General features: G+C 42.3%; 52 protein-coding genes (1 of these 52 cut by a window edge). 16 read left to right on the forward strand and 36 right to left on the reverse strand.

The genetic code is table 11. The features are described from left to right. The 8 genes from gspN to JMY05_RS08300 all read right to left on the reverse strand — a co-directional run. Positions 1-732: the 5' portion of a type II secretion system protein N gene (gene gspN, locus JMY05_RS08265; protein WP_201614802.1), read on the reverse strand. It extends 96 nt beyond the left edge of the window; 732 of the gene's 828 nt are visible here — the first part of the coding sequence; the start codon lies at positions 730-732; the stop codon falls past the left edge of the window. 330 nt (positions 733-1,062) lie between these two features. Continuing rightward, the gene (locus JMY05_RS08270) at positions 1,063-1,386 is read right to left on the reverse strand and encodes an H-NS family nucleoid-associated regulatory protein (RefSeq protein ID WP_045444316.1); all 324 of its coding nucleotides are present in this window, start codon (positions 1,384-1,386) and stop codon (positions 1,063-1,065) included. Positions 1,387-1,816: 430 nt separating this feature from the next. Beyond that, positions 1,817-2,254 (reverse strand): BLUF domain-containing protein, encoded by a 438-nt coding sequence (locus tag JMY05_RS08275; RefSeq protein ID WP_045444313.1) that lies wholly within the window; start codon positions 2,252-2,254, stop codon positions 1,817-1,819. Between the two features lie 62 nt (positions 2,255-2,316). After that, positions 2,317-2,835, reverse strand: a complete 519-nt coding sequence (locus JMY05_RS08280; protein ID WP_227676075.1) for a BLUF domain-containing protein — start codon at positions 2,833-2,835, stop codon at positions 2,317-2,319. Between the two features lie 113 nt (positions 2,836-2,948). After that, complete coding sequence (locus JMY05_RS08285; protein ID WP_201614805.1) at positions 2,949-3,560, reverse strand: hypothetical protein; 612 nt, start codon at positions 3,558-3,560, stop codon at positions 2,949-2,951. A 693-nt stretch (positions 3,561-4,253) separates the two neighbouring features. Further along, positions 4,254-4,877, reverse strand: coding sequence for a single-stranded DNA-binding protein (gene ssb, locus JMY05_RS08290; protein ID WP_045444307.1), 624 nt, complete (start codon positions 4,875-4,877; stop codon positions 4,254-4,256). 264 nt (positions 4,878-5,141) lie between these two features. After that, a complete protein-coding gene (locus JMY05_RS08295; RefSeq protein WP_201614807.1) occupies positions 5,142-5,753 on the reverse strand; it encodes a DUF3833 domain-containing protein in 612 nt (203 codons plus the stop codon). Between the two features lie 136 nt (positions 5,754-5,889). Next, complete coding sequence (locus JMY05_RS08300) at positions 5,890-7,254, reverse strand: MFS transporter (RefSeq protein WP_201614809.1); 1,365 nt, start codon at positions 7,252-7,254, stop codon at positions 5,890-5,892. Positions 7,255-7,929: 675 nt separating this feature from the next. Here JMY05_RS08300 and uvrA point away from each other — a divergent pair. Further along, positions 7,930-10,836, forward strand: a complete 2,907-nt coding sequence (uvrA, locus tag JMY05_RS08305) for an excinuclease ABC subunit UvrA (protein ID WP_201614811.1) — start codon at positions 7,930-7,932, stop codon at positions 10,834-10,836. A 316-nt stretch (positions 10,837-11,152) separates the two neighbouring features. Further along, positions 11,153-11,419 carry a hypothetical protein gene (locus tag JMY05_RS08310; RefSeq protein ID WP_045444304.1) on the forward strand — a complete coding sequence of 89 codons (267 nt, stop codon included), beginning with the start codon at positions 11,153-11,155 and terminating at the stop codon, positions 11,417-11,419. Positions 11,420-11,496: 77 nt separating this feature from the next. On the opposite strand, the gene JMY05_RS08315 is transcribed toward JMY05_RS08310, so the two are convergent. The 3 genes from JMY05_RS08315 to JMY05_RS08325 form a co-directional block, all read right to left on the reverse strand. Continuing rightward, positions 11,497-13,254, reverse strand: coding sequence for an NACHT domain-containing protein (locus JMY05_RS08315; RefSeq protein ID WP_045444301.1), 1,758 nt, complete (start codon positions 13,252-13,254; stop codon positions 11,497-11,499). 116 nt (positions 13,255-13,370) lie between these two features. Then, a complete protein-coding gene (locus JMY05_RS08320) occupies positions 13,371-13,589 on the reverse strand; it encodes a DUF503 family protein (protein WP_227678142.1) in 219 nt (72 codons plus the stop codon). A 111-nt stretch (positions 13,590-13,700) separates the two neighbouring features. Then, positions 13,701-14,555 carry a M48 family metallopeptidase gene (locus tag JMY05_RS08325; RefSeq protein ID WP_045444298.1) on the reverse strand — a complete coding sequence of 285 codons (855 nt, stop codon included), beginning with the start codon at positions 14,553-14,555 and terminating at the stop codon, positions 13,701-13,703. 524 nt (positions 14,556-15,079) lie between these two features. Between JMY05_RS08325 and JMY05_RS08330 the strand changes: the two genes are divergently transcribed. The 3 genes from JMY05_RS08330 (at position 15,080) to gorA (ending at position 17,908) form a co-directional block, all read left to right on the forward strand. Continuing rightward, positions 15,080-15,868, forward strand: a complete 789-nt coding sequence (locus JMY05_RS08330; protein WP_045444295.1) for a threonine/serine ThrE exporter family protein — start codon at positions 15,080-15,082, stop codon at positions 15,866-15,868. A 1-nt stretch (position 15,869) separates the two neighbouring features. After that, a complete protein-coding gene (locus tag JMY05_RS08335) occupies positions 15,870-16,322 on the forward strand; it encodes a threonine/serine exporter family protein (RefSeq protein WP_010201359.1) in 453 nt (150 codons plus the stop codon). Between the two features lie 230 nt (positions 16,323-16,552). Next, entirely contained in the window at positions 16,553-17,908 is a 1,356-nt protein-coding gene (gene gorA / locus JMY05_RS08340; protein WP_045444292.1) for a glutathione-disulfide reductase, read from the forward strand. Between the two features lie 79 nt (positions 17,909-17,987). Here gorA and JMY05_RS08345 read toward each other — a convergent pair whose 3' ends face one another. Then, positions 17,988-18,449: a DUF2846 domain-containing protein gene (locus tag JMY05_RS08345; protein WP_045444289.1), complete on the reverse strand. Its 462-nt coding sequence runs from the start codon at positions 18,447-18,449 to the stop codon at positions 17,988-17,990. A gap of 85 nt (positions 18,450-18,534) precedes the next feature. Further along, positions 18,535-18,903 (reverse strand): hypothetical protein, encoded by a 369-nt coding sequence (locus JMY05_RS08350; RefSeq protein WP_045444286.1) that lies wholly within the window; start codon positions 18,901-18,903, stop codon positions 18,535-18,537. A 198-nt stretch (positions 18,904-19,101) separates the two neighbouring features. Between JMY05_RS08350 and JMY05_RS08355 the strand changes: the two genes are divergently transcribed. After that, positions 19,102-19,314 carry a hypothetical protein gene (locus JMY05_RS08355; protein ID WP_045444283.1) on the forward strand — a complete coding sequence of 71 codons (213 nt, stop codon included), beginning with the start codon at positions 19,102-19,104 and terminating at the stop codon, positions 19,312-19,314. Between the two features lie 30 nt (positions 19,315-19,344). Here JMY05_RS08355 and JMY05_RS08360 read toward each other — a convergent pair whose 3' ends face one another. Both JMY05_RS08360 and JMY05_RS08365 read right to left on the reverse strand, forming a co-directional pair. Then, positions 19,345-19,968 carry a GNAT family N-acetyltransferase gene (locus tag JMY05_RS08360; protein WP_045444279.1) on the reverse strand — a complete coding sequence of 208 codons (624 nt, stop codon included), beginning with the start codon at positions 19,966-19,968 and terminating at the stop codon, positions 19,345-19,347. Positions 19,969-20,058: 90 nt separating this feature from the next. After that, positions 20,059-21,711 carry an FAD-dependent oxidoreductase gene (locus JMY05_RS08365; protein ID WP_201614813.1) on the reverse strand — a complete coding sequence of 551 codons (1,653 nt, stop codon included), beginning with the start codon at positions 21,709-21,711 and terminating at the stop codon, positions 20,059-20,061. 267 nt (positions 21,712-21,978) lie between these two features. On the opposite strand from JMY05_RS08365, the gene truD reads away from it, so the two are divergent. Next, entirely contained in the window at positions 21,979-23,265 is a 1,287-nt protein-coding gene (truD, locus tag JMY05_RS08370) for a tRNA pseudouridine(13) synthase TruD (RefSeq protein ID WP_201614815.1), read from the forward strand. A gap of 32 nt (positions 23,266-23,297) precedes the next feature. Here truD and JMY05_RS08375 read toward each other — a convergent pair whose 3' ends face one another. Then, entirely contained in the window at positions 23,298-24,755 is a 1,458-nt protein-coding gene (locus JMY05_RS08375; protein ID WP_201614816.1) for a GGDEF domain-containing protein, read from the reverse strand. A 362-nt stretch (positions 24,756-25,117) separates the two neighbouring features. Then, positions 25,118-25,999 (reverse strand): PHP domain-containing protein, encoded by an 882-nt coding sequence (locus JMY05_RS08380; protein WP_045444276.1) that lies wholly within the window; start codon positions 25,997-25,999, stop codon positions 25,118-25,120. 214 nt (positions 26,000-26,213) lie between these two features. Here JMY05_RS08380 and ispZ point away from each other — a divergent pair, with 214 nt between their 5' ends. The 4 genes from ispZ (at position 26,214) to mnmC (ending at position 29,880) form a co-directional block, all read left to right on the forward strand. Beyond that, on the forward strand, positions 26,214-26,765 hold the full coding sequence (gene ispZ, locus JMY05_RS08385; RefSeq protein WP_045444273.1) for a septation protein IspZ: 552 nt from the start codon (positions 26,214-26,216) through the stop codon (positions 26,763-26,765). Between the two features lie 138 nt (positions 26,766-26,903). Further along, positions 26,904-27,233: a YciI family protein gene (locus JMY05_RS08390; RefSeq protein ID WP_045444270.1), complete on the forward strand. Its 330-nt coding sequence runs from the start codon at positions 26,904-26,906 to the stop codon at positions 27,231-27,233. Positions 27,234-27,295: 62 nt separating this feature from the next. Continuing rightward, the gene (locus JMY05_RS08395) at positions 27,296-27,670 is read left to right on the forward strand and encodes a hypothetical protein (protein WP_227678143.1); all 375 of its coding nucleotides are present in this window, start codon (positions 27,296-27,298) and stop codon (positions 27,668-27,670) included. Positions 27,671-27,714: 44 nt separating this feature from the next. After that, complete coding sequence (gene mnmC, locus JMY05_RS08400; protein WP_201614818.1) at positions 27,715-29,880, forward strand: FAD-dependent 5-carboxymethylaminomethyl-2-thiouridine(34) oxidoreductase MnmC; 2,166 nt, start codon at positions 27,715-27,717, stop codon at positions 29,878-29,880. Positions 29,881-29,897: 17 nt separating this feature from the next. On the opposite strand, the gene yiaA is transcribed toward mnmC, so the two are convergent. Then, positions 29,898-30,458, reverse strand: coding sequence for an inner membrane protein YiaA (gene yiaA, locus JMY05_RS08405; protein WP_227678144.1), 561 nt, complete (start codon positions 30,456-30,458; stop codon positions 29,898-29,900). 207 nt (positions 30,459-30,665) lie between these two features. Between yiaA and JMY05_RS08410 the strand changes: the two genes are divergently transcribed. Continuing rightward, positions 30,666-31,298: a hypothetical protein gene (locus JMY05_RS08410; protein ID WP_045444265.1), complete on the forward strand. Its 633-nt coding sequence runs from the start codon at positions 30,666-30,668 to the stop codon at positions 31,296-31,298. A 128-nt stretch (positions 31,299-31,426) separates the two neighbouring features. After that, entirely contained in the window at positions 31,427-32,056 is a 630-nt protein-coding gene (locus JMY05_RS08415) for a hypothetical protein (protein WP_227678145.1), read from the forward strand. Positions 32,057-32,175: 119 nt separating this feature from the next. Here the strand turns inward: JMY05_RS08415 and JMY05_RS08420 are convergent, their stop codons facing one another. From JMY05_RS08420 to ffh, 7 genes are all read right to left on the reverse strand, one after another. Then, positions 32,176-32,850, reverse strand: coding sequence for a DUF4112 domain-containing protein (locus JMY05_RS08420; RefSeq protein ID WP_045444263.1), 675 nt, complete (start codon positions 32,848-32,850; stop codon positions 32,176-32,178). Then, on the reverse strand, positions 32,843-33,760 hold the full coding sequence (gene ubiA / locus JMY05_RS08425) for a 4-hydroxybenzoate octaprenyltransferase (RefSeq protein WP_045444261.1): 918 nt from the start codon (positions 33,758-33,760) through the stop codon (positions 32,843-32,845). The genes JMY05_RS08420 and ubiA overlap by 8 nt, the downstream gene beginning before the upstream one ends. 107 nt (positions 33,761-33,867) lie before the next feature. Further along, positions 33,868-34,110, reverse strand: coding sequence for a hypothetical protein (locus JMY05_RS08430; protein ID WP_045444258.1), 243 nt, complete (start codon positions 34,108-34,110; stop codon positions 33,868-33,870). A 132-nt stretch (positions 34,111-34,242) separates the two neighbouring features. Then, positions 34,243-35,163 carry a class I SAM-dependent methyltransferase gene (locus JMY05_RS08435; protein ID WP_227678146.1) on the reverse strand — a complete coding sequence of 307 codons (921 nt, stop codon included), beginning with the start codon at positions 35,161-35,163 and terminating at the stop codon, positions 34,243-34,245. A 46-nt stretch (positions 35,164-35,209) separates the two neighbouring features. Next, complete coding sequence (locus JMY05_RS08440) at positions 35,210-36,052, reverse strand: undecaprenyl-diphosphate phosphatase (RefSeq protein ID WP_198329454.1); 843 nt, start codon at positions 36,050-36,052, stop codon at positions 35,210-35,212. A 96-nt stretch (positions 36,053-36,148) separates the two neighbouring features. Further along, the gene (tsaB, locus tag JMY05_RS08445) at positions 36,149-36,832 is read right to left on the reverse strand and encodes a tRNA (adenosine(37)-N6)-threonylcarbamoyltransferase complex dimerization subunit type 1 TsaB (protein ID WP_045444638.1); all 684 of its coding nucleotides are present in this window, start codon (positions 36,830-36,832) and stop codon (positions 36,149-36,151) included. A gap of 204 nt (positions 36,833-37,036) precedes the next feature. After that, positions 37,037-38,578, reverse strand: coding sequence for a signal recognition particle protein (ffh, locus tag JMY05_RS08450; protein WP_045444257.1), 1,542 nt, complete (start codon positions 38,576-38,578; stop codon positions 37,037-37,039). A gap of 473 nt (positions 38,579-39,051) precedes the next feature. Here ffh and JMY05_RS08455 point away from each other — a divergent pair, with 473 nt between their 5' ends. Beyond that, positions 39,052-39,843, forward strand: coding sequence for an inner membrane protein YpjD (locus JMY05_RS08455; protein ID WP_055124689.1), 792 nt, complete (start codon positions 39,052-39,054; stop codon positions 39,841-39,843). A 123-nt stretch (positions 39,844-39,966) separates the two neighbouring features. Here the strand turns inward: JMY05_RS08455 and purU are convergent, their stop codons facing one another. Both purU and JMY05_RS08465 read right to left on the reverse strand, forming a co-directional pair. Beyond that, entirely contained in the window at positions 39,967-40,896 is a 930-nt protein-coding gene (purU, locus tag JMY05_RS08460) for a formyltetrahydrofolate deformylase (RefSeq protein WP_227678148.1), read from the reverse strand. A gap of 215 nt (positions 40,897-41,111) precedes the next feature. Next, positions 41,112-46,772: a beta strand repeat-containing protein gene (locus JMY05_RS08465; RefSeq protein ID WP_201614820.1), complete on the reverse strand. Its 5,661-nt coding sequence runs from the start codon at positions 46,770-46,772 to the stop codon at positions 41,112-41,114. 485 nt (positions 46,773-47,257) lie between these two features. Here JMY05_RS08465 and rpmB point away from each other — a divergent pair, with 485 nt between their 5' ends. Next, complete coding sequence (rpmB, locus tag JMY05_RS08470) at positions 47,258-47,494, forward strand: 50S ribosomal protein L28 (RefSeq protein WP_010201401.1); 237 nt, start codon at positions 47,258-47,260, stop codon at positions 47,492-47,494. A gap of 133 nt (positions 47,495-47,627) precedes the next feature. Next, positions 47,628-47,783, forward strand: coding sequence for a 50S ribosomal protein L33 (rpmG, locus tag JMY05_RS08475; protein ID WP_045444249.1), 156 nt, complete (start codon positions 47,628-47,630; stop codon positions 47,781-47,783). Positions 47,784-47,939: 156 nt separating this feature from the next. Here the strand turns inward: rpmG and JMY05_RS08480 are convergent, their stop codons facing one another. The 9 genes from JMY05_RS08480 to JMY05_RS08520 all read right to left on the reverse strand — a co-directional run bounded on the left by JMY05_RS08480 (position 47,940) and on the right by JMY05_RS08520 (position 57,520). Further along, on the reverse strand, positions 47,940-48,251 hold the full coding sequence (locus JMY05_RS08480; RefSeq protein ID WP_045444246.1) for a hypothetical protein: 312 nt from the start codon (positions 48,249-48,251) through the stop codon (positions 47,940-47,942). Positions 48,252-48,436: 185 nt separating this feature from the next. After that, positions 48,437-48,748, reverse strand: a complete 312-nt coding sequence (locus tag JMY05_RS08485; RefSeq protein WP_045444243.1) for a hypothetical protein — start codon at positions 48,746-48,748, stop codon at positions 48,437-48,439. 120 nt (positions 48,749-48,868) lie between these two features. Further along, positions 48,869-49,246, reverse strand: coding sequence for a hypothetical protein (locus JMY05_RS08490; RefSeq protein ID WP_227676610.1), 378 nt, complete (start codon positions 49,244-49,246; stop codon positions 48,869-48,871). Positions 49,247-49,366: 120 nt separating this feature from the next. Next, a complete protein-coding gene (gene rpe, locus JMY05_RS08495; RefSeq protein WP_045444632.1) occupies positions 49,367-50,059 on the reverse strand; it encodes a ribulose-phosphate 3-epimerase in 693 nt (230 codons plus the stop codon). A 111-nt stretch (positions 50,060-50,170) separates the two neighbouring features. Further along, complete coding sequence (locus tag JMY05_RS14015) at positions 50,171-50,452, reverse strand: TIGR03643 family protein (RefSeq protein WP_372815738.1); 282 nt, start codon at positions 50,450-50,452, stop codon at positions 50,171-50,173. 333 nt (positions 50,453-50,785) lie between these two features. After that, positions 50,786-51,676, reverse strand: coding sequence for an S-formylglutathione hydrolase (fghA, locus tag JMY05_RS08505; protein ID WP_201614822.1), 891 nt, complete (start codon positions 51,674-51,676; stop codon positions 50,786-50,788). 221 nt (positions 51,677-51,897) lie between these two features. Next, positions 51,898-53,379: a C13 family peptidase gene (locus JMY05_RS08510; RefSeq protein ID WP_045444236.1), complete on the reverse strand. Its 1,482-nt coding sequence runs from the start codon at positions 53,377-53,379 to the stop codon at positions 51,898-51,900. A 346-nt stretch (positions 53,380-53,725) separates the two neighbouring features. Further along, on the reverse strand, positions 53,726-55,717 hold the full coding sequence (htpG, locus tag JMY05_RS08515) for a molecular chaperone HtpG (protein WP_045444233.1): 1,992 nt from the start codon (positions 55,715-55,717) through the stop codon (positions 53,726-53,728). A 270-nt stretch (positions 55,718-55,987) separates the two neighbouring features. Further along, positions 55,988-57,520, reverse strand: a complete 1,533-nt coding sequence (locus tag JMY05_RS08520; protein ID WP_320157823.1) for a catalase — start codon at positions 57,518-57,520, stop codon at positions 55,988-55,990. Positions 57,521-57,671 lie beyond the last annotated feature (151 nt).

The following is a 57,671-nucleotide window of genomic DNA, read 5'->3' on the forward strand; positions in this document are numbered from 1 at the left end:
TAAACGCTGCGTCAAACTGACATCCAACATATTATCGCCATCGATATATAAGTCGCCCAAGCGCTTATCTTGATTGTTTAATAAATTGATATGAAGCAGGTTTTTATTGTTTTTTTGCTCGGCACTTAACTCAGCACGCATCGCAGGCATGGTCAGATAAAAAACCTTGCCACCACTAGGATAGCCTATCTCACCGCCGACCCATGTCAGCTGACCATCGGCTTGAGTAAAACCAGATGGATTTTTTGTTGAAGCGTTTTCTGCGGCGGCACTTGAGCCAGACTGACGGCTGAGCGAAACGTTATTGACCTGAATCGGTGTATTGGGCAATTTCCAATCAACAAAATTTGCCAACGTCTCAGGTGCTATCTTGCCGCTCATATTATCCACTTGCCATGAGTTGCTGCCTATTTTTACTTGTCCATTGAGGCGGGTTTGTGCTGAATTAATATCGACCTCTGCACTTATCTTACCCAATAACAAATGCCATGGCTGCCACGACCATTCTGCCGTACCTGTGAGCGGTGTGGCTGCTAAAGGCATCTGCCAAATAACGGAGCCTTGCCATAAATTACCCGACACATGCTGTACATAAGGCGTTTCGGGAGCATACTTTTCAAGCAGCCACGCCGCTGGCATTTGCAACACAGCAAATAATGCAAATAATACAAACCCAACCAGCCACCACAGCTTACGAGGGCGCTTATGAGACGACGCAGATACTTGGGGCACGGTTGCATAACTCTTATATAAGACAAAAACGTCATTATCATAACAAACAATGGCATACAGATGACAGAAAAAAAGCCAGTATCTTTTTACCAAAATAATGGCAATAAAGATACTGGCTTTTATCAGCTTCTAAGACGAAAGGACTATCACGATCAAACGCTATGATTGCACACAAATCATGAGAAACAAGCCCGATGATCAGAGTAGATGTAACATGGTGCTTTTTTAAAACAGAACTCATTTAAACAAGCGCTTATTTTAGATAGCCTTTAGTAAAAATTGCACCTTGCTAAATCTAAACCGACATCATCCTGTTAACCATTACACTATCTAGATAGCAAAATCTTCGATACTACGACCTGCTGCTAGCGCTTCAACCAACCACGTTGGCTTGCGACCACGGCCAGTCCATGTTTCTTCGTTATTGTCAGTATTGCGATACTTGATGCTACGTTTTTTCTCTAGCGTTTCACCAGCTTTTAGAATTTCTTCGATAGAGGCATTACTGTCTTCTGCAATTTCCTCAAACTGCATATAAGCGTCATACAAACGCTGATGTTGTTTTTTGGCAATAAGCTGCTGGGCATTTTCAGTGATGGCACGTAGCTCATCAACGTTCATGTTTTCTAAATCAATGGCGGTATTTTTGCTCATAATAAATCCAACTGTAAGATAAAAAATATAACCTTAATAGATATTATTCACTATTAAGAACTAAGAATGACTTATTCATCATTAAATACAACGATGAATGTCACAAATCGATATTTTTTCAACCAAATAAAATATTGTTAGCCACAATACCTAAGGGCGTAGATAATATAAACAAAAAACCTTGCCATCACAACAGTAGATTATTATTTGTTCTATAACAAAGGTCAGTGAATAGTAAAATCGGGTAAATGAAAAACCACTATTTATTTAATAGTTATTCGTAAACAGTTATTAATTTTAAGATAAAACCAGTCTCTATAAACAATGTCCTAAAAACCGTTAAACGAATAACTCAGCAAACATAAATCCATAAAAAATAGCAACTGATTGTTTCCATATATATCTACCGATTAGTTAAAAGCGCCATTCATTAATCATGCTGATCGCTAAGCTCATTCATCAAATTATAGGCTGCTTCGGCGCTCAATAAATAGGGATTAAAATCAATCGTTGTCGAATATTTTAAATAAATCGCCGCATTTTTCTCAGTCGGGGAAGCATAATTCATGGACCATTTAGACCATGCTCGATGTTTTAACTCACGTGTTTCAATAACCTGTAAGTCATGATGACGCGGATCAGCAATTAAACTATATAACAGACGATTGATCTGTGCTCTTGGCCCTTCAATGGTTTGCAAAAAATAATCTTTATTAAACGTCAGCATACCAGTGATGCCATTGGTAGCATTATTTACTTGTGCTTGCTGCAAGATTTCGTTGAAGTCGTTGGCCGATACATCTGGGTTGGCACGGCTAGCGTATGTCATGCTCATCAAAATGTGTGCATCTTCCATTGCTGATGTCATATCTTATCTCTTGTAAAATGTCATGGGTGTGATGGTTCTTGGCGTTTATAAACGTCAGTCAATTAGCCAATAGAAAACCATGGTTTCTTCTTTTTGGCGGCGCTCACGGCTTCTTGCTCTTGAAGGTCTGATAACGTCTCAATCAACATCATGATTTGATTGGTGTTCATCAAATAAGGATTAAACTGAGTACCTGTCGAAAATTTGAGCGCAAGTCCTTTGTTTTCATCGCTCGGAATCAAATACTTCATTGACCATTTACTCCAATGGCGCAGCTCTACTTCACGGCATTCGATGACTTGTAAGCCATGATGCCGATTATCTTTAACCAGTTTTCTGAGCAATTCATTGATGACGGGTCTCGCCCCTTCAATACTTTGCAAAAAATAATTGTGATTAAATACCAAAGCACCCGTAATACCATTGCGCTCATTGTTTTGCTGAGCTTGTGTCAGGATGCGCGTTACTTCACCTTTGGGATTGTCGGTGTTATAACGGCTAATATAAGTTAAACGTAAAATAATATGCTCGCCATGATGCATTTTTAGGCGATTTAATTCTGAAAGCTCAGCTGATTCCACAAAACACTCCAATTAGTTTGCTAAATTTTTCACCTATCACCACCCAGCTACTGTCTTTTATAACCGAGTATTTGTGGTATAAGTCATTTTTTATAACATAAGTCGCGTATATATTAACGTTGAATTTTTTTGATAAAATCATTCATGCCGCGTGATAAATTACTGCTACTGGTGCTCTGTATTTCTTTGACCAAGCTCAATAATTGCGAGCTATCCGCGCATTGTTCTAAACTCAACAAGTAACCCCAAGCTTCTACTGGTGGGGCGTTTTTTTCAATATAGTTAGCCAACTCTGACTTTATCGTTTCGTAGCTCGCACCAGACAACCTAGCCTTGAAAATACTACTGATTGATTTCTTGCCTAATGCTGCCATTTTATTGAGACCTTTATCATTAAAGGTGCGATCAAACTCTGTCTCAATATTTCTTTCAGACGACGATGCTTGAGACTGATCAGCCGCCGATGCTTGCGGCGCAGTGGACATTTGAGAGGCAGCATTATCAGCGCCCACTATCTCTACACATTCAAGCCCTAACAGCAACTCAAATAGTGGTGCAACACCGCCAAAATCGGCAAACATTTTGCTACGATCAAGCGTATCAAAATAGCTTTGATACGTGCGTTTGCCATCAATCATAATGAGCAATGTTCTTGCTTCACGCGGCAATATGCCGAGACTCTGAGATTTAATCTCTTCTCTGCCCAAATCAGTTTTTTGAAACACATCACCATCTTTCATTCTTTGTACTCAGCACTAGCAGTAAGGTGGGCACTTTTATAGTCAATTGATTATAAAAGCGTGACAGCTTTAACCTTTCACATTGAACCAACCCTGTCCTAAGCAGTCGACCAGATAAATTTTTATTATTTCAGCCATTAAACAGTCAAATTTTGACTTTTTATTGGTTAATAAAAATTACTTTAAATCAAAGCCCCACATTTAATATTGTTTGAATTATTGATTCGAGTGGATTATATCAACCCATTTAATGAACCGTTAGCACTAATTAAATCCAATAGAACAGACGGTCTATATAGGATATGAAAGGTAGTTTTCATAAATTTCAATATAAAATTTGATAAGATAGTGAGAATAAAAAAATCGATAAACTCAATGAGGCAGGCTACTGTTTATCCGCTTTATCTTCTTACTAAATCGTTTGCTGACCAATAATTAATTTTCTATTTTTTCAAATAACTATCAGGTTATAACTATAAAAACCAACAAACGTTTTACTTTTTTAGCGAGATAATATCGCAATTGACAAAGTCTATTTTTCTTAACGTGCTCACTCTCATACGACCTTTATGCGCACTATAGAAAATTTATTTTTTTAAGTCATTTATCACTAGCCATAAAAAAACCCTGCAATTGCAGGGTCTTCTATAGATTATTCTTAACAGATAACTCTTATCATCAGAACGGAATATCATCATCGACAGGACCGTCTGGCATTGCTGTCGGCTTTGACTGTGCAGGCTTTTGCGCAGGTTGATTGAACTGATTCTGCTGAGCAGGTGCGCTTTGATTGTTAAAGCTGTTTTGACCACCTTGAGTAGCTGACTGGTTATAACCGCCTTGCTGTGCTGGCTGATTGTTTGCTTGCTGACCAAAGTTGTTTTGATTGTTTTGACCACCTTGATTGCCATAGCCACCACCTTGACCCTGATTTTGACCGCCAAAGCTATTATCACTTTGACCACCAGTCGCACCATCTAGCATTTGCATTTGCTCAGCGCGAATCTCAGTAATATAACGGTCTTGACCATTGGGATCTTGATATTTACGAGTACGCAAACTGCCTTCGATATAAACTTTACTGCCTTTACGCAAATACTGCGCGGCAATTTCACCCAAACGATTAAATAGAGAAATACGATGCCACTCCGTCGCTTCTCTTTTTTCGCCACTTTGCTTGTCGGTCCACTGCTCTGACGTTGCAACCGAAATATTGGTCACGCTACCGCCGTTATTAAATTGACGTGCCTCAGGGTCTGCTCCAAGGTTACCGATGATGATAACTTTATTAACTCCGCGCATGATACCGTCCTTTTACTTATGAATAATTTTATGAATCGCTTTAATGACTGTGCAGCTAAGCGCATTCATTAATGATTTTACTGTAATCAATTTTTATTTAAATATCTACAAGCTATCTATTAAAGACGACAATCTATGTCGTTTAGATATATATTATAATTTTTGGGTTTAAAAAACCATGATATTGCTATTTTGCCATTTTATTAAGCGAATTAATACTATTACCAGTTACTGACTTATCAACTCACTCTGTCCTTTAGAAACTTATTTAGAATCATTGGTCTCATTATTGCGATGCATACTCAAGGTGACGCTACCCAGCTCTACGCCAAATTTTTTCATGACTGAGCGATTGAGCATGACGTTTTTATCAACCAGATACATCCAGTCATCAAAATTCACTTTGTAGGTTTTATCCTCAACGGGTAGCTCTAACAAGTAATTCCAATGCAAGGTATTGCCAACCACTTTCCCTGTTGCCTCGCCAATGACATCGCCTGCTGTGCCTTTCCAGCTACCATCAGCTTGTTTGGTCAATCGCCAGATACGCTGTGATTTTGACCCATCTGCCCATGCGAACTTCTCATCTAAAACGATGACATTATCGCCTTCGTGCGTGGCATCAATATCGACGTAAAAACGTTTTTTGACCTCGCCATTGCGACCTTGAAACATGCCCCAACCATCGATTTGACCTGAGAAGAACTCATGCATATCGAGCGTCGGCGTGCTGTTCTGATAGGCCTGAATGTTTTGTGTGGCGCAACCTGAGAGTAGTAACGTGGCTGATAGACCAGCACCTATTGCCAGCTTGGCCATTACTCGAGGCGCAATATTTTTCTTAACACCACCAGACAACATCGTAAACTTACTCATATTAATTCCTTTTAAATAGAGATAAAGATTTAGCGTTCACTTATTAATAATAGCTGTCTATCTAGTCGTTGTCTGCTCAGTTTTTGCCTATTCAACCTTATCTCTACTCGCCTAAGTACGTTGTCCATACCCTTTGTTAAATATCTAGTGGACTTTGTGCCAAACTCGATAACTGCATGCGCGAGTCATCTGTCAATTGTGTCTTGTCTAGCTTGAGATAGGCAACTTGCTCTTTCGCCATCACGACCAGCTCATCCACGCCATCTACCGCCAGCATTTGCCGTGACCAGTCCTGAATATTGATGTCTTTAGGAATGGTCACGGTGGTACTTGATAAATACGGTGGCTGAGCAATCGGAATGATAATGAGCAGAGCAGCGGCCATAATAGCGGCCAAAATACCCCACGCCAGCAAATTCGGCTGACTTAATAACAACCCGCCCATTGCTCCACCGACAAACGCACCAAAGAACTGGCTGGATGAGTTAAGCCCCATCGCTGTGGCTTTATTGGCGACTGGGGCGCGCTTAGATATCCATGATGGAATCGTTGCCTCAAGCAAGTTAAAGCCCATAAAGTACAGCAGCAGACCTAATATAATACCAACGCCAACCTGACTGCCAATGGCCAATATCGCTAAAGCAGCGGTCATTAACGCAATCGCGCCTAAGAATACTTGACGCATTTTGCGTTTCTTTTCAGCGATGATAATAAAAGGAATGGCGACGGCAAAACCAATAAATAACAGCGGCAAATAAACCAAGCCTTGCTGACGTACCGACAGCCCCATCACTTCATTAAGCTGATGCGGCAATATCACAAATATCGCCGTCATGGTTAGATGCAGAGCAAAGATACCGATATGTAAACGGTTTAAATCGCCAATTTTTAGGACGGTCGCTAATTGTTGACCAATCGATTTATTGTCTAAATTGTGTTTAAGCACTCGTAGCGGTGTCGGCACAAACAACAGTAATAGCATCGCCAAAACAGCAAAGCCTGAGGTCAACCAAAATAAACCAGAGATACCCAGCGAGCCAACCAATAACGGACCAAAGGCAAAAGCGAGCATGATAGAAGTCGCAATGGTCAAGCCCATCGTCGCCATCGCTTTGGTACGCATTTCTTCGCGCGTTACATCAGCCAATAACGCCATCAATACCGCAGAAACCGCGCCACTACCTGCCAGTGCTCGACCAATAATGACCTCGTAAATATCAGTCGCATTTGCCGCAATGATACCGCCTATGGCAAATAAGATCAGTCCTAAAAAGATAATCGGCTTACGCGGGAACTTGTCCGCAGCAAGACTCATGGGTATCTGAAAAATCGCCTGTCCCAGTCCATAAATACCGACCGCCAAACCAATCAAAAACGGCGTCGCGTGCGTATAATTGTCACCATATACAGAAAACACAGGCACAATCATAAACAGACCAATCATCCGCAAAGCAAATATACCACCGACCCCGAGGATTGCCCGTTTTTCTACGCTATTCATACTTGCCTCACTGGTTCGTCATTGCTGATTTATCACTACTGCGCTGCTTATACTATTGTGATGCTATCAAGACTTTAGCTACAAATTAAGCCCACTAGTATAAGACATTCGCCGTTTGCGTGCCGAGACTTTTGTCTTATTGGTGCAGCCTCCCATACCTCTTCAACCCAAGCCATTCATATTACGCGATTATTTTGTTACCAACTACATCGGATGCGCAATCACACCTTGAATAATGCAGCCGCCATGACAATAAAGTAAGGCGTCATAAACATTATTACTCGTCAGCTAGAGCGATCGCTTAGATGACAAACTCCTCTATAAAATGACATTTTGGTCAAAACCATGACAAAAGGTGACTACTACTTAACATTGATTTGATTTAGATTTGCTTAGTCATACGAAAACCAATCGCCTCAAAGGCTGTAGAATAAGAAAACAGCAAAATGAACGCCAAGTAGCATACCGCTCAGCAATAAAAATTAAAACAGTAAATTAGGCATCTATAGCTCTCACTTCATCAACGTATGAACACTTTATAAAAATATTATTTATAACCATATTATAAACTTACGAAATATTCACGTTTTTAACCAACCATTCTATTGATCTGTATTTAGCTTTTAATTTGAGATATTTTCAATCCCCTTTTAGCAAATAGGAAACCTAACACCGATGGCACACGAGTATATTAAGGTTCGCGGCGCACGCACTCATAATCTAAAAAATATCGATTTAGACATTCCACGCGACAAGTTCGTAGTAATTACGGGTTTATCAGGCTCTGGTAAATCGTCATTGGCATTCGATACGCTGTATGCCGAAGGGCAACGTCGTTATGTCGAAAGCTTATCGGCCTATGCACGTCAATTCCTCTCACAAATGGAGAAACCTGACGTCGATAGTATCGAAGGCTTGTCGCCAGCGATTGCTATCGAGCAAAAATCAACCAACCATAACCCGCGCTCAACGGTCGGAACCATTACCGAAATTTATGACTACTTGCGTCTGCTCTATGCGCGTATCGGTACTCCCTTTTGCCCAGAGCATGGTGAACCGATGGTTGCGCAGTCAGTGACTGAGATGGTCGATCAAGTCATGGCACTGCCAGATGACACCAAACTTATGATACTTGCGCCAGTGGTTCGTGAGCGCAAAGGTGAGCATACGGTGTTGCTTGAGCAACTGATTGGGCAAGGATTCGTCCGCGTACGCGTCGATGGCGATGTGTATGATACCGATGAGCTGCCGACACTGGATAAAAAGAAAAAACATACGATTGAAGTCGTGGTCGACCGCTTTAAAGTCCGTGACGACTTAGGCAACCGCGTCGCTGAAAGTTTGGAGACTGCGCTACGTTTAGGTCAAGGTCTGGTCACGCTACACTTTATGGATGGCAATCCAAAAGAAGGCGGCGATGCTAATCAGGTCATGTCAGCCAAGCATTCTTGCCCTGTTTGTGATCGCGCAGTTTCTGAGCTTGAGCCGCGTATGTTCAGCTTTAACAATCCGTACGGCGCTTGTCCAAGCTGTGATGGTCTCGGTAAACGTCAGTATTTCTCAGCCGAAAAACTGATTACCCATCATGAAAAATCACTCAATCAAGGCGCGATTAATGGTTGGGATAAGCGCCACGCCTATTATTTTGGCCTACTCTCTACCGTCTGCAATCATTTCAAAATTGATATGGATGCCCCGTGGCAAGATTTGCCAAAAGAACAGCAAGACCTGATTATGCAAGGCTCTGGTAAAGAAAAGCTGACGTTTAACTTTACTGATGAGCGCGGTCGTAAGACCAATAAGACCGTGCCGTTTGAAGGGGTGCTGCCTTATTTAGAACGCCGTTATGCCAAGACCCAAAGTAATCTAGTGCGTGATGAGCTGGCTAAATATTTGGCGGATACCACTTGTAACGTCTGCGATGGTGCACGTCTGAATGAGATCTCACGCAATGTCCGTGTCGATGACCAAACCATCGCTCAAATCGTCAAGCTCTCTATCGGGGACGCCGCTGACTATTATAAAACGATAAAAATTGGCGGTCACAAAGGTGAAGTCGCTGAAAAAATCTTTAAAGAAATCAACGAGCGTCTAAACTTCCTCGTCAGTGTCGGGCTTGATTATCTATCGCTTGCCCGCTCTGCTGAAACGCTATCGGGCGGTGAAGCACAGCGTATTCGCCTGGCTAGCCAAATTGGCGCAGGACTAATGGGCGTGATGTATGTACTTGATGAGCCATCGATTGGTCTGCATCAGCGCGACAACGACCGTCTGCTAAAAACTCTAACGCGCTTGCGTGATTTGGGTAATACCGTACTGGTCGTTGAGCATGATGAAGACGCCATTCGCCAAGCAGATCATGTGATTGATATCGGTATTGGTGCAGGTGTACATGGCGGTCATATTATCGCTCAGGGCACGGTCGATGACATCATGGCAAACAAAGAATCGCTGACTGGACAATATATGTCTGGTAAGAAGAAAATCGAGATTCCAAGCATTCGTCATAAAGCCAAAACCATCGATGTGGAAGTCAAAGGTAAGGCTAAAGCTCAAAGAGTACCGATGACGATTGAGCTAAAAGGTGCCTCAGGTAATAACTTGCATGATGTAGATTTGACCATTCCCATTGGTATTATGACTTGTGTGACTGGTGTCTCAGGTTCGGGCAAATCAACTTTGATCAACCGTACCCTTATGCCATTGGCAGCGACTCAGTTAAACAATGCCTCAACGCTCATCGCGGATAAGCATGACAGCATTAGTGGTCTTGAGCATTTGGATAAAATGGTCGATATCGATCAAAGCCCAATTGGTCGTACACCGCGCTCAAACCCAGCGACTTATACCGGCGTGTTTACCCCTGTGCGCGAGATGTTTGCCCAAACGCAAGAAGCACGCGCCCGTGGTTACAAACCGGGTCGCTTTAGCTTCAACGTAAAAGGCGGACGCTGTGAGATGTGCCAAGGTGATGGTCTTATCAAGGTTGAGATGCACTTTTTGCCAGACATGTATGTGCCGTGTGATACCTGTGAAGGTAAGCGCTATAACCGCGAGACCTTAGAGATTCACTATAAAGGTAAAAATATCGCTGATGTGCTCGATATGACCGTAGAAGATGCCACTGAATTCTTCTCAGCCATTCCAGCGATTTATCGTCGTCTGCAAGCATTGATGGATGTGGGTCTTAGCTATATTCGTTTAGGTCAGTCTGCACCGACGCTATCAGGTGGTGAAGCGCAACGTGTTAAATTAGCGCGTGAGCTCGCGAAGCGCGATACGGGACAGACGCTCTATATCTTAGATGAGCCAACCACTGGTTTGCATTTCCATGATATCGATAAATTGCTGAATATCCTGCATGCGCTGCGTGATAAAGGTAATACTATCGTCGTCATCGAGCATAATCTTGACGTCATCAAAACGGCGGATTGGGTGATTGATCTAGGTCCTGAAGGTGGTAAAGGTGGCGGTATGATCATCGCTGAAGGGACGCCTGAAGAAGTAGCTGAAGTCACAGAATCCTACACGGGTATATTCTTAAAGCCGATGCTAGAGCAAGGCATGAAAGAAGTTAGCTAATACAAGTTAGTGAATAATTGATAAAAGGCCACTCTTGATAGGGTGGCCTTTTTTATTGGCTAATATAAGGCTTTGTCCAATCTGCACACTATATATCTTTATTAAGATATCAAGATATATAGCGCGTTGCGTTACCTTTCTTAATCTTTATTAAAGATACTTAAACGTTGATTGTATTAATATTTAAATAGTTAGATATGATGCGTAGACGCATACGATATAGAAATATCTGGTTAAAAGCCATATAGCAATCATAGCACGTACACACTGACACGGCTAACCCCTACATAATCCCTAAAACTCTCAAGGAATTCTTATGAAAAAATTACTGTTCATTGTCTTAGCATCTACTGTTGGCATTAGTGCCTGTGCGTCAAACGGCACATCAAATGGCTCAAACGATCGCAACCATCAAAGACCTGCGATGTCAGCAGACATGAAACAAGCTATGAATGATTGTGCTCAACGAGTTGGCGTAAAAATGAATAAAGACAGTCGTCCAAGTAAAAATGATATGAAGAAAATAGATTCATGCATGAGTGCAAAAGGGTTTGAGAAGCCTGCAGGCCAAGGTCGTCACTAATAACTGGTATTTGTTAGATGATCATTGATGAAAGGCCACTCTTTAGGGAGTGGCCTTTTTTTGCGTTCATCATTGTCTTATATATTTAAATATTTTCTATATTTGCTCGAGTCTTTCTTATCAATAAATCTCAACATATATTCTCTATGTTCTAAAATCTTCTTCTCAAGCTTCTGTAAACTACTTAGTATCTTTGAATACTCTTCTTGGCTAAAAACCTCCTTGATTTTTTTACTTCTTTCCAAATCAATATTAGAAGCTACACTAAACGTATTGATGCGCTCCCTATACGCTTCAGGAGACAGCAAAATCATAGCTATATCTCTATACAACATATTAAAATAACTGTAAGGTCTCTTATAAAAATCCTTAAAGACAAAATCTATTCCTATATTTTCTTCCATCTCAGCAACATCAAATTTTGTATAATATAGAAAATCTATTAATGTATTGTATTCATTATTGATGCTGAATTTATCAATGTAATCATTAAAAATAGGCAAAGCAAAATTTTTATAGAAATAGTAAGTATCCATACTCTCTAAAAAACTTATAATATTGTGTTTACCTTGCCAAAAACTAAAAGTACAGTCTTCATAGAACTCAATTTTCATTTCAGGTTGATTATAGACAAATGAAGCATAATAAAATTCTTGGATGCTTTTATGAATGAAGGTATAGTCGAGACCATCTTTCAAAATCAAACATAAATTTCTGGATAAATCCCTTAGAACTAGTCTAGGATTATCCCTTATATTTTGGTTATCAAGACATTCTTTTATTACTTCAATCGCTTTACTATCATCAAATACTAGGATATCCATACTAAAGGTAATGAAACAAAATTCTTCAAAAATCTCTTGTAGTTCCACTTCGTTCAATCCACTATTTGCTTCTCTTCTAAATCCTGGTTTTGTCTTATCGTGACGAGATATCAAAATTGTAAATAAATTTTTATAAAACTCATGCTGATTGGTTAGTATTTCTAGACTTCCCCTGTAATTCATTACGAAAAGAGTAACCATCAAAGGAGTCTTAAGTAAGTCTTGAATCTCTGTATTGCTGTCTTTAATAGCTTGTTTGAGTAGCTTATTACTCTCACTATCTTCGACCAATTTATCAATTAACAAACTTTGCTCATAAAAGCGATACTCTGATAGCTTGAATACCTTTAAGTAATTGGATCGCTGAATATCTGCGTCTGGTCTTGAGCTAACAATAATTTGCATGTTTGGATAACGCTCACACCATCCTTCAATTTCGTTAAGCAACTTTTTTACTTTGTCATTAGGCACTTCGTCAAAGCCATCTAAAAATAGTACTAACTTGCCTGTCTTAGCGACTCTATCAAAATCTGACTCTTCAAACTCAATTATCCAGTTATTAATTTGCTTACTTAGAGCATTAGTTAATGTATCGTTATCATCCAAGCGGCGCAGCTCATAAAATAACGGGATACGTTGTCCCTGCCTTGCTTCTTGAGAAGTTAAATAACGCATGAAAATAGATTTACCTTGCCCCACTGTTCCTTCAAGAACCATAGACTGTTTACCTATATCAGTCACAAAGTTAATAGAAGTATTTATATTTTCAATCCTAGTAGGTATATAAAAACCATATAAATCTATACTATCATCGCCTTTATAAATGGTTTTGACTTTAGTAACCTTAGTAATTCTATCAGCTAGATCACCAAGAGCTTGTTTAAGCTTATGTTCATCGTATTTATTTCTTCCCTTTTCAAATACCCACCCGAATGCTTTCTTTGCTGGCTCCTTGAGGTTTTCTATTAAATTAACTCCTAACAATCCAGCCACTGCTGCTTCAGCCAACATAAACAAAGTTCCCTTTGAAAAATAAAAATAGATTTACTAATAAATACTAGTGAAAGTGATTGTATCACCACTATCAAAATAGTGTATTAGACGCTCACTACTTCACTAACCCCTATCTAAACAAACTCCCTTTCAACATTCATCACCCGCGCATCTACCGTACGTTCTAGCTTTTCCTCAATCTGACTACATTGCGACTCGACCTCACGTTTAGACAGTCCAACGATCACAAACGTCCATTCACTGGCATCATGCCGATCACGCTCGCCACTTTCACAAACCCCAACGCTTAGCGTATTGCTAAATGAGTACAGCTTGCTACACCTAACCCTCAAGAGGAAAGATAAAAATCAAACCAGCCACTTTTCAATATTTCTTCGCAAAAAAAGGCAAGTCTTTTGACTTACCTTTTTGGGCAATATTTACATTTGATAGCATTTACTGAATTATTTACGTTTAATGGTTCTAGTCGTTACTCCAGTCGTTGGCCCACTAGTTGCATTAGCAGGTGCTTTCGCAGCCGCTTGATAAACTGGCGTAACCTCAGGTAAAAGTGCCTGAATTTTAGCGATACGCTGCCCAGAGTTTGGATGGGTAGACATTAAAGTAGCTATGGTGTTGCTACGACCATTGGCAGCCTCCATTTTTTGCCATACTGCAACGGCAGCTTCTGGATTGTAGCCTGCCTGCGCCATCAAGCGTAGACCACCCGCATCGGCTTGTGACTCCTGACTACGAGAAAATGGCTTATCAAGTCCGTAGTCACTAATCAAACCCAACGCATCATCACTTAACCCTGTTCTTGACTGTAGTTCGGCACCACCTAACTGCAGCGCTAAGCCGGTCAGAATTTTTTGCCCAGCATCTTTTTTACTGTGCTCAGATAACGCATGGGTCATTTCGTGTCCCATGATTGCCGCGATCTCTGCATCTGTTAACTGTAATTTTTCTACAATACCGGTATAAAAAGCCATCTTCCCACCCGGCATTGCCCAAGCGTTTAATTCAGGTGACCGTATAACCGTGACTTGCCAATCAAAAGGGACGCCTGTTGTATTAGCGCGAATGGCGTAGGGTTTCATACGATTAAAGACGTTTTTAACTCGAATGGCGGTAGCAGAAGTATTATCTACCGCGCCTTGACTACTGGCTTTAGAGACCACTTGAGAGTAACTTTTAGCCGCATCAGTATTTAATGTAGCCGTATCGTACCCTGCCATATCGGCGACCGTAGTACACCCTGCTAAAGTAGTAATAGTAGTCAGCAATAGAGCATTTTTTATGTTATGAAAACTGGTCATTAGACGTCCTGGTTGAGAGATGCAATTGAGTTAAATAGCTAAGCTACAGGCAATGAATTGATAAACTTAACATTCCACGATCGAAATTCATATCTTGCAACACATTAATTGAGAGCGATACGTCATTGAGAACGTAACTAAAATTCAATCAATATGTAATTATGATGTAAGTAATGTGTCTAAATTATCGAGAAAGAGATTATCACTATAGAAAACAAAAGTCTATTAATTTTATAATCTATTATTTGTTTGATATCACAAGCCCCAGCCAATCTTCATTTGACGCCTACAACTTTATTCTTTTAGTTAAAATCGCTGCTCAGAGAGCATCCTGCAATAGATCCCACCTAAATAAACGCTCGTATCACATTGATCACTCACGCAGCTACCGTCCGTTCTATTTGCTCTTTGCCAAAAAAGTTTATAATTTATAGTAGCATCAAACATAATGTCCGATAATGTCTGCGCGTCAGCTCCCAGACCCTTTATAATAGCGTATCAATACCAACCTGCGTATCTCACCCATGACCTCTATCAGCTACGTAAAGCAGCAGCGCATTACTCGACTATGCGTGCGCTGCGGCTTACTCCTTATGCAGTATGGCGCTGAGTCTGCCGTAGTCGTGGACTTATCCAAACGTTTAGGGCTTGCGTTGGGGATGAACAGCGTCGAATGTTCGCTGAATTTTAACGCCATCACCCTGACGACCATCTGTGACGAGCGCTGTATCACCACCACCAGAGACACGATCAATCAAAGCATCAATGTCAATTTATTGGTGCAAATTCAGCAAATTATCAATAAAACTGAAGCTACCGTCGATAGTACCGATTTGATTGACCGCACTACCCTTGCCTTTGATGAGTTAGATAAGACCGTATACCCAACGTGGCTAGTGGGCATATTTGTTGGTGCGTCTTGCGCAGCGTTTGCGTATCTAAATGGTGGTAGTTGGTCAATTACCGCCGTGACATTTATTGCGGGTATGGTAGCGATGTTCACCCGTATTTATCTGTCCAAACACCACTTTAATCCTTTTATCACCGTCATTGTGACCGCTTTTATTGCTTCTTTAATTGGAGCGACGACCTACTATTTTGATATTGGTAATAATGCCGATATTGCGGTTGCCTCTAGCGTCTTGCTACTGGTGCCCAGCTTTCCTTTGATCAATTCTTTCTCAGATATCTTAAAAGGCTATGTCAATATTGGCGTTGGGCGTGCGGTATTTACCTATATGCTCACCCTATCCGCGTGCGTTGGTATCGTGATGGCGCTGGTTTTACTACGCATACAGCATTGGGGGTTTTGAGATGTGGTTCATTGAAACTGTGGTGCTTTCATGTATTATTACCCTTGGTTGGACGCTCATGTTCAGCGTACCCAAACGCTATATTTTGCCTTGTTTGCTGATGACTGCTTTTGGCTTCGGGTTAAAGACTGCTCTCGTTTATCAGCATGTGCATCTCGTGGTTGCCAGCTTTTTTGGGGCGATGCTTGCCAGCTTTTTGGGCGTGTATTTTTCTAAGAAATATACCTTACCACCCAAAGCACTTATCTCGCCTAGTGTCATTTGTATGATGCCCGGTATCGCCGCTTATAAGGCGATGGTCAGTATGGTGCAGATTGGTTATTTTGGCTTTTCAGACGAGTTATTTAGCCAAATGATGGTGTACTTATTTGAAGCGTTGTTTGTGACCTCAGGATTGGTACTGGGTTTGTCTATTCCAGGACTATTATTTTATAGACGACGTGCCATTGTTTAAGTAAGTTTAGATGAGTCCAGTTGGGTTTAGATAGGATGATTAGATGTCAAGCTATTTTTGCCTAAATGCTTTTATATTCTGATGCTAGCTGGTACATCCTCATAAGCAAAACCTTGTAAGATTAATAATGATACCCATTACAATAGAGTTCAAAATAACAGAATTAAAAAATAATAGACGGCAAAATTGCACCAATATGCATCAATACGTCCTGAATAAAGAGACTTAATATGACAAAACATTATGACTATATCGCCATTGGCGGCGGTAGCGGTGGCATTGCTTCCATCAACCGTGCGGCAAGCTATGGCAAAAAATGTGCCATTATCGAAGCCAACCAACTGGGCGGCACTTGTGTGAATTTGGGCTGTGTACCTAAGAAAGTAATGTGGTATGGCGCGCAAGTTGCCGAGGCTATTCATAAATATGCGCCAGACTATGGGTTTGATGTGGATGTTAAAGGTTTTGACTTCCAAAAACTGGTGCAGAGCCGTCAACAATATATCGAAAACATTCATCGCTCTTATGACAATAACTTAGCCAAAAATGGCGTAGAAGTGATCAAAGGCTTTGCCAAATTTGTCGATACCAATACCGTAGAAGTGAATGGCGAACTGATTACCGCTGACCATATTTTGATTGCCACCGGCGGTCACCCGATTCAGCCTGATATCAAGGGCGCAGAATACGGCATCGACTCTGACGGCTTTTTTGCGTTGAATCATTTGCCAAAACGCGTGGCAATTGTGGGAGCAGGATATATCGCTGTTGAAATCGCAGGCGTGTTGAACAGTTTGGGCGCTGAGGTACATCTGTACGTACGCCAGCACTCGCCGCTGCGCTCATTTGACCACAGTGTGGTAGAGGCATTGCTGATAGAGATGGAGCAAGACGGTATTCAGTTGCATACCAATACTACGCTCACGGAAGTCAATAAAAACGAAGATGGCAGCCTGACTTTGTGTACCGAAAATGGCAGCCTAGACACGACAGATTGTTTGATTTGGGCGATTGGTCGTGCGCCATCGACAGACAATATCAACCTGCAAGTGACGGGTGTGGAAACGAACGAAATTGGCAAAATCAAAGTCGATAAATTCCAGAACACCAATGTTAAGAACATCTATGCGGTCGGCGATATTATCGAAAACAGTGTAGATTTAACACCCGTGGCGATTGCCGCCGGTCGACGCTTATCCGAGCGCTTGTTTAACAACAAGCCTAATGAGCATTTGGACTATACGTTAATACCGACGGTGATCTTTACCCATCCTGCCATCGGTACCATTGGCTTGTCTGAAATCGACGCGGTTGAGCGCTATGGCAAGGACAATATCAAATGTTATAAATCGACCTTTACCTCTATGTATAGCGCGGTGACCCAGCATCGTCAGAAGTGTATGATGAAACTGGTGTGCTTGGGCGATGAGGAAAAAGTCATTGGTCTACACGGTCTTGGCTTTGGTGTCGATGAGATGATTCAGGGCTTTGCGGTCGCCATCAAAATGGGCGCGACTAAAGCGGACTTTGACAATACAGTTGCCATTCACCCAACTGGCTCAGAAGAGTTTGTGACAATGCGCTAGTTTGATAGAAAGACTGGGCTAAATTAGTAGAAAGGCTACCCCTAATGAGGTAGCCTTTCCTTATAGATAATGAATTGCACTACTTGCTACAAGTCCCTTTTATGCCGAGTTTGAGGTCAGCGATTGCTTCCCTGCCTTCACTTTCAGGTACCAGTTTAACACCCGCACCACCAACAATTAAACCTGGCTTAATATATTGTTTTACAAAGTAGTTATTACCCGCTGTCGTATCAATCATTAAATCGTTAGGAGAAAATTCAGATTCGGTAGAAACTTTGTGCGGCATATTGCCCAGTACTTCATGATAGAAAAAAGTGCCTCGTGCAGTTTCACCAATACATTCATCATCTACCCACACATCTTTCTTTAGAGCTCCACCCACCACACTATTGCTACGATAAATATATAGACCAGCATTGTTGGCACTAGGTGCTTTCACTTGCTTGAGTACGCTAGATACTTCGATATTTTCAGTGGGTACAGAAGCACAACCGGCAAATAGTATTGATGTAATCGTTAGAAAAGCGATTTTTTTTAGCATTTTATTTCTCTAAGAATAAAGTAAATGTGACTTGAAATTTCTGATGATTTTATTATGAGTAACTTTAAAAAAACATAGCTCTGCTTTAATTGCCTAATACCCATTCATCGTTCACTTGATAAACCTTGAAATTGGTCTTGTTAGTGCGGCTCTCCCCCGCGATTGTCTGAGTGATATCAGCGGTACACATATAAGTATTGTCGCCCTCAACAGTATCACAGTTGATATTTTCGACGCGTTCAAGCTTTGGCATCATACCTTCCATCATGCTACTCATGGCTTTTGCCATCTCATCATTGCCTGCGTTCGCCATTGCATCATCCATCATGCTATTGGCTTGCTCGTATTGTGCTTCGATTAGGCCTTCAACTGTGCTTTCAGAAGGTGCATTAGAGCATGCGGCAAATAGCGGTGTCAGTAATGCGATGACTGCCAGTTTCTTTAGATTAGTCATCTCAATCTCAATGTATCTATAATGTTACTTCACTATACAGAACTACCTCGAAATGCCCAACTTAGTTTTAGAATATAAGTTCAAATTTATGATGAATAGCTCTTATAATGCAAGTGAGATGAAAGAATTAAAGTACGGCTCATACTGACAGCACATTCACGATACTGCTATGATGCGCTTAACAATGACCGCTGAGAGATGACTGTGTGGCAGGTGTACTTTTTTATATTACCGATTGGTCTGGGAATTATGACCTTGGCAGCAAGTTTGTTGTTTTTGTTTGCTTATCTGATGTCTGATGACAATGCCACGCGCTTGCCCGCTTTTAACTGGTTCAAGCGCTTAATTATCGTGGCATTTATCTTGCTAAGTGTTGGGCTGTTTATGACCTTTGGTCATTTTTGGGGTTAATAAAATCAGCCTTTAAACATTCAATATTCTTTAATGAACCATTTTTTCTAATTCTAACAATTCCAAATCCTCACGTTTTGGGTCACCATTATTGCCGTCATTTGGAAATGGCATTTTATTACCATTTAGCTCATAACCTCGGCGCTGATAGTAAGCCAACAGCTCAGGACGATGACTCAAAATGGACATGGTCAAACGCGCAGTGTTTTTAGTTACTGCTTGCCCATCTGACTGTAGATGACGAGTAGCAAAGGTTTCTGCCGCTTGCAAAATCACATTGCCAACGCCCTGCCCCTGCAACTCTGGATCTACTGCAAACATGCCGATGTAGGCTTTGTTATTTGAGTCAGCATCGGTTTTGATATCGACAGCGATACAACCAAGTATCTCACCCGTTTCCTCTCCATCACGGTCGCCCGTGGTCGTTTTTGGATAGACAAAGTAATAATGATTAGGGTCATTAATCACGGCAGCGAGCTCAGCTGACGTGGTTCGAATACCACCAATTAAATCCGCCTCATTGGTCCAACCTGCGGTCTCGCGATAACAGCGATTTAATAATTGCTCAAGTGCACTAATATCATCGGCTTGCGCTTGTCGTAAAAACACAGACTCTCTATCCAAGTAGTTTTTATCTATAGTGTTTTTATTCATATTATAATTTTTCCTTTCCTTGTTTGTATTAAAAAAACTGACCCAAATCGATAGGTCAGCCTTAATAGTAATATGTATACGTTTTGAGTACTAGGGCGATAACGCCTGTGCTTGGTCGATAATATTAAATCCTGCATTGAGCTGTGCGCGCGTCGGTGCATGACCACGGCGGAGTAGTTCAGAAAAGGCAACCAACTCTTTATCACGCCCTAAAGTGCTAGCCGCACTAGCACGTGTGTTTTCCCCAACATCATCAAAGTAGTATTCGATATAATCTAACGTATCTGGCGAACCAAACAAGATATTATTATCGGGTGTCTTCGCATGTCCACTATAGCGTAGGCTCTTGCCATATTGCATCGTCCAAAAGAAAGGGATACGCGCGGCGAGCGAGTTGACACTATCATCATTTAATATCGCAGCCGCAGTCACTAAGCCATGTTGCAAGGCCACGCGCCAATGTTCGATGCGCATGCGCCCCATTTGCCCAGAAGCTTTTGCAATATCACCCAATGCATAAACCCTTTCACGTAGCTGTAAATGCTCATCCACTTGCAAGCCATCTGGCGCGTTTACTTCTTCAAATAGTTCTATACGTGGTGCTACGCCAGTCCCCAAAATCACGATGTCTGCATCAACTTGCTCACCATTCGCCAGCGTGACACCGCCCACTTGTGAAAAGGTTTGGTTTTCTTCTTCATTCTCAGACGGATTAACAACCCTTTTGACCTCATCGATTTCATTGACCGTGGCATCAAAAACAAACTGAATGCCATTTTCCTCATGCAGCTTGATCAGCGCATTACTGACGGTTTCGGAGACGATATTTCCCATTACCCGATGATCTTGTCCGATGACGGTAATAGAAGCCGTCGTGCCTGCTTGTGCCAATGCGGAAGCAACCTCCATACCGATAAAGCCAGTACCGACAATCACCACACGCTGATCGTGACTGGCCGCTTTTATCAATTTGGCATCATCCATACTACGCAGCGTATAAACGCCATCAAGCTCAGCACCTTTAAAAGGTGGTATCTTTGGCTCAGCGCCTGTTGCAACCACTAAAAAATCAGCAGTTTGTCTGTCACTACGACCATTTTTATCTTTAATGATAATGGTACGTTCATTGGCCAATACTTCACTGACAGTTTGATTCAAGCGCAAATTAATATCGTGCTTGCTCGCCCAATCTGCACCGCCTAGTAGAAGCTTCTCTTCAGGCATATTGCCCACTAAAAATGCTTTGGACAATAATGGACGGTTATAAGGGGCTTTATCATCAGCACTAATCAAGGTGATTTTGCCGCCATAGCCAGTGTTACGCAGCTGATGCGCCGTCATAAAACCTGCTGCGCCGCCGCCCACGATGAGAGTATGCGTCTCGATAAGCTTATCATTTGCAATCTTTTTGTCTATCTTCGCTGAGGTATTCACCGTCAAGCTGTCGCCATTATCGGTCACTTCATATTGAGTCAAACCTGCTGTCGCGACTGGCTCTAATAGCGTCCCATCGCGGCTATCAAAAGTCGCGTGATGCCAAGGACAGACCACGCGATTGCCACAACGTAAGCCTGTGCCTAAATCTGCGCCTGCGTGCGGGCATTTACCATCGAACGCCTGAAACTCATCGTCGTCGCGGGTAATTAAAATGATACTATCATCATCTTGCTTGTAAGATTTCATGTCGCCACTGGCGATATCGGCCTTATTAATAGTCACTGTGTGAATCGCTGCATTGGTCATAAGTCTTCCTTAACAGTTATAATGGTTCCCTGAATCAAACGTGATGAAAATAACCCTATTGCATCAGCCAGTTTCAACGAAAAACACCATTCTCGATACGTTTATTTAAATGCTTTTTTAAAACGCTATCCATTGATAGTAGCAAGACACTTTCGCACACGCTGTTTTTTTGTATGTTTCCTGCGTTGCAAAACGTAATCGTTAACTGTTAATCCCTATGCTTACCTATTCTTTTTAAATCTTATCCTCAACATAAAAGACGACTTTATGACTTCTAGTGATGACATGACCGATATTAATGCTAGCCCTCAATCCGCTCTTGAAAGTACTCAACCTGATAACGAGTTACCTGCTAATGGGTCGTTTAATAATGAGCAGTTTGATACGGCAAGTATCGATATTACCGCAGCGACGGATACTGCGCAGTTACCGCAGCCTCTTCAACCACCTGTGCAGCAAGCAACCTATAAAGCCAACGCAACAGACTTTATCGTTAGTGAGCTATTGCCGCTCGAATTCACAGGTGAAGGTGAGCATTTATGGCTGCATATCCAAAAATTAGGGATGAATACCGCTTATCTTGCCAAACTGCTGTCAGAGTGGGCAGAGATTCCTCTGCGTGATGTTGGTTATTCAGGTCTTAAGGATCGCCATGCATTGACAACCCAGTGGTTCAGCTTGCGAATTCCAAAAAAACAGCTGCCAGCTGCTGAGTTCGCACCAGTCGATATCGGAGCCAATGAATCGGTTACTATCCTCGACCAGCAATGGCACAACAAAAAGCTCAATCGCGGCACGCATCGCGCCAATCAATTCATTATTACCTTGCGTGATATCCAATTTGCTGATTTTGATACAGCATTGCCAGCACCTGAGCAATTATTGTCGGCGAAGCAAGATGTCGAGCAGCATTTATCAAGCATCGCTATAAATGGCGTGCCAAATTATTTTGGCCCTCAGCGTTTTGGGCGAAATGGCAATAATATTAGAGAAGCATTATCGCTGTTTGCGCGTCCACTACAGCAAAGTCGAGCACAACCCAAAAAGAGCAAACGCAAGCACGCGCCACGTGAGCAAAATACAATGGAGCTGTCTGCCGCACGTAGCTTAATTTTCAATGAGATATTGGCGGTACGAGTGCGTGATGGCAGCTGGAATACTGGGCTGGCAGGCGAAGTGTTTAACTTAGAGGGTTCAGGGTCAATATTTACTAGCGAAGCCATAGACGACACGTTGCGTGCACGCCTTGAGACGGGTGATATCCATCCCACTGCTGCATTATGGGGCAAGGATAATGATAAAGTCAGTGGCATGGCAGCGAATATTGAGAAAAATGTGATTCAGCAAAATCCGCTACTGGCTCGCTTAGCCAATGGCTTAGAGCAGCGCGATGTAAAAGCACAGCGCCGCGCGCTGCGCCTACCTATTGAAGCGCTGTCTTGGGAATGGCAGGATAAAGATAATGAACAAACATTGGTGCTGAGCTTTACGTTAACGACAGGTAGCTTTGCCACCAGTGTCTTGGCAAGCTTAGTAAAACAATTAATACACTAAAGCGTAGTTGACCCTTCGACTATGGCAGTTAGCTATGTGCCATAGAGCGCTTCAATATTATTATTTTTTGCTGCCAACATCTCGTTGGCACTCACCACTTGATCACGGCCACGGCCTTTGGCTTCATACAAAGCCTTATCTGCCATACAAATTAAGCGCTGGCAAATATCATGAGGTAGCTGCACTGCGGGAATTTTACGATTCACGCGTTTGCTACTATACGAGGGGATTCTCTGCGGTTTAGCAAGCGACTGCGATGCATCCTTTTTATTCAGAGTTTCGCAAGCTTGTTTTATACAATTACGCTCACCATGGGTCAGTGTATATAGCCCCAAGCTAGCAGTCACACTAAAGGTTGTATCGTCATCGAGAGTGATGACGTGTTTAGCGATAACGCGCCGTAATTGTTCAGCAATTATCATAGCTGTGTCGTGCTTCGTATCTGGCAATACAATCAAAAACTCCTCACCGCCATAGCGACTCACGATTGTTTCATCAGTTAAAGACTGCAAGAGCGTCTGTGCGACCTCTACCAATACTCGATCCCCGATCTCATGACCGTAACTGTCATTGACCTCTTTAAACCAATCCAAATCCAATAAAATAACGCTGATATCTTGATGGTCTTCTACTGACTTCAGCACCTGCTTCATTTGCATCATCCCGTAACGGCGACTTTTGAGTTGAGTTAGCTCATCTTGATTGGCGTGCTGCAGAATTTCCTTTTTACTGTCATCCAATATTAGTAACAAAGTACGAAACATATAGATAATAAAAATAGCTTTTGGTAGCGCCATATAAATATGTGTAGAACGCCAAAAAAAAGCGGAAGATCGGCGCAATTGATCAACACTGTCCCAATTTAGCGTGCCATTTTGAAAAATAGAGGCAGAGATGGCGTTTTCGATTGTCGTAATTTCACTATAATTGATATAACTATAATAGGTATCAAGAGGAATGACCGTGAGCGTCATTTGACGCAGATTGGGTAAAGTAACGCCAAGATAAGGAATAAATGTGACTGCTAGAATGACGGCTGCGTGCCCTAAAAATGCTCTCCATACGTAGCGCCGACGTATAAGCATCATCCCCAATATCGCACCGCCGACTAAAGAGACGCCCGCGACCAAGCTACTATGTCCTAAAACTAAAATAACCATTGCAATATAGGCACTATAGACCGTAATTAGTATGCCTTGCCACTTATACAAATTGCTATTGGCTTTTTTGACAGGTGAAAAACGACTGGTCATCCATAATAAAAACAAAGCTACCAGTGTCACGCCGAACCATAGTGGATACAGCAGGGCTATATCGACATAGGTGTCATAAATATCGCGGCGCCACCAAACAAATAAGCACCATAGCCAGTGTAAAGACACCTCCATCACCATAAATAAAGCCAGTAATGACGTTTTATCAGCAGCTTGCCACTCAAAAATTGCTTGAGATAGCTTGGTGTAGCCTAGATGAGATATCGATACAGCCATAGTAGGGCTACCGCAAATATTGAAAGTTATTAAGTCGACATTAAAACCATTAAATAAAAATCAAAAGCCTGAATCAACAATAATAAATGATATGACTTTTTACCTTATACCATTCCCAAAAACTTAAGTAGATAAGAATGCGAGTGTCGATACTACATTTTGTAAACTAAACGGGAGTTAACATCGACAATCTTATTTTTGAAAATGAATACCACTTATCTAGTGTGGCAATTTCTGTCGCAGTTTTCAATCTATTTACTGCCTTCATGCGTCAATATATGACGCATTTTTTTTGGATAACCTGTCAATTGATGTTTCAGCTAAGTTAACATTCAAAACTGTATTCAGCAATGAATTTTCGTCTAAGAAAACATTGCAAAAGACTGCCAAACTCCCTGCTGCTCAGGGTTCATTATCGGTACATCACCCAAACGACGCCACGGCATATTGCTACCATGAAAGTCACTGCCGATCGAGGCGACAAGATTGTGGGCAGCGATACTGCGATCGACCATTCTGCGAGTACTAACCGGTTCGCTATTCGACGGCAGCTCACAAGCATCGCCACCAAGACCAGCAAACTCTTCAATCAGTTTACGGACTCGTGTCGCTGAAAGCTGATAGCGCGTGGGATGCGCCAACACCGCCTTGCCACCACAAGCATGGATTAGCTCAATGCCGTCAGCCATGCTCAGTGCATCAATCGCCACATAAGCAGGCTTATTATCTGCCAAATACTTATCAAAGGCTTTTTGTACCGTCTTGACTTCACCGCGCTCAAACAATACTTGACCAATATGCGCACGCCCGACCGCTTGTGGATTGCCGCCTGCTTTATCAAGTACGGCTTGCCACAGCTCATCATAGTTAATATCTAATAGCGCGCTGAGCTTTTCAGTGATTCGTTGACCACGCGTGGCACGGCTATCCTGTAATTGTTGCAGCGTTGCATGCATTTTTTCGCGATCGGTAAAATCTAACCCCAGCACATGGATGATTTTATTGGTTGATTTATTTTTGCCATACCCACCAATAAGTGTGTGCTCACAGCTTATCTCGACCCCATTAATCAGCTGCATATCGCAGGCAATGGCAGCCGCACGCGCCTCATCAATTCCTGCCAGCGTATCGTGATCGGTCAATGCCAATACATTGACGCCAGCCGCATGGGCGCGCTGCACTACTTCCGTTGGTGCATAAGTACCATCAGAGCAAGTGCTGTGACAATGTAAATCGAATTTCATAAGAGAAGCCTTAGCATTAAAAATTAAAAGTGTAGAAAATGAGCACATTGGCAATAAGCCGTTATATTTGGCAGTTGTCATGATTATGAGTCATAATCATCAGATATTGCTACGCAGGCCTGTGATATAGCATGATTATCGTGTTGATTGCTTTTTTTTGGCGCAGTAGACGTGTAAACTACCCCATACGTTTTTGTCGGACATCCCCTTTGCTATGAAAGCTTTATTAGACTTTATTCCCTTAATTGCCTTTTTCATTGCTGCTCGCTACAGTGGTATCCTAGCGGGGGCAGGTGCGTTGCTTATCGCCACCATCATCGTTTATGCCATTCATTTTATTCGCCAAAAAGGCACGTTTGATAAACAGCAATGGGTTGTCTTACTATTAACCATTTTGTTTTGTGGTGGTACTTTATTATTGCGTGATGATATCTATCTGCGTTGGAAGTCACCCATTATCAACGGTATCTTTGCACTAACACTTTTAGTCAGTGCTGCGATTAATAAACCACTGATGCAACTGGCGATGAAAGATGTTTTTTTGCTGACGATGAGTGGTTGGAAAAAACTCACTCTCGCTTGGGCACTATTCTTCGCCTTTATGGGCATACTGCATTATATCACAGCGTTTACGATGTCAGATGAGGCATGGATTAACTTTAAAACTTATGGCTGGATTCCGATTATGTTGGTATTCGTCATCGCCCAGTTTGCCGTATTAAAAAAGCACCTCAACCCTGCGCTCACGGATAAAACCGTCAAATAATACTCAATTTATCATTTTATAATAAAGCCAATACTATTTCTAAATGCCAATAGCGACAATCATTAATCGCAATTAGCTCGGGCGCATTAAGCAAAACACTTTAAATTAATCATAATTTTTATTAATCGAGGAAGTCTCATGTCCTTATTTGCCATTATTGGTCATGACGTGGCCAATAGCAGCGCACAACGTCAGATTACCCGCGCTGAACATGTCGAACGCTTGCAAGCTTTAGATCATGACAATCGACTGATTATCGCTGGTCCAACACCCATCGAGCATGGCAAAGGCGAGATGTCAGGCAGCTTAATTATTGCTGACTTTGACTCTGCAGAAGCAGCGCAAGCATGGGCAAACGATGAGCCTTACTTACGTGATGGCGTGTACAGTCACGTAGATATCAAACCCTTTATCCATACATTGCCAAAAGCGGATGACAGCGCATCAGTTAAAGTAGCAAAATCGTGATTCAGTGCCTATCTTTGTTAAAAAGTCGCTCTTATCAGCGTAGCATTGTTAGTATGATTTTTATGGCTACTGTTTCAGCACAGGCTGCGCCGACGGTGACGGCTATCGATGTGGCTGATCTAACACTCACGACACCCGTTCCAGCTCAACCAATATCGACCGCTCAGCCAACAAAAAACTCAGTGATGAATATCAGCGATACATTGGCGGCGCAATTACAACCATCTGATAAGGCGTTATCCGATGCCAATCAGCAGCTATTAAGCCGTAATGCACAGTTGCAGCGCGAGTTGAATGACTTGCAAACTCAAGTGAATGTTTTGGTCTACGAGAGCAAAGGTCAGCTTTTTTTATACGGTGCATTTACTGTCTTAATTAGTTTGTTGGTTGGTATTTTTGTTTCTTGGTTGGTGTTTGTCCGCCGTGAACGCTGGTAACTAGTACCACGCGCTTTTTATTGATTTATCTTATGTGACTGTCTATGTCTAAATCCACGTTCGAATCAAAAGATACTGATACATCGTCGACACCCTCTAAAAACACTCAGTCACTAAGCATTCACTCATCAAATATCACCCCTGCCAAAATTAATTGGCAGATGGATGATACGGGTAATAAAGTGCCTGTATCGGGTGAGTTTGGTGATGTTTACTTCTCAAATGCTGATGGTTTAGCGGAATCGCGTCATGTGTTTTTGACACACAATCAATTGCCTGAACGACTGACCAATCTTGCACCAAAGCAATGCTTTACGGTTGCTGAATTGGGCTTTGGTACTGGACTGAATTTTCTCGCTACATGGCAGCTATGGCGACAGCTGCGGGATATACACCCTCAATTAGCAACTGCAAAACTGCATTTTATTACCACTGAAAAGTTCCCGATACCTCGTACCGACCTTACCCAAATACTTGCCTTATGGGGACAGCGCGCGCCTGAATTGACAACACTGATTGAGCTATTATTAGCGGCCTATCCGCCTCTTATTGCGGGCTGTCATCGTTTGAGTTTCTTTGATGATAATTTGACCGTTGATATATGGTTGGGTGACGCAGCTGAGAGCTTAACCAAACTGGCAAATAACTCTTCTAGCTCGCATGCACCTTATGTTGACGCTTGGTTTTTAGATGGTTTTGCGCCCTCTTGCAATAGTACCTTGTGGGCGGATGGTATTTTTGCACAAATACAGCGTTTATCACGACCCAATACAACTGCTGCCACCTATAGCTGTGCCGGTATCGTCAAACGTGCGCTGCAAGATTGTGGCTTTCAGATTAAAAAAGTGAAAGGCTTTGGTCGTAAGAACGAGATGCTAACGGCGATCATGCTGGATACCATAAATTTAACTGACAATAATAATGAAAACAATAGTAAAGACACAAATAGCAAAGACATAATCTCTTACAATAATACTAGCACCGCCGCGCCCGACAACGATAGCCAATCAGCCAAACCCACTGACAACCTGCCCGCCCATAGCATTGTCATTGGCGCTGGCGTTTCGGGGCTATTAACGGCTTGGTCACTGGCCAATCGTGGTATTCAAGTGACTTTGCTAGATAAATCAGCACCTTTGGCGGGCGCATCAGGCAACCCTCGCGCCCTACTTGCCCCCAAGATGACGCCCATTCATCATGTCGACGAACATTTGCATACCATAGGCTATCTCTATAGCAGCAGGCTATATCGATGCCTAAATGTAGACGCTGAAAAATTAGAATTTGTGCCAATACTTGAACCAACGGGCGCTCTTGATCTACTTATGAAAGCCAATATTGGCACAGAGCAAATCGCTGATTATCCCGATGAGATGGCCACCACACTATCCCATGAGCAGGCGCAAACTGTCAGCGGGTTAAAAACACAAGATTTATCAGAGAACTTGTATTTACCACAGTCTGGCTTGGTCAATCCACAAGCATTAAAAGATACTATCCTAATGCATCCGCTCATCCACTTTCAGCAAGTAGAGGTAAAGAGTATTAGCGAAACAGAAGAAAGTGTTTGTATCGAGGGCAATAATCAGGATAAGCAGACGATATCCATTAGCGCTGATAATGTGGTCATTTGCGCAGCTTTTGAGAGTAATCAACTGGACAAGCGTATTTTTGATTGTCGTAAAATTCGCGGTCAGCTTTCTTGGTTTACGCCCACAACCGAGCAGCTCACCATATTGCCCAAAATACCGCTTAAATACAGCGGTTACTGTGCGTTATTTACCGCGCAAACAGGCGATGCACAATTGAACGATGTTGTAGAACAGCACTCTCAGTTTTTATTAGGCGCAAGCTTTATACGCAATGATACCGACATAGATATCCGCACAGAAGAGCATCAGATTAGCCGCGACAAACTAGTGACTGCCATTCCTGAGATGGACTCGATTATTCCAACAGATATTAGTTTGTGGCAAGGACGGGCGGGTATTCGCACGCAAACACCTGATTACCATCCTATCGTTGGCGTACTAGCAGATAGTAAACGAACTTGGGTAATGAGTGCCATGGGAGCTAAGGGATATGCAATCGCACCAATATGTGCTGAAGCATTAACAGATATGATGTTAGGAGCATTTGCCCCCTTATCAACAGCGATGCTTGCGCGCCTGTCGCCAAATCGTACGCGTTTACAAACACCGCTTACTTGAGATTTTTAGTCAAAGGTTTAATCACTGCCTTCCATTCTAGATCTAACCGCACCAAAAAGTGATTTTCCAGTGTCAGAGTCGCGGGACTCTTGATGACCAATTTTAGTACTACTTTGAGTATCAGTCGTAATCATTGGGGCAGTTAAAGTGCGAATCTGTGCTTCGTCACGGGTGTTTTTTTGAATGGTCACTGCAGCAAATAAACTCATGGTAAATGCCATCATATAAAAGCCTTTTTCACTTAAGCTTAAACTTCCCGCATTCATCAAACCAATAGCGATTAGCGCAATGGATAATCCAAGAGCCGCCCAGCTGATTAGATAATACATATTGGTTGTTGGAATACCTTCACTACGATCACGAAGGGTTTTTTGCAAGCTAATTGCTGAATAAAGACCTAGCGCCAACACCGCTATATAATAGCCTTTTTCATTTAATAACATACTCTGTGCATTCCATAAGCCAAGTAAATACGCTAGGACACCCACCAACATCACCGCCCAAGAAGTCCCGACGTAAGCAGTAGTTGGTTTATAAGCGGCTAGCTGACTCTTAGTAATCGTGTCATTATTCATCATCTTCCTTAATTAGAAATAGGCAAGCACTTAGTCGTAAGATATATAGTCGTAAGATATATAGTGGTAAGATACATAATAGCGAGATAAACAGTAGCGAGATACAACTTTTATCGACCGCTATTTTGCCTTAACATAACACAAGCATGCTATATTGTAATCTAAAAACTTTTTTTAGATAAATAGCATTTTTTATGACAGAGTCCCGACATGTCTTTTTTTACCTTACTCATTTTGCTTAGCCTAATTGTTATTGTGCCCATATTTTTTGTGATGAAAGAAAAGTCTAAGCACACACAGATTGCTTCTATACAGCGGCATCAAGAATACTTAGCTTCTGCGAATCTTGTCGCTACCCAGTCTAAAGCAGATATGGCGGTAAACAACGAGGTAAATCATGAGCGAGCTAATGGGCTCAGCATGATTAATTTTTCAGCTCGACATCCTTTTATCAAGCTACTTTATGACGAGCAAGTACCTAAGGCGTTTCGATCTGTGATGGATGATATTGGACAACAATATGAGTCCACCCATCATGAAGAAATCACTGAATCACAGCTATTTACTCTCAATAAACTCATCACCACACGTGTTCCAGAATTGATTGGTGACTACCTTAGCCTCGATCAACATTATGCCAAAACAGTCATTATTGATACCGACAAACAAAATACCAGCTATGACATGGTATTAGATCAATTAAACTCGATTTTAGACTTTTCTCAAAAGCTCAATATTCAAAGCCAAAGTGGCGTTGTAGACAAGCTACTTGCCAGCCGTCGATACTTAGATGACGTGTATAAAGAAAGCGGTATGGCGGCCGACAATCTAAAACTGAAATAATAATGCCTGTAGATAGCAAGCAAGAAATTGATAGTAATAGCAAATGACGGTCATATTTGACTTTGAGTGATAAATAAGTCTACGTCGTTCACTATATTTAAACAAAAACTCTGCCAATGGGTAGCCGTATGATTATGAAAATCGATGCTCTTACAATTGCAAAATCAAAACCCTATTTTCAGGCAATTTTTGCTATTTTTTTAAGTATCTCACTATTGAGTGCTTGCCAAAAAACACCAGAACCTGAGACAGATAACGAAACAATCTCTGAAGCGGCAGTACAAACCACACCCGTGACTAGCAATATTAATGTTGATACGACCGCTGATAATGGTGATGATATCGCAAATTCTGAAGTAAGCTCAGAACAAGATGTAAGCTTAACTGAGCTAGAAAATGACCTTGGTGCAACAGGCTCGGCAGCAAACAATACTGCCCCAGCACCAAATCCAGAACAAGCCATTAAAGGCGCGCAAATTACTGATGTCCGTTATAAAAATGCGGCTGGTGAATCACTCTCGGTCGTTTTTGAAACCTCAGCAGCAGGCGTACTCAACGCTATCATTAGCCTACCGAACAAACCAAAAATGACACTAAGTGCACCTGAAGGTCAAGGCAATAACCCGACTTATCGATCAAGCGATGGCAGCATCGAGCTGGTCAGTCATGCGGGTGGCGGCAGTATTGATTTTATTAAAAATAATAAAGTCACTAGCTTTGATGCAGTCAGTGCCGAAGCAGAAGTCATCACTGAGTAATTGATTAAAAAATATAGCTTAGAACCTTTAAAAAGTTACATAAAAGAAATCTCTTGAGTATTAAAAAGGCGGCAAATATTTATGATATTGGCCACCTTTTTAATGCTATTAACTTTTCTCTAACCAAATCCAGTTACTTTGCCAAACAGACTGACCAGCCAACTGATTACTGCCCACAGTCCCCAACCAACCACCACAATAACGATTAGTCCCAACAGATCAGGAATGTGCAAATACAGCCATGCAATGATAGGATTGTGCCAAAAAGCGCCAAAACGGCTACGTTGCTTATCTTCTAGCGATTGATGCAAAAACGGCCGATCCATGTGCATCGTTTCAGTAATGCCATATTCATCGTGCAGATGCTCATGCACGATGCCTAAAGTCTTACGACTGGGGCGAATAAAAATATCGAGCAGCGTGCCAATACCCGGTACGATACCAACGACCATATCAATGAGTGCCAGTCTGACCGCAGGCGTCATTTTATGCGCTGGCACACCTAGCTGACGCCCTAATACAAAAGCATAGCTGGTTAAAGCCAGTCCCGCTAAATCTCCTGCCAGCGGAATCGTCGAAAGCGCCGCATCTGCACCCATGCCTTGTTTGGTAAAAGGCACACGTACCAGCGAATCCATCGTATTAGCAAACTTAGCCAATTTACGCTCGGTGGCGATCACTTGTTCGCGTGTTAGCCCATGCTCAGCTAGCTTTGCTTGATAATCGATGACAGGTGCAGTGGCATCAGAAGATTTTTTCGCTTTTGACTTTGAGAGCTTTTTGAAGTTATCCATTAAAAGTCGTCCATAGACAAGCGATTGCAATGAGAGCAAAGACGTAACGCCCTACCCATATATTAGCTAAAAACGCCTGAAAACAGGCTCTTGCATTACGAGTAGCACAAGCGCTATTTTGCTTAGCAAACATCATCGCCACTAACGCCAAGCCAAATACTAGCGTCAGGCCTAAGCTTGTCGGTGCAAAGTAATGCCAAATGACCGCGCCCATGATAAGCAAAAACAATGTTTGTAGCAGCGAGATAATAATCACATCATAGCGACCAAATAATATCGCCGTTGATTTTACCCCGATTTTTAAATCATCTTCACGGTCAGCCATAGCATATTGGGTATCATAAGCCACGGTCCAACACATATAAGCAATAAACAACAACCAACACCAGATATCAGGCGCGCCTTGTATCGCCACATACGCCATCGGTATCGCCCAACCAAAAGCCGCTGCTAAAAACACTTGCGGCAAATGGGTAAAACGCTTCATAAATGGATAAATGAATGCCAATAACACTGCGCCAAGCGACCAGTAAAATACGGTTATCGGCAAAAAGAACAGCAAACTGGCACTGAGTAATACCAATACTAAAAAAGCAGCGATTGCTTCTTTAGCAGACAGACGCCCATCAGCTAATGGACGGCCTTTGGTGCGGGTCACATGACCATCGACCTTACGATCGGCAAAATCATTGATCGCGCAACCTGCCGCCCGCATAAAAATCGCGCCCAGCGCAAAAATCACCAACATCTTAAGACTTGGTAGACCTGCACTTGAACCTTGCTGTTGCGCTTGACCCATCGCCGCCAGCATTACGCCCCATAGCGTTGGCCATAATAATAGCTCAATACCTACTGGTTTATCAAAGCGCGTCAGCTGCAGGTAAGCTTGTAGTTTGTCGTTAAATGTCATGGCTTTTTATTATCATTAATAGAAGGTTTTTTTGTGCGTGTTTGCCTACTTTTTCGGCAGCTCTTATATGAAGTGCTATTACATTGAATTATTAATACATTGGCGAGCTACTGAATTTGCTGCCACAATTTGTTGGCCTCGATGAGCGACAGCTCAGGATATTGTTTACGTAAAGCTTTAATAGCAGGGATTTTGTCTTTTTGTGCGGCTTGTTGACGCAAAAATGCCACATAATCTTCAGGACGACTGAACTCTTTTAAACGGGCTTCTAGCCTTAATATTCGGGTGCGCAAAATAATGTTTATTAATAATAATCCTGCACCCATAATCCAAATAATTAACGTCGACATTCCCTGCTCCTAAATCCAATCACTCTAAATTTTACAAATATAGAGTTGCTAACTGCGCACTCTAAGCTCAATAACTGAGTCCAATCGCTAAGTTCAATCGCTAGGCGCATTTATTATGATGAGAAATGGCTATTAAACAAAATAACCATCAAAGCGTACCGCTTCGTTATGCCAGCTCTCACTTGGTTGTTGATGCGCAAGTAACGGCGCAAATTGCGGACGCTTAACGACCACGCGCCCCTGTGTGTTTGTGTTTTGTCCCTTTTGACGGACGACTGCTTGCGCACTTTGTAGCAACTGTTCTTCTTGTTCTAGCGTTGGTGGGCTAGCCAATTGGTGTAAGGCTTGCATGTGCTTGCCCACTTTAGCGCCTTTACCCGTTTTGCTATCTTGATAACTGTCCTCCGGAAACATCGGATCCAGATACACCACATCGACTGCTTTCATATCGATTTCTTTAGTGTCATCTATCGCATCTGCTGCTAGAGTTGCAAAATAGCCAAGCGCATCGGTATTGATAATATGCAGACGGCTCATCAGCTTTTGCCAATTTGCTAGCCCACTCATACGCTGCTGCTCTACTAACAATAACAATGCCATCAAGGGCTGCTGCTCGAGCATAATGACCTGTGCGCCCGTACTGGCTAATATCAAACTGTCATGACCAAAGCCTGCTGTGGCATCGATAACCTGACTGTCAGATGTGATTTTGACTGCTTGTAATAATAGCTCAGACTTACGCCCCGCGCTCACCACACGGCGTTGCAGCTTATCCCATTCTGGTGCAACGCTTAACCCGTCACTCAGCCATGATAGCTTGTTTTTTTCATCCAACAACAAAATAGGTTGGGTAGCTGTCTGGCTTAACTGCTGGCGACATTTTTGACTAAGCTTATCGGTAAACAGCTCAAGGTGTAAAATAATGGGCAGCTGATGTGCGACTATCAGCGCTTGTATATCTGCGACCTGACTATGCTGCGACTCGCTGACATAGTATAGTTGGCAGTGCATAATGTTACTACTCTCTTTGAACCCTTGGCGTGAAGCGGTCATCTCTACTTTCCTATTCGCGGCTTATAGACTCATCCTACAATCGGCTCTAGCCTGCCATTTGATAACCAAAACCCCAAGCCGCTATTAATACAATGATGCCAGTAATAATGCGTAACCACGCAAAGATTTTAAAATCACGACGACTGACCCATTCTACTAGCAAACGGATACAGAGTAAGGCGACGATAAATGACACCACCGTACCTATACCTAATACCAGCCAATCCTCGCTATTGGTCAATACGTCATGATGCTTTAGCAAATCCAATAATGCCGCGCCCACGATGACTGGAATACCCAAAAAGAAAGAAAATTCAGCGGAAGCTTTACGTGAAACGCCGAGCCATAGCGCGCCGATAATTGTTGCGCCTGAGCGTGATGTTCCCGGTATCAATGCCAGACATTGCAGCAGACCAATCATCAACGCGGTTTTTAGATTGACGTCTTCTGCTTCTTGCGCAATAATCGTTTTAGGGCGATTTTCTACATAGAATATCAATAAACCACCGATAATCAGCATAATTGCCACGACGATAGGATTAAATAAATATGATTTAATCTCATCCGCGAAGGTGAAGCCAACGATCATCACCGGAATAGTCGCCACAATCAAGCTAAGTCCTAGCTGGCGTGGATTACTCATGCCTTCAGCTTTACCTGTCAGCAGACCCATAAGCGCTTGCCATAGTCTGTCCCAATAATCATAAATGACCGCTAAGATAGCGCCAAGCTGCACCACTACCACAAATAAATCAACTTTTTCTTTGGTCCAAAAGCCCAGCAAATCCGCTGATAAAATCAAGTAGCCAGTGCTAGAGATGGGTAAAAATTCAGTGATACCTTCAACGATACCCATGATAACAGCTTGAATTAATAAAATGATATCCACGATGGCTTTCCTAAATATGGATCTATTGGCTAATAGCGTTTTAGAGTGTTTTTATATTTTATATAGCACTGATAATGGCTGGCATGAATATGATGGTTACGCCTTACCTTGCTCTTTTAGCGTTTTCCACGCTTGATTACGCAGATACTTTGGTAACGCTTGCGAGGCTTCTGTGCCGCCTGTCTCCATAAATTGAGCAATACCAAGCTGCCCTATCACAGTAGCATCAGGGTGAATATCTGCCTGAATGATCTGACCGTCATGTAATGTTAATAACGGCGCACCATTGCCAGCAATGGGAATATTAAGCACTGTCTGGCTGTCATAATCGAGCAACTGCTCGGTATCTTCGCCATTTTCTTGCTTAACCGCCTGCATAAGGTTGTCTATTAGCACATATTGCCCAAAATAAACTTGCTGCATACGCGCATCAAGGGCGCTATACACTTCGGTCACACCATATTTTTGATACGCCGCTTGCGCAATCGCTTGTAGGCTTGAGACTCCGACACAAGGAATATCATGGGCGACAGACAATGCTTGTACTACTGCCGTATTAATCCGTATGCCACTAAAGGCACCAGGACCACGGTTAAATATCAAGGCTTGTAAATCAGCAAGGTTGAGCTTAGCCTCGGACAAAGCGGCGTCAATCATCGGTAGAATTTGCTGGGTTTGCTGGCGTTTACCCGTCTCCGTATGACTCGATAGCACTTGACCACTGGCATCTAAAATCGCGATCGAACACTGATCAAACACGGTATCCATTGCTAAAAACATCATAACCTCGGCCTATTCACTTAGCATTATAAAACAGCGCCTATCATAGCATTTAGGATAGGCAAATTTTATTAATTTCTAAATTTTCATACTTAATCCATCAATATTTATGGGAACATGACAGGCATAAAAAATCCCAAAGCGACTTGCACCTTGGGGTTTTCATTAAGAATTCAATACTATAGCAATCTAAGCATCTATCAATTAAAAACGGGTTTTAAACTTTTTTGGCGCTTGATTCTGCATTTCCTGCATTTGTTTTTGCATCTCTTCGGTGCTTGGCATGTTGTTTGGATCTAGACCCATCTGCTTAGCCATTTGTTGTGGATTCACATCCTTGACGCCGCCTTGCTGACCGCCGCCACCAAATAAAGGACCGCCACCAGCACCGCCACCACCCATCAACCCTTGCATCGATTTCATCATTTTACTGATGCCTTCAGGCTTGGAAATCATTTTCATCATTTTTGCCATTTGCTTGTGTTGTTTAAGCAAACGATTGACGTCTTGAATCTCACGTCCCGAACCTGCGGCAATACGGCGCTTACGGCTTGGGTTAATTTTATCAGGATTTTTGCGCTCAAATGGCGTCATCGAATTAATCAACGCTTCCATCTCACGTACTTTTTCTTCTGGCTTAGCATCTTCGACCGCTTTTTGCATATCCGAGCCGCCCATACCTGGCATCTTATCTAAGAAGCCTGCCATGCCGCCCATGCTTTTCATTTGTTGAAACTGGGTCAATAGATCCTCAAGGTCGAAATCGCCGCCTTTTTGCATCTTTTTAGCCATTTTTTCGGCTTTATCACGGTCGATTTTTTGTTCAACTTCTTCGACCAAACTCAGTACGTCACCCATACCAAGAATACGTTGAGCGATACGTTCAGGATGGAACAGCTCTAACGCGTCTAATTTTTCACCGCGACCTAAAAACTTAATCGGCTTACCAGTAATCGCACGTACAGAAAGTGCCGCACCGCCGCGAGCATCACCATCAGTCTTAGTTAAAATCACACCCGTTAATGGCAGCGCATCATTAAAGGCTTTAGCAGTATTTGCCGCATCTTGACCAGTCATCGCATCGACGACGAATAAGGTTTCAGAAGGATTGACTGCTACAGTTAACGCCTTAATCTCAGCCATCATAGTCTCATCGATAGCCAGACGACCAGCGGTATCAATAATCAAAATATCTTGGTACTGAATCTTTGCTTCTTCGATAGCACGTAAGGCAATATCAATCGGGTTTTCGTCGCTACTTGAATTGACGAACTTGGCATTTACTTGCCCTGCCACTTGCTCAAGCTGAGCAATTGCCGCTGGGCGGTAGACGTCAGCTGAGACCAACATGACTTTTTTCTTATGACGCTCTTGTAAAAACTTCGCCAATTTACCAGCCGTGGTGGTTTTACCCGCACCTTGCAAACCCGCTAATAAATAAACAACAGGCGGTTTACCCGTCATCTCAAGCTGCTGATTGGCGCTGCCCATCATTTCGGTCAGCTCATCGTGGACGATTTTTACAAACGCTTGTCCTGGCGCCAACTCTTTGAGTACTTCTGCGCCAAGCGCTTGTTCTTTGACGCGCTTTACAAAGTCACGGGTGACGGGTAGCGCGACGTCGGCTTCTAGCAGCGCCATACGTACTTCACGCAGGGTATCTTTGATGTTGTCTTCGGTCAACTGCCCAGTACCGACGATATTGCGCAGGCTCGACGATAAGCGTTCTGTTAAGGTATCAAACATAAATAACTCTCAGTTAAAATAATTCTTGGTGAAAACAATATTTACTTAAAATAATACTTACTTAAAACAATACTTAACTAAAACTGGCTTCAGCTTAAATGGCGGATAAACATTATTAGGGAATACTGTAAAGTATTTAATCGTATCTTTATAAAAACAATGATAAAAAATAGTCTATTATCAATAATATAGCACCAAGACGACGCCAAAATTATAATAATTTTGCAAATACAGCATTACCGAAGCTTGGCGCAGCGCTTTATGACTTATAGACAATCGCTTTATAAGCTAGGCATATGAGCGCTTATTCAAGCAAACTTGGCCAAGCATTTATAAGGAATAAGCAAGTTGGTGCTCAATTGGCACCCATTTTATGATAAATTGGACGATTATTCTAATCATTCCGATAATACCACTTTAGCATTAAATTGAGCGGCTATTTTACGCTCAGTATGAGATGAGGCATTCTATCTGTGCACTTTGCATTCTTACTTGCTAGCCTAGCCTATATCTTAGTCAGCGCTTACCTTAGTTGGGCGCTGACTCGGGATAAGCCTATCCATAAAGGCATCAGTTTGGGATTATTGATGGTCGGCATGCTCGCGCATGCGGCGCTACTTTATCCTTATGTTGTGACGCTTTACGGGCTAAATTTCAATCTTTTTAATATCATTAGCCTAATCAGCTTGTTCTTTTTGTTCTTCTATTTTTTATTTTGTTTATATCGCCCCATTGTTAGTCTGGGCATACTGGCAGCGCCAACAGCATTGGTAGGGTTGACAATTGGCTATATTGGCCGTGCGCCTTATCAACCCATTACAAATATCAGTATTGGGCTTGAAGCTCATATATTACTGTCACTTGCCGCCTATTGTGTGCTGCTGATGGCAGCGGTGCAAGCGCTATTTTTGCGCCTACAAATACGCGAACTCAAGCACCACTCTATTCATCGCTTTTGGGTCAATAAACTACCGTCACTACAAAGTATGGAGAGTCTATTATTCGATATGTTATTGGTCGGCTTTGTGCTGCTGAGTATCGCATTGGGCATTGGCTTTATCTATGTAGAGGATTTGATGGCGCAGCATATTGTGCATAAGACCGTGTTTAGCCTACTGTCTTGGTTATTGTTTGGGGCGCTACTGGTCGGTAATTGGCGTGCTGGATGGCGGGGCAAACGTGCCGCCAATATGACTATCTATGCTTTTATCCTATTAGCCATTGGCTTTGTGGGCAGCAAGTTTGTGTTAGAGATGCTGATATAAAATCAGCGCTGCAACCCCAATAGGTCCAGAAAAAAGCCGTGAGTATTAATGAATAATACTCACGGCTTTTTTTAACCTTCTGTTAACCAGCACTTCTCAATTTGAAATCGCTCTAATTAAAGGCTAATTAAAAACCACGGTTTTATTACCCGCTACAATCACGCGGTTTTGTACATGCCAGTTTACAGCGCGTGCCAAGACATTACGCTCGATATCACGACCAATAGCGCGCAGCTCCGTCACACCTTGACGGTGAGTGACTCGGTGTACATCTTGCTCAATGATAGGACCTTGATCAAGCTCAGCGGTGACGTAATGCGCAGTCGCGCCGATGAGTTTCACACCTTTATCATAAGCTTGACGATAAGGGTCAGCTCCCACAAATGCAGGCAAAAACGAATGGTGAATATTGATGACTTGCATCGGCCAACGCTTGACAAAATCAGACGACAATATCTGCATATAACGCGCCAACACTAGCAAATCATTGCCTGCCATCAGCGTATGAATCTGCTCTTCTGCCTCAGCTTTATTGTCTTTGGTCACTGGCACATGATGGAAAGTAATACCGAAGTTCTCTACCGATTGGCGCAAGTCTTCGTGATTACTAACGACAGAGGTAATCTCGCAGTCAAGTAAACCTCGCTGATGCCGCCATAACAAATCCAACAATGCATGATCAAACTTTGATACTAAAATGCCAACTTTCGTCTTAATCGCATTATCATGTAAACGCCAAGCCATGTTATGGCGCTTGGCTACCGTATGCGCAAAACTGGCTTCAAAATTCTCAATGATCTCGCTCAATCCTGCCAAAGCAAACTCTAAACGCATAAAATATTGACCACCCTCATGAGCAGTTGAATACTGATCGAGAGTGATAATATTAGCACCATAGCGATGAATAAACTCAGATACCGCTTGCACGATACCGGCTTGGTCACGGCATTTAATCAATAGCGTGGCAGTATCGATTGCCGTCTTGTTAGGCAGGTTATTAGATAGTTTATGAGATGAGTTTTTTGCTGAAGTAATCGTTACAGTGTCTGACATAGTGCGCCCAATCAAAAAATTAAACTTGCTACTGACTTTCAATACGGTCATTAGCATAGGAAACCGACTATTCTAATCGCTTTTACCTAACTTTGCTGATTGAGTTGGTTGTATTTCGTTATTGGGGTTATAAATACGAAAACCCCCAACGCAGAGTTAGGGGTTTTTGCTTGATAGTAGTATGTGATTGAGCAGACTACCTACTAAAGTGTGGTTTATTCGATTGTAATATTTCTAGAAAATCCTGAACCGTTACTGTTAACACCTATTGTAGAACCCAATTCAAATGCTTGATTGAAGTCTACAATAAAGCTGTTATAGCCTTGTGCTGTTGTCGTTGGACTTACGCCGTTAATAGACACAGAGTAACTGGCTTGATAAGGAGATAATACTATTTTAGATGTATTTTTCTCGGCATTAATATTGACACTCAAACTGTTTACACACACCACACCAGCATCACCAAATGGGCTGGTATCACCAATCCAAGGAGAGAATAAGTTTGGATCCTCTACTCTCAAGTCACTTGCCAAATATGGTAGAGAATAGTTAATACTTTGAGTATTTTCACTACCATTTAAGAAAGTAGAAGCCTCAAAACGCACTTTCACCCAGCTTGAATAACGAATCGGATAGCGAATCTCGAAGTCTGCACGACCTTCTTCATCAGTCACGAATGAATAACCGTCATCAGATAGTGTGCCACCAATAATGGCTACGGGATTGATAGCATCAAGACTATTGTTGCTATTCACATCTTCATCACTATCTAAAGTATAGTTATATTCAGGACTGTCTTCGCTAATAATCCAATCAGTCTTCTGCAGTACAGGAACTAATTCTGCAAAAGTTATAGGTTCAGGTGTATTCACATTACCATCGGTGTCTGTAGTATTGGCCGCTTGATAAGTCACATTGCTATCAAGCAAACAAACTTTACCTTGAGCATATTCAATAGCATAAGACTTGATCGATACTTCTTTATTTGGTACCGCGCGCCCTGAGCCATCCATAACAGATATTGAACCACGAACCGTGTAATAAATATTATCAGTAGATAAGACATTACTAAACGCTAAGGTTGTATAAACTGCTTCTTTCGATACCGTAATATTAGTTGTTTTGGTGCCAATGCTGGCATTGTCGTTTAATAAGCGAGCATTAATAATCACGCCACCGATAGGTGAGCTAGCATTGGCTTGATATACCACACGCGCCTCGCCTTTGCTGTTTGTCACTGCGGTAGCAGCAGATAAGCGGCCAGCTGATGAATCTGCTGCACGACTGAATACAACCGTTTGCCCTTCTACTGGCACATCATTTTTGTCTTTAACCGTGGCAACAACTTCTGTGCTACTGCCGGGTGTGATGACTGACTTCACTGCTTGAAACAGCATCTTCGCAGGTGTAGTGGCTCTAAAACGGGTATCAACTGTGGTTTGATATTTAAGCGCGCCGTTAGTCATTTCGCCTAGCACAGTTGCCTGTAATACAGTTGTACCGGCAAGCGTAGACGTTAGTACCACAGGGACAGTAATAATATTGCCTTGAATATTGCCTGCAGTGATTGCTTGAGTAACAATCACATTATTGTTAGCAAATGTACCAATCGTTGTTTGTACCTCTACAACCTTACCAATAAGCGCAGTCGCTTGGGCTGGAGAGTCAGTACGGATTTGTACATTAATATTTTGTGCCGCATTGACATCATAGACATCTTCAATATTAATAAAACTAATACCTGCTTGTGATACTTTAACCAAATCAAGACTGCTAGTACTACGCTGTGCAACTAGTGCACGCTCACCAGTGGCTCTGGCAAAAATACGTAAGTTACCGTTATTATCAAAATTCAAATCAGCTTCGTTAATATTAAATACTGCTTTACCATCGACATTACTAGTAGCAGTCGCACTAGAATGGATAATATCACCGTTCGCGTCGACTAACTCCATATCAGCATTGGCAATAGCACGTCCCGCACCATCTAATAATGTGGTCGTGATAGTAGTAGATGCGCCATCTTTTAGATTAGCGTCTGTAGCTGTAATAGTAATTTCTGTACCGATAGCTGATAGGCTTAATGATTTCTCTTCACGCACTTGCATGCTGACTTTGCCATCTGCATCATATTGTGGCGTGACGATTCTGGCATTGATTACTACGCTATGATTTAGACGTGAATTGATAGAATTGGCTGCTAAGATGACGCCAATATCGATCTGACCATTAGCATCAGTAGTTACCATGCTTGGTGTAGTTAAAGCCGCTCCACTTGCTTCTAAAGCTTCAATATTCAGCTGTACAGGCACCCCTGCTAAGATACCACCTTTACTGTCAGTCACACGGAAAGTGGCATTAGTTTGATCGCCACCAGTGTTTAAGGTAGGTTTATCCGAAGATGCTATTAGCTGATAACTATCAATCGTAGCCGTATCGACTGCAACGATGTAGTTTTGCTCCAACTTGACATTTTCAGCAGTCGTTGTGGTCGCCGTTAAACGAATGCCATCTGCTAAAATTGCTTGATTAACGTTAGCACCATTTTCAAGTGTCAGGTTGAATGTCGCCACACCATCACTGTTAGTATTCGCAGTCCCATTAGAGACACTAACGCCTGTTCTTAAAGGATCATCAACATTTAAACTTACTTCACGATTGGCAACAGCGCCATCTTCATTCTCTAAACGAACAAATACTTTAAAAGTATCACCTTTGGTATTAACGACTTTATTCGCACCTATTGTTAAATTCTCTTTAGTACCGTTTACATCTGGTGTCACAGTTGTGACATTGGCTGCTTGAGTAACAATATTACCGTTAACGTCAGCAGCAGATAAAGCAATACTAATGCTGCTGCCGATAGCAGATTTTTGTGATTCAGTTAAGTTGTTTGCCACAGCGATAGTGAATACAGCTTTACCCGAATTGTCAGTCGTTTGACTATCAGATACCAAGATAACCCCTTTACTAGCCACAGAAGCCGGCAATGCAAAGAAAACTTTTTGACCAGTAACTACGTTACCTTTTTTATCTTTTGCCACTACCTCAATCTGTGTTTCACCACCGTTTAAGTTAAGAGCTTTTGATGAATTAACAAGCAAAGAAATAGCAGAGACCATAGACTGGACTTTGACTTTAACTTGCTGCTTTTTACCTGTTAGCGTCTCCGTCAAGGTCGCTGTTAAAACTTCCGCACTTAACGCGGCTTTTTGCTCAGCCGTCAGATCGTTTGGAACCGCGACACTGAAGCTCACTAGACCATTTTCATTCGTATTTGCAGTGATGTTAGAAGAGCCGATTTGACCGTTGACCGTCAGCAATCCTGCTAATGCACTATTATTAAACACTAACTTAATTGGCTGATTGGCAATTTGCTCACCAGAAGACTGGTCATTCAACTGGGCTTGTACGCTAGCATTACTACCAACGTTATTGAGGATATAGCCTGCTTGGCTGTTAATATTATTGGTAGCATTCAGAATATTTAGAGTGACCACTGGAGTGATAATAGTGACTTTTGTGGCTGCAGAGTTATAGACAATACCGTTTTCGACATAAGATAATTGATAGTTGATACCAGTATTTTTAAGGTCGGTACGTTCAGCGGCTGTTAGATCACTTGGTATATTAACCGCAAATAAGGCATCACCATTGAAGTCAGTCATCGCCGACTGTGTGACAGTGACTCCATAACTAAGTGCCTTGGCCCCCAATTGAATAGTAATTTCTTTATCTGAAACCGGCTTAACGTTGCTACCTTTAGCCGTCAGCTTAACACTGATATTACCGTTACCACCTAGCTCACTGATAGATGGTGTCGCAATAGAAGCAAACTGAATGCTGGTTACTGGCTGCTCAACTTTGATATTTCCTGGCAACCTAGCCTGAGTGCCATCCTCGTCTGTTATTACCGCTGTATAACCAATTCCCGACTTTATCAAATTTTCACGTTGCGTTGGCGTTAAGCTTTTGCTGATGCCAATACTAAATTCTGCTATTCCACTACTATCAGTAATAAGCTCATTACCGATAATAGTGATTCCAGTACTTGTACTTTGATCTAACACTACTTTGACTGTACGACCCACTGCTGCACTACCGTTCTTACGTTTACCAGAAACTTGCAGTTTGAACTGTTCTGCTAGCGCGCTAACCGTCGTAGGTAAGCTTTGTGCTGATAATTGGATATCGCTCTGACCTATGTCTGAGCCAATACGAATCTTTTCGCTACTGACAGAGCTCGGTACTCCTGAAGACTCGATGATGCTTGCTGTTAAAGCAAATGTTGTCGCTTTTTCTAACTGTAGTTTCTGAGCTTCTGTTAAGTTGTTAGGCACTCTTACTGTGTAGCTAACTTCACCTTTACTGTCTGTTACTTGCTCAGAGTTATTCTGTAGCGTTAATAGACCAGCACTAGCTAAGTCCTTGGGCAAGCTTGCTGTAACTTTCTGACCTGCAATGATACCGCCGCGACTATTGTTAACACGGAAGCTAATAACAGCACTACCACCTGAGCTTGATAGTTCTTTCTTGTTGCTTTCATTAAAGTTGATTTTATATTCTGCAGTAGGTAGATAAACTATGCTAGAAGCTGTTTTTGAGGTAGATGAACGATTAGGCTCAGTTAAGACAACCGTATAACTAATGCCGTTTTTGATAAGCGTCTTGCGGTCAGCCTCACTCACAGCTGCATCAATGTTCAAGGTCACATTGGCTTGCCCTTGAGCATTTAGAGTCACTTTGTTAGTGCTTAAATTCACTCCAGTCAACCCATCATTAATTTTGATGGTAGCTGTCGACCCACTGATAGCTGTCGGTACTTTAGAATTTTTAGCAGTGGCAGCAATAGTAATAGTTTGACTGTCACCATAAGCACTAAGACGACTAGAGCTACCAGTCACTGTTAAAGCATAATCAGAGACAGGTAGCGCTGCTTTGAATTCACCTTTAGTTTCTTTAGTAGCGCCACTTTCTTCTGCAATATTGATAGCATAAGCGATCGCTTTACCCACTAGCGCTGTACGGTCAGCGACTGATAATTTATCATCAACTTGAATTGTAAATGTCGCTAGACCGTTATCATCAGTAACTTTAGTGCTACCGCCAACGATAGCAATTCCTTTGACGTTGGCAATACCTAAGCCAACCGCTACATCTTTGACGCGTGCACCTTTACTATTTTTGGCAATAACACTAAGGGTTGCCGTATCACCATATACGTTTAAAACGTTATTGGAGACCGAGCTCGTAGTTAACGAAGTACTGATATCAAGCTCACTTTCGATAACTTGGGTACCGTCACCACTACCTTTTTTGCTGACTGAAACTTTTAGCTCTTGCGGTGCAACCGCAGTGCCATCTGCTTTCTTAGCAGTCGCTACTAACGTAAAACCATTTTTTATCAGGTCATCTTTATCAGCAACTGCTTGCGGATTGAGCTTTAATGCATATACTGCATTGCCATCATTGTCCGTAGTTTGGGTGCTTTGACCTTCGATAGTGATACCGTTATTTTCAGAATCCACTACTTTTAGAGTCACGGCTTTACCAACCATCGCTCCACCAGATACTTTTTCAACAGCTTTAACCGTAACGCTAAAGGCTGCTTGCTCATCAGACAACTCAATAATAGTAGGCGCTGTGCTCAGTTTTTGGATAAAGAAGTCTGGCTCGACGTCTGGCACTTGTTCGCCACCACCAGTATTACCATTACCACCAGTACCAGGTTGCGTGACACCCAAATCAGGCGCTGGTGCAACAGAATCTACAGTATCACCGTCACCGCCGCCACCGCAGCCTGCCAATGCTAAAGCACAAGTCAAAGAAGTGAGCTGAAACAGTTTAGAGGTAAAAGGCAATGAGCTATATGACATGTTTTGGACTCCGCGTCAGCAGTAATTTATTTGAGCAAATAAGCGAAAATCATTACACAGAATCATAATAGATTGGTAATGATACATAGATTTACATTAATACCCGTTGTATTAACAGATTGTATTAAATATATAACAGCAACTTTACTGACTTTTGTTATAACTTACAACTAAAAATTAATCTTTACTATTAAATAATCAACAACATAGCCAGCGAATTTCAGGGTATAATAGCCATCCTTTAGATCGACAATAATCATAAAAATATTTGAGTATTCATCTCTTTTATGGTATAAATGTCGGCTTTAAAATTTTCTGAATTGGTACGCTTGTTATTTGCCTTTAGATAACAGCAATATCAACTCAACATTCATATAGTTTTGTTTGGTGCAAAGCTGCCGCTTGCTGTGTCCATGCCGCAAAAACGTGCAACTTGCCCAGACTGGTATGAGAAAAACTCATACCTCATAGATTAGGAGTTCGCCATGTCTCGAGTTTGCCAAGTGACTGGAAAGCGCCCTATGGTGGGTAATAATGTTTCGCACGCAAACAACAAAACCCGTCGTCGCTTTCTACCAAACCTTCATAACCATCGTTTTTGGGTAGAGTCTGAAAATCGTTTTGTACGTCTACGTGTGTCTACCAAAGGTATGCGCACTATTGACAAACTTGGTATCGATAAAGTGTTAGCAGATATGCGCGCACAAGGTCAAAAAGTATAAGTTAAGACTGGCAGCTTAATATCTCGATAATTTTCGTCATTTAAGCTGCTTTTCTGCTGCATCTTATGTAGCTACATAATATTTTAGATCCGTACCTATCGTTTGAAGACCCCTCATTTACAGGAAAGCTATCATGAGAGATAAAATTAAATTAGTATCAACAGCTGGTACTGGTTATTACTACACCACTACTAAAAACAAACGCACTATGCCTGGCAAAATGGAAATGAAGAAATTCGATCCGAAAATTCGCCAGCACGTGATGTTTAAAGAAGCTAAAATCAAATAATTGCTATAATTTATAGAATATATTTTCATAAATACTTTCTATATATAAGTTATTTGAAAAAAGGGTATATCAATTGATATACCCTTTTTTGCTTGCTACTTTTCATGATGATTATTTTAATTGACTACTACTAGCCAGCTTAACAGCAACTCATCACTAACTATAGTGCGTCGGCTCTTTGTCATAAACATGCGCATGCCATTGGCTCATCTGCTTTTGCATAATGACCTGAATCGCGGCATGAATCATATGCTGACCTATCGCTTGGGTGTCACTACCAAGCAGCTCTTTAAGCTTTTCAGAAAAATCAATGGTCATCAGCGGCGCTTCGTCTTGTTCCGCGTCACGTAACAATAAGCGACCATCTTCTGCCTCTACCAACTCAAGGGTAGTCTCTTTGGCAAATCCTGCAAATTGATCCGTACTCTCGTTATCTACTTCTATATCATTATCGATATCGTATGGCATGAATTGCTTCCTCATTGTCCCGTCTAATACTTGCAAGAAAAATCGCGCGTCGCAACATTATTGTTTTACAGTAATACGGGTAAAACTATCTTAGTCATACAATGGACGCTTTGGTCTTGAAATTCAAGGCTTGTCACATAAGTCTTCTACATAAAGGCTTTTTGGGTGTGCTATCACTGATAGTATTAGCGCCAGTAGCGTAATTTTGCCACAGTAAATAAGAAGGCAACAAACATGCCGAGATAATACATGAGCTTTAACTCTAATGTCGGATCTCGATATTTAAACGGTAAGGCTACAGTGGCGGTGGCGGTCGGAAATATCAACAGCATAAGCAGCCAGTTTTCGATGACATTGAGCCAGCCTTGTAAATCAGTACCGTTACGCAATGATGCCAGCCCTAGCAACAAACAGGCGATAATTAAGCTGGTGAATAAGCCGTTGGGTAGGTCTTTTGGATAGATGATATTGGCAATCTTGGTCGGTATGATTCTCATGTAAAATTCCAGTCACGCTTATAGCGCGTGACTTAATGATTAAAAATTGTATAAAAACAGCCTATCATAAATACTGCAGTGCACTATTTACCAAACAGCTTTATCTCTGCTCATAAGACTCTAACTGTAAGTACCCATCAACCAAAGCATCGATATACAAGAGGTTAAATAACCCAAGCTAATGGCATTCCAGCTCTCTATATGCATGCCTTTAACTTTGTTAAGTATCTTCGAACCTAGCCAAAAAAACAGGGGAATGCCCAGCATAAATGCAGGCACAATGACCGCAGCATGACGTAATACTTCACCAGTATCATCACCCACCATTAGCCGAAAGCCGTAACCTGCCAGACTTAGAACCAAGGCAAATACAGCCAAGCCAATAGTAATACCCTTTGGCACCAAGCTGCGTTGCTGTGTCTCATTCTGAATTGGCTGCTCAGTGCTTTGCTCTGACTCAGGTGATTCTGACGAATTGATTGAGTTTTTTGTGTCCATATTTCACCTTTACGTAACTTGCCATTATGCATCGTTATCCGTTATACAGCACATTTCGCTACTATTCTTTTATGACGAAAATGACTGACGAACGTATTTACCAGTCACATAAGACCGTGGTTATTCGTTACCATTAGCCAAAGCCAGCTCAGCACGCATAGCATCAATAGCCACTTTATAGTCATCTTGGTTAAAGATCGCCGACCCTGCCACAAACATATCCGCACCCGCTTCGGCAATGGCTCGGATATTACTGGCTTTGATACCGCCATCTACTTCTAATCTGATATCACGACCACTGGTGATGATGCGCTGACGGACTTGGCGCACTTTTTCTAACGTCCCTTCAATAAATGACTGACCGCCAAAACCTGGGTTGACGCTCATCAATAAAATTTGATCTACCTTGTCCATCACATAGTCTAAATAATGTAATGGCGTTGCGGGATTCAATACTAAACCACATTCAGCACCGCCATCTTTGATCAGCTGTAAAGAGCGATCAATATGGGCGCTGGCTTCTGGATGAAAAGTGATAACACTCGCACCTGCCTCCAAAAACTGCTCAATCATGCCGTCAACTGGTGATACCATCAAATGCACATCGATTGGTGCATCAATCCCATAATCACGCAGCGCCTTACAAATCATACTGCCAAAGGTGAGATTGGGTACATAATGGTTATCCATTACATCAAAATGAATCACATCAGCACCTGATTCCAACACCCTTTCAACTTCTTCACCTAAACGTGCAAAATCAGCTGAGAGTATTGATGGGGCGATAAGATAAGGTTTAGAAGGAATAATCATAGTTGAGCTACCTGATTCTGTTGAAATAAAATACGAATAAAAATAAAAAGAAACTAAGAACTGGCTCAAAAAACTGTGCCTTTAAAGCAATAATATTAAGAACTCAAACTACTAGCGCTGCTTATACTGGGTTTTGCAATAAGCACGACCGACATCGAAGCCTCGCTTAGCTTGATGTTTGGTCGCGCGATTACTGACACGCTGACGCCATAAGCGAAAAGATGACGGCTTTAGCGCTTGGCGCATCAGCTTAATCACGCCTGCTTCATTGAGACCATAGCTATGCTCTATCGCCCCAAACGGTGTTCTGTCCTCCCACGCCATTTCTATCACTCGTGAGACTTGCGCGTCATCTAGCACTTTATCACCCGACTCATTGACTACGGTTGCGATAAGCTCATCTGAACGTGTCTGTCTGTCATTTGATTCAGTACTAATATCATCATGCTGATTATTTTTTAGAGCCGCAGCCATATCGGCTTGCATGGTCGCAAGCGATGACTGAACGGTTTGCTGCTTACAAGCCAAACCATCGACTACTAATGCTGTCAGATTACTTGCCATAAAACCTTACCTTTAAAGATGCTTAACAGATATTCAGCCAACTTCTATTTTATATCAATCTATTTTATATCAATCTATTTTATATCAATAAATATGCTTGACTAAATAATCAGCGTAACTGTCTGTCAATTTATCGATCAGATCATCATTCTAATACTGGGCTTAGCTCATTTGTGCCATACGCCAGTGATGTTCGATATGATCGTTAATCACCGCTTGGATAAAATAGTAGCTATGATCGTAACCCGCCTGATAACGCAAGGTTAAGGGCTGATTGGCTTTGTCACAAGCGCGTTGCAATTTGGTGGTTTGCAGTTGACCCTCTGCTAAAAAATTATCAGCCGCGCCTTGATCTACCAAGATACTTGCATACTGCTGCCCCGATTTTTCAATCATCTGTGCAGCATCTGCCTGCGCCCATCGTGACTTATCATCGCCGAAGTATTCTGTATAAGCGGCTTGCCCCCATGCCGACTCACTGGCCGCGCACACAGGCGATAAAGCTGAGACACTCACAAACTTGCCTGGAAACTTAAAGCCCAATAGTAATGCTCCGTGACCGCCCATCGAATGCCCTGTCACGCCGATACTGTCAATAGGAAACTCTGAGCGTAACAAGTCATATAACTCATCAACGATATAGCTTTGCATATTAAAATGCTCTGACCAAGGTGCTTGCGTCGCATCGACATAATAGCTGGCACCCTGACCAACAAAATAGCGGTCGTCGTTTGGCACATCGCTGTCATCACTACTTCGAGGTGATGTATCAGGCGCGATAAGTATCATGCCAAGCTCGCTACATTTTTGCTGAAAGTGCGCTTTGTGGGTGACATTATCAGCATTGCAAGTGAGACCCGATAAATATAGAATCGCAGGGCAGCGACGACCAGCAAGCGCTTCATCTGGCAGATAAATGCTAAAGGTCATCGGTGTTTTGGTCGATGATGATTGATGGCTATAGTAATGCTGCTCACCATCGAAACAGCGGTTGACGCTGATCTGCGTGATTTTTGAGTTGGTAGATAAACTGTGTTTATAAGAGTTGTTCATAAGCGACATCCTTTTTATCCAAAGTAAAGTACACGATGACTTATAAAAAGCATTGGTAAAGTAATACTAGTACTTCTCCAAACTCACTTAGTACTCAATCATTATACCATTCACAAGAATTAAAGTAGTAAGGAAAGCGAGTGTCAGTATTACAGATTCTAGACTGAACGAGCTTAATACGGCTCATCGTGATTTTTGGGTTGCGGGTTTTGGGTTTACTGTTAATTGGCAGTGATCGCAGTATTAGCCACTGGCTGACCAGAAGCACTATCCTCTACGACATTAATGGCGATAGGATCACTGTCATTAATAATACTGGCGACTGGTGGTCGGGTTTTATCAAACAATACTTGTTCGAACGCTGGCAAAGCAGTCTCCATCAGACTACCAATCACCATCTGCGGCTCTGATGGTTCAAAACCCATCGCACTTTCACGCTCATTCACACGCAAACGGGCATCTTTAAAGGCAGATTCAAAACTGGTATTACCACGCAGGCTTTCAGCAAAAAACGCTTGCCCAAAATAGGTCATCTCAGCTGTGTTGGTGCAGCCAAACGATGCTTTGTCAGCGGCTGATGCAGTAATCACCACCGTGGTTGGGGAGGCCAATTCATCGATAAATGAGCCTGAATAGCAGGCAGATACCACAATCACCCGCCAGCGAATACCTGAAGCGTCTAGCGCCTCCCGTAACCATGCGGCGTCTAGATTCTCCATTGCTAATGGTGGATTTGCTAATTGAATGATATTTTCGTTGCCGTGTGAAGACAAGGTTAGGAATAACACATCCTCATCGGCATTCATCTGCTGACCAATTTTCTTTAATCCACGCAGAATACTGGTTTTGGTAGCGATTGGCTCATCAAGCCAACTATAAGTATTGTTGATCAACGAGAGTGAATGTCCACTAGTGCCAAAACGCACATCGAATAGCTCACGCACTTTATTAATCTCAGAGCGAAAAACGTCTTGACCAGAGAATCCTGCCACACCCATAAAATACCAGTCGGTCTTGCCCGAAGTGCTAGGATCGATACTATTTAATGCTTGCTGTAACAAACGAGGCTGCTCATATAATGCCGCTTCGGCTAAAACAGGCTCTACAGGAATCTGCTTAAATATAGGCTGGTCCGCGACATTACGCTGCCAAATCGTCAACAGTGCGACTGCACCTACCAATACAATGACCCGCTCCCACCACGGTATGCGTAGACGACGAGAAAAAATCCATAATAACGCCAACGTCTGCCATAAAAACAGCACCAAAAACAGTATGGGTAAAAGTGAATAGCTCCAATCTGGTAACCAACCATAACTGCCCAAAAACTGCACCAAACTTTGTAATAGTGCAGATAAGGTATCAGCCACTAACCACAATACCACGGGCACAAACACCAACGTTTGATTGCCAGAACGCCGTGCCAAAATGATGCCGCCCAATAAAATTATCATCGGCCAAATCAAGTAGCTGACCAACCCTTGCTCATTAAAGATACTGCCATTTTCCGCGGCTAACCAAGAAAACAGTACATTACTACCGAGTGCCAATAGTGCAAATACGGCAAACTGGATAAAGGTAGGTTTTACCCAAGAAAACGCGCGCGTCGACCCTACTAGCATCCACAAGGTTGCAATAATATTGGCAGCGAAATTGAGCGAAAAACGCTGAAGCGATACGGTTTTTAACGACGCAAGTGACAAAGACTTAAACCTCTAGCCAGTCGAGAAAAGAAAGTGAGTTGATGATGATTTTTGGTGTGGCAGCTACCTACGAAATGTCATTAATTCACATTTTTTATATAGCATATGGACATCAAGATTACATGCAATTCACAATGAGATAATTTTAAGAGACGAATAGCAAAGACTAAAAATACGACTAAACAGTTTAGCTCGCTAATATAACGCGATTGTAACGGATTGTCGGTCAAGAGGATAAGGCTGATTTGTAAAATTCGCTTAAATTTGGCTAAGAACATATAAAAAAGGAGGTCTTGAATCCAAGACCTCCTTTTTTCTCAATAATGACTGTATCAAAGACTCACTACTATCTCATCAAAAGCTCATTCACACGTTTTAGATAAGCGGCTGGATCATCTAACTGACCGCCATCTGCTAACAATGCTTGGTCAAAAATTACTTGCGCCAATTTATCAAAATCGACGTCAGATTGCTCGCTAGTCTCTAACTTTTTAATAAGTGGATGATCAGGGTTAACCTCAAGCGTCGGCTTGCTTTCTGGCACATCTTGACCCATTTGCTTCAGCATCTGAATCATCTGTGGTGATAACTCACCTTCACCAACGACCAAGCAGGCAGGACTATCAACCAAACGCGTCGATACTTTAACGTCTTTGGCACGTTCACCTAACGCTGCTTTGAGTTTATCAACGACTGGCTTCATGGTTTCTTGCGCTTTTTCAGCTTCAGCTTTTTCGGCTTCGTCTTGCAAGTCGCCCAAATCAACCGCGCCTTTGGCAATGTTTTGTAGCGGTGTCTCATCAAATGAGGTCAAGAAATTCATCGCCCATTCATCGACACGGCTGGTCATCAAAATAACTTCGATGCCTTTCTTTTTGAACAGCTCAAGTTGTGGGCTATTTTTAGCAGCCGCTAGATTGTCAGCTGTTAGATAATAAATGGCTTTTTGACCCTCTTTCATACGCGCTTTATAGTCTTCAAAGCTGGTCGTCACACTATCCTGAGTACTGGTCGCATAGCGGAGCAATTTGGCAATACGTTCTTGATTGCCCATGTCTTCGCCAACGCCTTCTTTGATAACATCACCAAATTCAGCGTAGAACTGCGCGAATTTTTCTTGCTTATCACTGTCTTCACTGTTGGCAAGACTGGCGAGCAAGGTCAAAATACGACGCGCGTTACCATCACGGATAGATTTCACATCACGCGACTCTTGTAATAGCTCGCGGCTGACGTTCAATGGCAAGTCTGCTGAATCAATCACCCCTTTGACGAAACGCAGGTACATTGGCAATAATTGCTCAGCTTCATCCATAATAAAGACGCGCTTCACGTATAGCTTTAGTCCATGCTGCTGGTCACGAGTATATAAATCGACAGGGGCTTTTTTCGGAATATATAGTAGCTGAGTATACTGAACACGACCTTCGACACGGTTATGCGTCCATGCTAGTGGCGCGTCCATGTCATAGGTGATATTTTTATAAAAATCGATATACTCTTCATCTTCAATCTCAGATGCCGTACGTGTCCATAGCGCGCTGGCTTTGTTGATAGTTTCCCATTCATCAGTCAATACCATCTCGCCACCAGCAGGTGCGTCGTCGTTATCATCTTCTTGCCAAACTTCTTTACGCATCTGAATCGGCAAGCTGATATGGTCTGAGTATTTATTAACCAACTGCTTAATTTTGCCACGGTCTAAATAGCTGTCTTCGCCCTCACTATATTGCTCTTTTAAATGCAAAGTAATGGCGGTGCCACGAGTTTCTTTCGTGATAGGTTCAACCGTAAAGCTACCCGTACCATCTGATACCCAGCGCACGCCCTTATCCGCAGGCTCGCCCGCTTTACGTGTTTCAACGCTAATCGTATCGGCAACGATAAAACCTGAATAGAAGCCAACCCCAAACTGTCCGATTAATTGACCATCTTGCTTTTGTGATTCAGACAGCTTGTCTAAAAATGCTTTAGTACCGGACTTGGCAATCGTACCCAAGTTTTCGATGGCATCGGCTTCATTCATGCCAATACCATTATCGGTAAAGGTGATGGTTTTGGCGTCTTCGTCGACAGCAATGCGAATTTTTAGCTCGCCATCGTCTTCATAAAGACTGTCATCATTGGTCGCTTCAAAGCGCAATTTATCACAAGCATCAGAGGCGTTTGAAACCAGCTCACGCACAAAGATATCAGAATTAGAGTAAAGCGAATGGGTAACTAGATGCAGCAGTTGCGCCACTTCCGCCTCGAAGGTATGTTTTTTTAATTCTGGGCTGCTTTTATTAACATTGATGCTATCAACTTTTTGGTTATCAACTGGGGTCTGTTCACTCATAAAAAACTCCTTTAATTTATGTCAAAAACGTATCATAAAATAGCAATCATTTGACTGTCTCTACTCAGCTACAAATTAAGCAGTTCAATTTCGAATATCGCTAAGCTGTTTATACTAATAGGGGCGCAGCAGAAAATTTCAAGCTAAAAAGCACAATTCAACAAAAACACCGCCCTAGTTTCCTAAGGCGGTGTCGTTATATCGATAATAGGTTTAGCAAGTATATTCAGCAAATAGATTTAGTAATACGTTTTTAGATAGACCTATCAACTATAAGCAGCTAGGCAAATGCAGCGCTGGATCTGACTCACGAGCATTCATCGCATCTTCAACCGTTAAGCCTAGTGCTTTGGCAACGCCTGCGCCATAAGCAGCATCACACCAGTTACAGTTGCGAATGTGGCGATACTGAATAAAGTTCGGCACACCAGCCATATTATTCGCTGTGTTTTCAAATAGCACTTGTTGTTGCTCAGCACTCATCAAATTAAACAATGCGCGAGGTTGGCTAAAATAATCGCTATCGTCTTCACGGAAGTCATAATGCGCCGCATAGCCGTCAATTTTTAATGGTGGCTCAGCATAATCAGGCTGCTCTTGCCACTGGCTAAAGCTGTTTGGCTCATAATGCGGGCGACTGCCATAGTTATCATCGACACGGCCTTGACCATCACGATGATTGCTCATCACAGGGCAGCGCGGCTTATTTACCGGAATCTGTTGATGATTGACACCGACACGATAACGCTGAGCATCGGCATAGTTAACCAAGCGGTTTTGTAGCATTTTATCCGGTGAAACGCTGATACCCGGTACTAAATTACTTGGGGCAAATGCAGCTTGTTCCACATCGACAAAGTAGTTGTCAGAGTTTTTATTTAATTCAAACTCACCCACTTCAATCAGCGGATAATCATCTTTTGGCCATACTTTGGTCAAGTCAAACGGATGATAAGGAACGGTATCCGCCTCAGCTTCTGGCATGATTTGCACATACATTTTCCATTTCGGGAAATCACCATTTTCGATGGCATCGTACAAGTCTTTTTGATGACTCTCACGATCAGAACCAACCACCTCTGCCGCTTCTGCGTCGGTTAAGTTCTTGATGCCTTGTTGCGTGCGGAAATGGAATTTTACCCAAAAACGTTCTTTGGCTTCATTCCAAAAACTATAGGTGTGCGAGCCAAAACCATGCATATTTCTGTACGAGGCTGGCAGACCGCGATCACTCATAACGATAGTAACTTGATGTAAGGCTTCAGGTAATAAAGTCCAAAAGTCCCAGTTGTTGGTCGCCGAACGCATATTGGTACGTGGATCACGTTTGACGGCTTTGTTTAGGTCTGGGAATTTGCGCGGATCACGTAAGAAGAACACAGGTGTATTATTTCCCACCATATCCCAGTTACCTTCTTCGGTGTAGAATTTCAAAGCAAAACCGCGAATGTCGCGCTCAGCATCAGCCGCGCCGCGCTCACCTGCGACGGTACTAAAGCGTGCAAACATCTCAGTCTGTTTACCCACTTCGCTAAAAATATCCGCACGGGTATATTTAGTGATGTCATTGGTCACGGTAAAAGTACCAAATGCGCCAGAGCCTTTGGCGTGCATACGGCGCTCTGGAATCACTTCACGGACGAAATTTCCTAACTTTTCATTGAGCCAAACATCTTGCGCCAATAATGGGCCGCGTTTGCCTGCAGTCATGCTGTTTTGATTGTCTGCCACTGGTGCGCCATTGCCCATGGTCAATTGGGTCGGTGCATAAGGACATTTTTTATCGCTCATATCATTGTTCATAGTCATACTCCTGTGAATAGCAAATGGATTAAAGTACAAAATCTATTCTGAATACACTTCTATTAATAGTTCCAGAATAGTTGTCAGCTTGTTCGAAAAACGGTTTGTTTTTTTCATAGTAATGTCTAATGACAGTCATGTTCTGTGGTTA

Origin of the sequence: Psychrobacter sp. JCM 18902 (assembly GCF_904846615.1) — a bacterium.
GTDB lineage: Bacteria > Pseudomonadota > Gammaproteobacteria > Pseudomonadales > Moraxellaceae > Psychrobacter.

Bases quoted from the DNA above. Each gene is read 5' to 3' on its own strand.
- JMY05_RS08270 (WP_045444316.1), bottom strand. From the start codon at position 1,386: ATGAGCAAAAATACCGCCATTGATTTAGAAAACATGAACGTTGATGAG.
- JMY05_RS08275 (WP_045444313.1), bottom strand. From the start codon at position 2,254: ATGACATCAGCAATGGAAGATGCACACATTTTGATGAGCATGACATAC.
- ssb (WP_045444307.1), bottom strand. From the start codon at position 4,877: ATGCGCGGAGTTAATAAAGTTATCATCATCGGTAACCTTGGAGCAGAC.
- JMY05_RS08295 (WP_201614807.1), bottom strand. From the start codon at position 5,753: ATGAGTAAGTTTACGATGTTGTCTGGTGGTGTTAAGAAAAATATTGCG.
- JMY05_RS08300 (WP_201614809.1), bottom strand. From the start codon at position 7,254: ATGAATAGCGTAGAAAAACGGGCAATCCTCGGGGTCGGTGGTATATTT.
- uvrA (WP_201614811.1), top strand. From the start codon at position 7,930: ATGGCACACGAGTATATTAAGGTTCGCGGCGCACGCACTCATAATCTA.
- JMY05_RS08310 (WP_045444304.1), top strand. From the start codon at position 11,153: ATGAAAAAATTACTGTTCATTGTCTTAGCATCTACTGTTGGCATTAGT.
- JMY05_RS08315 (WP_045444301.1), bottom strand. From the start codon at position 13,254: ATGTTGGCTGAAGCAGCAGTGGCTGGATTGTTAGGAGTTAATTTAATA.
- JMY05_RS08325 (WP_045444298.1), bottom strand. From the start codon at position 14,555: ATGACCAGTTTTCATAACATAAAAAATGCTCTATTGCTGACTACTATT.
- JMY05_RS08330 (WP_045444295.1), top strand. From the start codon at position 15,080: ATGACCTCTATCAGCTACGTAAAGCAGCAGCGCATTACTCGACTATGC.
- JMY05_RS08335 (WP_010201359.1), top strand. From the start codon at position 15,870: ATGTGGTTCATTGAAACTGTGGTGCTTTCATGTATTATTACCCTTGGT.
- gorA (WP_045444292.1), top strand. From the start codon at position 16,553: ATGACAAAACATTATGACTATATCGCCATTGGCGGCGGTAGCGGTGGC.
- JMY05_RS08345 (WP_045444289.1), bottom strand. From the start codon at position 18,449: ATGCTAAAAAAAATCGCTTTTCTAACGATTACATCAATACTATTTGCC.
- JMY05_RS08350 (WP_045444286.1), bottom strand. From the start codon at position 18,903: ATGACTAATCTAAAGAAACTGGCAGTCATCGCATTACTGACACCGCTA.
- JMY05_RS08355 (WP_045444283.1), top strand. From the start codon at position 19,102: ATGACTGTGTGGCAGGTGTACTTTTTTATATTACCGATTGGTCTGGGA.
- JMY05_RS08360 (WP_045444279.1), bottom strand. From the start codon at position 19,968: ATGAATAAAAACACTATAGATAAAAACTACTTGGATAGAGAGTCTGTG.
- JMY05_RS08365 (WP_201614813.1), bottom strand. From the start codon at position 21,711: ATGACCAATGCAGCGATTCACACAGTGACTATTAATAAGGCCGATATC.
- truD (WP_201614815.1), top strand. From the start codon at position 21,979: ATGACTTCTAGTGATGACATGACCGATATTAATGCTAGCCCTCAATCC.
- JMY05_RS08375 (WP_201614816.1), bottom strand. From the start codon at position 24,755: ATGGCTGTATCGATATCTCATCTAGGCTACACCAAGCTATCTCAAGCA.
- JMY05_RS08380 (WP_045444276.1), bottom strand. From the start codon at position 25,999: ATGAAATTCGATTTACATTGTCACAGCACTTGCTCTGATGGTACTTAT.
- ispZ (WP_045444273.1), top strand. From the start codon at position 26,214: ATGAAAGCTTTATTAGACTTTATTCCCTTAATTGCCTTTTTCATTGCT.
- JMY05_RS08390 (WP_045444270.1), top strand. From the start codon at position 26,904: ATGTCCTTATTTGCCATTATTGGTCATGACGTGGCCAATAGCAGCGCA.
- JMY05_RS08395 (WP_227678143.1), top strand. From the start codon at position 27,296: ATGGCTACTGTTTCAGCACAGGCTGCGCCGACGGTGACGGCTATCGAT.
- mnmC (WP_201614818.1), top strand. From the start codon at position 27,715: ATGTCTAAATCCACGTTCGAATCAAAAGATACTGATACATCGTCGACA.
- yiaA (WP_227678144.1), bottom strand. From the start codon at position 30,458: ATGATGAATAATGACACGATTACTAAGAGTCAGCTAGCCGCTTATAAA.
- JMY05_RS08410 (WP_045444265.1), top strand. From the start codon at position 30,666: ATGTCTTTTTTTACCTTACTCATTTTGCTTAGCCTAATTGTTATTGTG.
- JMY05_RS08415 (WP_227678145.1), top strand. From the start codon at position 31,427: ATGATTATGAAAATCGATGCTCTTACAATTGCAAAATCAAAACCCTAT.
- JMY05_RS08420 (WP_045444263.1), bottom strand. From the start codon at position 32,850: ATGGATAACTTCAAAAAGCTCTCAAAGTCAAAAGCGAAAAAATCTTCT.
- ubiA (WP_045444261.1), bottom strand. From the start codon at position 33,760: ATGACATTTAACGACAAACTACAAGCTTACCTGCAGCTGACGCGCTTT.
- JMY05_RS08430 (WP_045444258.1), bottom strand. From the start codon at position 34,110: ATGTCGACGTTAATTATTTGGATTATGGGTGCAGGATTATTATTAATA.
- JMY05_RS08435 (WP_227678146.1), bottom strand. From the start codon at position 35,163: ATGACCGCTTCACGCCAAGGGTTCAAAGAGAGTAGTAACATTATGCAC.
- tsaB (WP_045444638.1), bottom strand. From the start codon at position 36,832: ATGTTTTTAGCAATGGATACCGTGTTTGATCAGTGTTCGATCGCGATT.
- ffh (WP_045444257.1), bottom strand. From the start codon at position 38,578: ATGTTTGATACCTTAACAGAACGCTTATCGTCGAGCCTGCGCAATATC.
- purU (WP_227678148.1), bottom strand. From the start codon at position 40,896: ATGTCAGACACTGTAACGATTACTTCAGCAAAAAACTCATCTCATAAA.
- JMY05_RS08465 (WP_201614820.1), bottom strand. From the start codon at position 46,772: ATGTCATATAGCTCATTGCCTTTTACCTCTAAACTGTTTCAGCTCACT.
- rpmB (WP_010201401.1), top strand. From the start codon at position 47,258: ATGTCTCGAGTTTGCCAAGTGACTGGAAAGCGCCCTATGGTGGGTAAT.
- rpmG (WP_045444249.1), top strand. From the start codon at position 47,628: ATGAGAGATAAAATTAAATTAGTATCAACAGCTGGTACTGGTTATTAC.
- JMY05_RS08480 (WP_045444246.1), bottom strand. From the start codon at position 48,251: ATGCCATACGATATCGATAATGATATAGAAGTAGATAACGAGAGTACG.
- JMY05_RS08485 (WP_045444243.1), bottom strand. From the start codon at position 48,748: ATGAGAATCATACCGACCAAGATTGCCAATATCATCTATCCAAAAGAC.
- JMY05_RS08490 (WP_227676610.1), bottom strand. From the start codon at position 49,246: ATGGACACAAAAAACTCAATCAATTCGTCAGAATCACCTGAGTCAGAG.
- rpe (WP_045444632.1), bottom strand. From the start codon at position 50,059: ATGATTATTCCTTCTAAACCTTATCTTATCGCCCCATCAATACTCTCA.
- fghA (WP_201614822.1), bottom strand. From the start codon at position 51,676: ATGAACAACTCTTATAAACACAGTTTATCTACCAACTCAAAAATCACG.
- htpG (WP_045444233.1), bottom strand. From the start codon at position 55,717: ATGAGTGAACAGACCCCAGTTGATAACCAAAAAGTTGATAGCATCAAT.
- JMY05_RS08520 (WP_320157823.1), bottom strand. From the start codon at position 57,520: ATGAACAATGATATGAGCGATAAAAAATGTCCTTATGCACCGACCCAA.